The sequence below is a fragment of the Geodermatophilus obscurus genome (assembly GCF_900143215.1).
Lineage (GTDB): Bacteria > Actinomycetota > Actinomycetes > Mycobacteriales > Geodermatophilaceae > Geodermatophilus > Geodermatophilus obscurus_A.
This window is the reverse complement of record NZ_FRDM01000001.1, coordinates 1-55,770: the sequence shown is the minus strand read 5'-3', so window position 1 is coordinate 55,770 and position 55,770 is coordinate 1. Positions and strand designations below refer to the sequence as shown.

The 55,770-nt window shown below is 73.5% G+C and carries 58 protein-coding genes and 3 pseudogenes (1 of these 61 only partly in view); 32 read left to right on the top strand and 29 right to left on the bottom strand.

Annotation, left to right across the window (positions count from 1 at the left end):
- The 3 genes in view from BUB17_RS00285 to BUB17_RS00275 are tightly spaced (each overlapping or abutting the next) and all read right to left on the bottom strand, a layout consistent with a single transcriptional unit that may run on beyond the window.
- Positions 1–18, bottom strand: partial view of a putative RNA methyltransferase gene (locus BUB17_RS00285; protein ID WP_083605859.1) — the start only. Its footprint begins 849 nt before the window's first position; only the first 18 of its 867 coding nucleotides appear in the window; it begins with the start codon at positions 16–18; its stop codon lies beyond the left edge, outside the window.
- The gene (locus BUB17_RS00280; protein ID WP_072911500.1) at positions 15–1,256 is read right to left on the bottom strand and encodes an MFS transporter; all 1,242 of its coding nucleotides are present in this window, start codon (positions 1,254–1,256) and stop codon (positions 15–17) included. The genes BUB17_RS00285 and BUB17_RS00280 overlap by 4 nt, the downstream gene beginning before the upstream one ends.
- Positions 1,253–1,771, bottom strand: coding sequence for a metallophosphoesterase family protein (locus BUB17_RS00275; protein WP_072911497.1), 519 nt, complete (start codon positions 1,769–1,771; stop codon positions 1,253–1,255). The genes BUB17_RS00280 and BUB17_RS00275 overlap by 4 nt, the downstream gene beginning before the upstream one ends.
- A gap of 89 nt (positions 1,772–1,860) precedes the next feature.
- Here BUB17_RS00275 and BUB17_RS00270 point away from each other — a divergent pair, with 89 nt between their 5' ends.
- Positions 1,861–3,402 carry an MFS transporter gene (locus BUB17_RS00270; RefSeq protein WP_141242839.1) on the top strand — a complete coding sequence of 514 codons (1,542 nt, stop codon included), beginning with the start codon at positions 1,861–1,863 and terminating at the stop codon, positions 3,400–3,402.
- A gap of 141 nt (positions 3,403–3,543) precedes the next feature.
- Here the strand turns inward: BUB17_RS00270 and BUB17_RS00265 are convergent, their stop codons facing one another.
- The 3 genes from BUB17_RS00265 to BUB17_RS00255 all read right to left on the bottom strand — a co-directional run bounded on the left by BUB17_RS00265 (position 3,544) and on the right by BUB17_RS00255 (position 6,778).
- Positions 3,544–4,503: a cytochrome c oxidase assembly protein gene (locus BUB17_RS00265; RefSeq protein ID WP_072911490.1), complete on the bottom strand. Its 960-nt coding sequence runs from the start codon at positions 4,501–4,503 to the stop codon at positions 3,544–3,546.
- A gap of 155 nt (positions 4,504–4,658) precedes the next feature.
- A complete protein-coding gene (locus tag BUB17_RS00260; RefSeq protein ID WP_072911488.1) occupies positions 4,659–5,582 on the bottom strand; it encodes a cation diffusion facilitator family transporter in 924 nt (307 codons plus the stop codon).
- 227 nt (positions 5,583–5,809) lie between these two features.
- The gene (locus BUB17_RS00255) at positions 5,810–6,778 is read right to left on the bottom strand and encodes a M23 family metallopeptidase (RefSeq protein WP_083605857.1); all 969 of its coding nucleotides are present in this window, start codon (positions 6,776–6,778) and stop codon (positions 5,810–5,812) included.
- A 293-nt stretch (positions 6,779–7,071) separates the two neighbouring features.
- On the opposite strand from BUB17_RS00255, the gene BUB17_RS00250 reads away from it, so the two are divergent.
- Together BUB17_RS00250 and BUB17_RS00245 are read left to right on the top strand one after the other, a co-directional pair.
- A complete protein-coding gene (locus BUB17_RS00250) occupies positions 7,072–8,253 on the top strand; it encodes an alcohol dehydrogenase catalytic domain-containing protein (protein WP_072911485.1) in 1,182 nt (393 codons plus the stop codon).
- Positions 8,254–8,403: 150 nt separating this feature from the next.
- Positions 8,404–9,606 (top strand): MFS transporter, encoded by a 1,203-nt coding sequence (locus BUB17_RS00245; protein ID WP_072911483.1) that lies wholly within the window; start codon positions 8,404–8,406, stop codon positions 9,604–9,606.
- A 127-nt stretch (positions 9,607–9,733) separates the two neighbouring features.
- Here the strand turns inward: BUB17_RS00245 and BUB17_RS00240 are convergent, their stop codons facing one another.
- Entirely contained in the window at positions 9,734–10,132 is a 399-nt protein-coding gene (locus BUB17_RS00240; protein ID WP_072911480.1) for a hypothetical protein, read from the bottom strand.
- Between the two features lie 50 nt (positions 10,133–10,182).
- A complete protein-coding gene (locus BUB17_RS00235) occupies positions 10,183–11,802 on the bottom strand; it encodes an ABC-F family ATP-binding cassette domain-containing protein (protein ID WP_072911460.1) in 1,620 nt (539 codons plus the stop codon).
- A gap of 197 nt (positions 11,803–11,999) precedes the next feature.
- On the opposite strand from BUB17_RS00235, the gene BUB17_RS00230 reads away from it, so the two are divergent.
- Positions 12,000–12,836 (top strand): DUF4190 domain-containing protein, encoded by an 837-nt coding sequence (locus BUB17_RS00230; protein ID WP_141242838.1) that lies wholly within the window; start codon positions 12,000–12,002, stop codon positions 12,834–12,836.
- Positions 12,837–12,959: 123 nt separating this feature from the next.
- Here BUB17_RS00230 and BUB17_RS00225 read toward each other — a convergent pair whose 3' ends face one another.
- Positions 12,960–13,154 (bottom strand): three-helix bundle dimerization domain-containing protein, encoded by a 195-nt coding sequence (locus tag BUB17_RS00225; RefSeq protein ID WP_072911455.1) that lies wholly within the window; start codon positions 13,152–13,154, stop codon positions 12,960–12,962.
- A gap of 159 nt (positions 13,155–13,313) precedes the next feature.
- Between BUB17_RS00225 and BUB17_RS00220 the strand changes: the two genes are divergently transcribed.
- Positions 13,314–14,678 carry a phosphoribosyltransferase family protein gene (locus BUB17_RS00220; RefSeq protein WP_244276792.1) on the top strand — a complete coding sequence of 455 codons (1,365 nt, stop codon included), beginning with the start codon at positions 13,314–13,316 and terminating at the stop codon, positions 14,676–14,678.
- On the opposite strand, the gene BUB17_RS00215 is transcribed toward BUB17_RS00220, so the two are convergent.
- From BUB17_RS00215 to BUB17_RS00210, 3 genes are read right to left on the bottom strand one after another with little or no spacing between them, the layout of a single operon-like run.
- Positions 14,663–15,088 (bottom strand): DUF1801 domain-containing protein, encoded by a 426-nt coding sequence (locus tag BUB17_RS00215; protein ID WP_072911449.1) that lies wholly within the window; start codon positions 15,086–15,088, stop codon positions 14,663–14,665. The genes BUB17_RS00220 and BUB17_RS00215 overlap by 16 nt on opposite strands.
- Positions 15,089–15,099: 11 nt before the next feature.
- Positions 15,100–15,234, bottom strand: coding sequence for a hypothetical protein (locus BUB17_RS28125; RefSeq protein ID WP_280173834.1), 135 nt, complete (start codon positions 15,232–15,234; stop codon positions 15,100–15,102).
- A gap of 1 nt (position 15,235) precedes the next feature.
- Complete coding sequence (locus BUB17_RS00210) at positions 15,236–15,877, bottom strand: class I SAM-dependent methyltransferase (protein WP_244276791.1); 642 nt, start codon at positions 15,875–15,877, stop codon at positions 15,236–15,238.
- A 68-nt stretch (positions 15,878–15,945) separates the two neighbouring features.
- Between BUB17_RS00210 and BUB17_RS00205 the strand changes: the two genes are divergently transcribed.
- Positions 15,946–17,007 (top strand): winged helix DNA-binding domain-containing protein, encoded by a 1,062-nt coding sequence (locus tag BUB17_RS00205; RefSeq protein WP_072911447.1) that lies wholly within the window; start codon positions 15,946–15,948, stop codon positions 17,005–17,007.
- Here BUB17_RS00205 and BUB17_RS28120 read toward each other — a convergent pair.
- From BUB17_RS28120 to BUB17_RS00180, 6 genes are all read right to left on the bottom strand, one after another.
- Entirely contained in the window at positions 16,946–17,245 is a 300-nt protein-coding gene (locus BUB17_RS28120) for a DUF2127 domain-containing protein (protein WP_208983270.1), read from the bottom strand. The genes BUB17_RS00205 and BUB17_RS28120 overlap by 62 nt on opposite strands.
- Positions 17,163–17,462: a DUF2127 domain-containing protein gene (locus BUB17_RS28450; protein WP_208983269.1), complete on the bottom strand. Its 300-nt coding sequence runs from the start codon at positions 17,460–17,462 to the stop codon at positions 17,163–17,165. Before BUB17_RS28450 ends, BUB17_RS28120 begins: the two co-directional genes overlap by 83 nt.
- Before the next feature lie 162 nt (positions 17,463–17,624).
- Entirely contained in the window at positions 17,625–18,584 is a 960-nt protein-coding gene (locus BUB17_RS00195) for an ABC transporter substrate-binding protein (protein ID WP_141242837.1), read from the bottom strand.
- A gap of 59 nt (positions 18,585–18,643) precedes the next feature.
- A complete protein-coding gene (locus BUB17_RS27560; protein ID WP_244276789.1) occupies positions 18,644–18,949 on the bottom strand; it encodes a nitroreductase/quinone reductase family protein in 306 nt (101 codons plus the stop codon).
- A gap of 198 nt (positions 18,950–19,147) precedes the next feature.
- Positions 19,148–20,392: a glutathionylspermidine synthase family protein gene (locus BUB17_RS00185; protein WP_072911444.1), complete on the bottom strand. Its 1,245-nt coding sequence runs from the start codon at positions 20,390–20,392 to the stop codon at positions 19,148–19,150.
- Positions 20,393–20,480: 88 nt separating this feature from the next.
- Complete coding sequence (locus BUB17_RS00180) at positions 20,481–20,891, bottom strand: hypothetical protein (protein ID WP_072911442.1); 411 nt, start codon at positions 20,889–20,891, stop codon at positions 20,481–20,483.
- Positions 20,892–21,032: 141 nt separating this feature from the next.
- On the opposite strand from BUB17_RS00180, the gene BUB17_RS00175 reads away from it, so the two are divergent.
- Both BUB17_RS00175 and BUB17_RS00170 read left to right on the top strand, forming a co-directional pair.
- Positions 21,033–21,890, top strand: a complete 858-nt coding sequence (locus BUB17_RS00175; protein ID WP_072911439.1) for a formate/nitrite transporter family protein — start codon at positions 21,033–21,035, stop codon at positions 21,888–21,890.
- A gap of 69 nt (positions 21,891–21,959) precedes the next feature.
- Complete coding sequence (locus BUB17_RS00170) at positions 21,960–22,121, top strand: neutral zinc metallopeptidase (protein WP_083605855.1); 162 nt, start codon at positions 21,960–21,962, stop codon at positions 22,119–22,121.
- Positions 22,122–22,295: 174 nt separating this feature from the next.
- Here BUB17_RS00170 and BUB17_RS00165 read toward each other — a convergent pair whose 3' ends face one another.
- Positions 22,296–23,159 carry a siderophore-interacting protein gene (locus tag BUB17_RS00165; RefSeq protein WP_072911437.1) on the bottom strand — a complete coding sequence of 288 codons (864 nt, stop codon included), beginning with the start codon at positions 23,157–23,159 and terminating at the stop codon, positions 22,296–22,298.
- A gap of 434 nt (positions 23,160–23,593) precedes the next feature.
- Here BUB17_RS00165 and BUB17_RS00160 point away from each other — a divergent pair, with 434 nt between their 5' ends.
- From BUB17_RS00160 to BUB17_RS00140, 6 genes are all read left to right on the top strand, one after another.
- Entirely contained in the window at positions 23,594–24,298 is a 705-nt protein-coding gene (locus BUB17_RS00160) for a hypothetical protein (protein ID WP_244276787.1), read from the top strand.
- A 4-nt stretch (positions 24,299–24,302) separates the two neighbouring features.
- Positions 24,303–24,830, top strand: a complete 528-nt coding sequence (locus BUB17_RS00155; protein WP_141242836.1) for a phage holin family protein — start codon at positions 24,303–24,305, stop codon at positions 24,828–24,830.
- A gap of 40 nt (positions 24,831–24,870) precedes the next feature.
- Positions 24,871–25,539, top strand: a complete 669-nt coding sequence (locus BUB17_RS00150) for a DUF3618 domain-containing protein (protein ID WP_072911432.1) — start codon at positions 24,871–24,873, stop codon at positions 25,537–25,539.
- A gap of 218 nt (positions 25,540–25,757) precedes the next feature.
- Entirely contained in the window at positions 25,758–25,925 is a 168-nt protein-coding gene (locus BUB17_RS26470) for a hypothetical protein (RefSeq protein WP_175561228.1), read from the top strand.
- Positions 25,922–27,148 (top strand): PAS domain-containing sensor histidine kinase, encoded by a 1,227-nt coding sequence (locus BUB17_RS00145; protein ID WP_072911429.1) that lies wholly within the window; start codon positions 25,922–25,924, stop codon positions 27,146–27,148. Before BUB17_RS26470 ends, BUB17_RS00145 begins: the two co-directional genes overlap by 4 nt.
- Positions 27,149–27,425: 277 nt before the next feature.
- Positions 27,426–28,088, top strand: a complete 663-nt coding sequence (locus tag BUB17_RS00140) for a PleD family two-component system response regulator (protein WP_072911428.1) — start codon at positions 27,426–27,428, stop codon at positions 28,086–28,088.
- A 211-nt stretch (positions 28,089–28,299) separates the two neighbouring features.
- On the opposite strand, the gene BUB17_RS00135 is transcribed toward BUB17_RS00140, so the two are convergent.
- The gene (locus BUB17_RS00135) at positions 28,300–28,998 is read right to left on the bottom strand and encodes a response regulator transcription factor (RefSeq protein WP_072911425.1); all 699 of its coding nucleotides are present in this window, start codon (positions 28,996–28,998) and stop codon (positions 28,300–28,302) included.
- 130 nt (positions 28,999–29,128) lie between these two features.
- Complete coding sequence (locus tag BUB17_RS00130) at positions 29,129–29,659, bottom strand: class I SAM-dependent methyltransferase (RefSeq protein WP_175561227.1); 531 nt, start codon at positions 29,657–29,659, stop codon at positions 29,129–29,131.
- A gap of 144 nt (positions 29,660–29,803) precedes the next feature.
- Here BUB17_RS00130 and BUB17_RS00125 point away from each other — a divergent pair, with 144 nt between their 5' ends.
- Both BUB17_RS00125 and BUB17_RS00120 read left to right on the top strand, forming a co-directional pair.
- A complete protein-coding gene (locus BUB17_RS00125; protein WP_072911420.1) occupies positions 29,804–30,097 on the top strand; it encodes a flagellar FlbD family protein in 294 nt (97 codons plus the stop codon).
- 114 nt (positions 30,098–30,211) lie between these two features.
- Entirely contained in the window at positions 30,212–30,559 is a 348-nt protein-coding gene (locus BUB17_RS00120) for a hypothetical protein (RefSeq protein WP_244276785.1), read from the top strand.
- Positions 30,560–30,577: 18 nt separating this feature from the next.
- Here the strand turns inward: BUB17_RS00120 and BUB17_RS28115 are convergent, their stop codons facing one another.
- Positions 30,578–30,706, bottom strand: coding sequence for a hypothetical protein (locus tag BUB17_RS28115; RefSeq protein ID WP_280173833.1), 129 nt, complete (start codon positions 30,704–30,706; stop codon positions 30,578–30,580).
- A 54-nt stretch (positions 30,707–30,760) separates the two neighbouring features.
- Between BUB17_RS28115 and BUB17_RS00115 the strand changes: the two genes are divergently transcribed.
- The 6 genes from BUB17_RS00115 (at position 30,761) to BUB17_RS00095 (ending at position 34,779) form a co-directional block, all read left to right on the top strand.
- On the top strand, positions 30,761–31,141 hold the full coding sequence (locus BUB17_RS00115; RefSeq protein WP_072911415.1) for a hypothetical protein: 381 nt from the start codon (positions 30,761–30,763) through the stop codon (positions 31,139–31,141).
- Between the two features lie 118 nt (positions 31,142–31,259).
- Positions 31,260–32,480 (top strand): PP2C family protein-serine/threonine phosphatase, encoded by a 1,221-nt coding sequence (locus BUB17_RS00110; protein ID WP_072911412.1) that lies wholly within the window; start codon positions 31,260–31,262, stop codon positions 32,478–32,480.
- A 208-nt stretch (positions 32,481–32,688) separates the two neighbouring features.
- On the top strand, positions 32,689–33,357 hold the full coding sequence (locus BUB17_RS00105) for a CBS domain-containing protein (protein WP_072911410.1): 669 nt from the start codon (positions 32,689–32,691) through the stop codon (positions 33,355–33,357).
- A 541-nt stretch (positions 33,358–33,898) separates the two neighbouring features.
- Positions 33,899–34,123, top strand: a complete 225-nt coding sequence (locus tag BUB17_RS25805; protein WP_141242835.1) for a hypothetical protein — start codon at positions 33,899–33,901, stop codon at positions 34,121–34,123.
- Between the two features lie 40 nt (positions 34,124–34,163).
- On the top strand, positions 34,164–34,346 hold the full coding sequence (locus BUB17_RS00100) for a hypothetical protein (RefSeq protein WP_072911406.1): 183 nt from the start codon (positions 34,164–34,166) through the stop codon (positions 34,344–34,346).
- A gap of 151 nt (positions 34,347–34,497) precedes the next feature.
- A complete protein-coding gene (locus tag BUB17_RS00095) occupies positions 34,498–34,779 on the top strand; it encodes a DUF7455 domain-containing protein (RefSeq protein WP_244276783.1) in 282 nt (93 codons plus the stop codon).
- 83 nt (positions 34,780–34,862) lie between these two features.
- Here BUB17_RS00095 and BUB17_RS00090 read toward each other — a convergent pair whose 3' ends face one another.
- The gene (locus BUB17_RS00090; protein ID WP_244276781.1) at positions 34,863–35,564 is read right to left on the bottom strand and encodes an acetate uptake transporter; all 702 of its coding nucleotides are present in this window, start codon (positions 35,562–35,564) and stop codon (positions 34,863–34,865) included.
- 597 nt (positions 35,565–36,161) lie between these two features.
- On the opposite strand from BUB17_RS00090, the gene BUB17_RS00085 reads away from it, so the two are divergent.
- Positions 36,162–36,773: a transposase gene (locus BUB17_RS00085; protein ID WP_083605850.1), complete on the top strand. Its 612-nt coding sequence runs from the start codon at positions 36,162–36,164 to the stop codon at positions 36,771–36,773.
- A 176-nt stretch (positions 36,774–36,949) separates the two neighbouring features.
- Positions 36,950–37,183, top strand: coding sequence for a dodecin family protein (locus tag BUB17_RS00080; protein ID WP_012948692.1), 234 nt, complete (start codon positions 36,950–36,952; stop codon positions 37,181–37,183).
- 527 nt (positions 37,184–37,710) lie between these two features.
- Here BUB17_RS00080 and BUB17_RS00075 read toward each other — a convergent pair.
- The 5 genes from BUB17_RS00075 to BUB17_RS00055 form a co-directional block, all read right to left on the bottom strand.
- Complete coding sequence (locus BUB17_RS00075) at positions 37,711–38,886, bottom strand: 4-hydroxybenzoate 3-monooxygenase (RefSeq protein ID WP_072911401.1); 1,176 nt, start codon at positions 38,884–38,886, stop codon at positions 37,711–37,713.
- Positions 38,887–38,965: 79 nt separating this feature from the next.
- Complete coding sequence (locus tag BUB17_RS00070) at positions 38,966–39,292, bottom strand: cupin domain-containing protein (protein ID WP_072911398.1); 327 nt, start codon at positions 39,290–39,292, stop codon at positions 38,966–38,968.
- Between the two features lie 12 nt (positions 39,293–39,304).
- Positions 39,305–40,315, bottom strand: coding sequence for a PDR/VanB family oxidoreductase (locus tag BUB17_RS00065; RefSeq protein ID WP_072911396.1), 1,011 nt, complete (start codon positions 40,313–40,315; stop codon positions 39,305–39,307).
- A gap of 13 nt (positions 40,316–40,328) precedes the next feature.
- Positions 40,329–41,603: an aromatic ring-hydroxylating dioxygenase subunit alpha gene (locus BUB17_RS00060; RefSeq protein WP_072911393.1), complete on the bottom strand. Its 1,275-nt coding sequence runs from the start codon at positions 41,601–41,603 to the stop codon at positions 40,329–40,331.
- A 109-nt stretch (positions 41,604–41,712) separates the two neighbouring features.
- Positions 41,713–43,203, bottom strand: a complete 1,491-nt coding sequence (locus BUB17_RS00055) for an MFS transporter (RefSeq protein ID WP_072911391.1) — start codon at positions 43,201–43,203, stop codon at positions 41,713–41,715.
- A 475-nt stretch (positions 43,204–43,678) separates the two neighbouring features.
- On the opposite strand from BUB17_RS00055, the pseudogene BUB17_RS00050 reads away from it, so the two are divergent.
- Positions 43,679–43,940 (top strand): annotated as a pseudogene (locus BUB17_RS00050) (transposase); the annotation flags it as partial.
- 43 nt (positions 43,941–43,983) lie between these two features.
- On the opposite strand, the pseudogene BUB17_RS00045 reads toward BUB17_RS00050, so the two are convergent.
- Positions 43,984–44,136 (bottom strand): annotated as a pseudogene (locus BUB17_RS00045) (IS5/IS1182 family transposase); the annotation flags it as partial.
- Between the two features lie 1,012 nt (positions 44,137–45,148).
- Here BUB17_RS00045 and BUB17_RS00035 point away from each other — a divergent pair.
- From BUB17_RS00035 to BUB17_RS00005, 7 genes and pseudogenes are all read left to right on the top strand, one after another.
- The gene (locus BUB17_RS00035; RefSeq protein WP_208983268.1) at positions 45,149–46,702 is read left to right on the top strand and encodes an alpha/beta hydrolase; all 1,554 of its coding nucleotides are present in this window, start codon (positions 45,149–45,151) and stop codon (positions 46,700–46,702) included.
- Complete coding sequence (locus BUB17_RS27280) at positions 46,699–47,688, top strand: hypothetical protein (protein WP_208983267.1); 990 nt, start codon at positions 46,699–46,701, stop codon at positions 47,686–47,688. Before BUB17_RS00035 ends, BUB17_RS27280 begins: the two co-directional genes overlap by 4 nt.
- A gap of 164 nt (positions 47,689–47,852) precedes the next feature.
- Entirely contained in the window at positions 47,853–48,569 is a 717-nt protein-coding gene (locus BUB17_RS27275; protein ID WP_208983266.1) for a hypothetical protein, read from the top strand.
- Between the two features lie 730 nt (positions 48,570–49,299).
- On the top strand, positions 49,300–50,619 hold the full coding sequence (locus BUB17_RS00020) for an amidohydrolase family protein (protein ID WP_141242834.1): 1,320 nt from the start codon (positions 49,300–49,302) through the stop codon (positions 50,617–50,619).
- A gap of 479 nt (positions 50,620–51,098) precedes the next feature.
- Positions 51,099–51,863 (top strand): esterase/lipase family protein, encoded by a 765-nt coding sequence (locus BUB17_RS00015; RefSeq protein WP_083605848.1) that lies wholly within the window; start codon positions 51,099–51,101, stop codon positions 51,861–51,863.
- 277 nt (positions 51,864–52,140) lie between these two features.
- Positions 52,141–54,840 (top strand): ATP-binding protein, encoded by a 2,700-nt coding sequence (locus tag BUB17_RS00010; protein ID WP_072911376.1) that lies wholly within the window; start codon positions 52,141–52,143, stop codon positions 54,838–54,840.
- 690 nt (positions 54,841–55,530) lie between these two features.
- Positions 55,531–55,770: pseudogene (locus BUB17_RS00005) on the top strand (ISL3 family transposase); the annotation flags it as partial.

Here is a 55,770-nt window from a genome sequence, read left to right as displayed (position 1 = left end):
GGGACGGCGGTGGCTCACCGGCTCGGCGCGGGGTCCGCCGCCCGCAGTGCCCCGCGGGACGACGCCTCGACCGCCCGCCCGGGGACGACGCCGACGGCCAGGGCCGCCCCGAGCCCGCCGACGGCGAACGCCGCCGGGTAGCCGGGCCCGCTCTCCACGAGCAGTGCGGCCAGCGGCACCGTCACGGTGGCGGCGAGGTTCTGCGCGGTGTTGTGGGCGCCCAGCGCCCGGCCGGCCCAGGCGCTGCCGGCCTGCTCGGCGACCGAGGTGAACGCGATGCCGTTCGGGCTCACCGTGACGATCGCCGCGAGGACGACGGCCGCGGCGACGGCGGCCGGGGCGAGGACGTCCGGGGTCAGGACCGCCACGACGGCCAGGGCGCCGACGACCACGGCCACCGCGACGGCGACCAGCCGCATCGGCCCCACCCGGCTGCCCGCGCGGTCCGACCACGCGCCCGCCCCCAGCCGAGCGGCCGCTCCGCCGAGCTGGGTGGCGGCCAGCAGCGTGCCGGCCGTGCCGGCGGACCAGCCGGCCGCGCGCACCAGGAAGTCGAAGCTGAAGGCGGCGACCACGAACTGCGGGACGACGAGCAGCGTGCTGGCCGCGTGCACCCGCCACAGCAGCGGCGAGCGGTAGGGCGAGGCCGGCCGCGGCGCGCCCGGGGACCTCGCCGGCCGCGGCGGGTCGCGCACCAGCACCGCGATGAGGACGGCGGTGCCCGCGCAGCCGGCGGCGAGCGCCGCGAACGCCGTCCCGGGGCCGTCCGCGGCCAGCCGCGGCAGGGTGAGGGCCGCCAGCCCGACGCCGATCGGCTGACCCGCCTGGCGGATCCCCATGGCCAGCCCCCGCTGGGAGGCGGGGAACCAGCCGAGCACCAGCCGGCCGCTGGCCGCGTGCACCGACGCGCTGCCCGCCCCGGCCAGCAGCAGCCACAGCCCCGTGGCCACCGGGGTCCCGGCCAGCGCGGCGCCGGTCGTGGCGGTCGCGGCGGTGCCGAGCCCGGCGCTGAGCACGAGACGCTCGCCGTAGCGGTCGGCCGCGGCGCCCCAGGCCAGCAGGCTGAGCACCAGGCCGGCCGTGGGTGCGCTCACCAGCAGCCCGATCGCCGCCAGCGAGAGCCCCTCGGCGCGGAGGGCGACGGTGAGGAAGGGCAGCCCGTTCTGGATCGCGCACGCGGCGACCAGCCCGACCACGCTGACCCCCAGGTGGCGCCAGCGGGCGTCGGCCCGCGTCCCGGCGGCCGCCGCCGTCACCTCTCGACCGGGTGGAAGGTCACGTCGCGCAGCACGCCGTCGTCGGCCACCGCGGTGACGAAGGTGCCGTGCGGCTGCCGGCGCCGGTCGGTGGGCGAGCCGGGGTTGACCAGCCGCAGGCCGGATGGCGCGCCCGCGCTCGTTGCCACCGTGTCCCAGGGGATGTGGCTGTGGCCGAACACCAGCAGGTCGGTGTCGGGGAAGCGGGCGGCGCAGCGGGCCTCGCGGCCTCGGCTGTCCCCGGTCTCGTGGACGACGGCCAGCCGGATGCCCTCGACCTCGGCGCGCGCGACCTCCGGCAGCCGCTCGCGCAGCGGTCCGTGGTCGTTGTTTCCGTGGACGGCGACCAGCCGGCGGGCGCGCTCCTCCAATCGGTCGAGCAGCGAGACGTCCACCCAGTCGCCGGCGTGCACGACGACGTCCGCGGCGTCGATCGCGGCCCACAGCACATGAGGAAGGTCACGTGCCCGCTTCGGGACGTGCGTGTCCGCGGTGAACACGAGGGATACCGGCACGTGGTCATGGTTGCAAACGGCTACCTTCCCGTGGCCCGGCTGTGGCCCGTCCCGCCGGCTCCCCCTTCCGCACCACCCCCGAGGACCCCATGAGAGACCCCATGCCCGCCCGCGCGTCCGACGCCGGCACCCTGGGCGACGAGCCCCATCCGCGGCGCTGGCTGGCGCTCGCCGTCATCGCCGTCACCGTGCTGCTGGTCATCCTCGACGCGACGATCGTCAACATCGCGCTGCCCGCGGTCTCCGCCGACCTGCAGATCAGCGCGGCGTCCCAGCAGTGGATCGTCACCGCCTACACGCTGACCTTCGGCGGCTTCCTGCTCCTGGGCGGCCGCATCGCCGACTTCTGGGGCCGCAAGCGCACCTACCTCGTCGGCGCGGGCGGCTTCGCCCTCGCCTCGGCGCTGGGCGGCGTCGCCCAGAACGAGGCGATGCTGTTCGGCGCCCGCGCGCTGCAGGGCGCCTTCGGCGCGCTGCTGGCCCCCGCGTCGCTCGCGCTGCTGACCGTGCTGTTCACCGACCCGCGGGAGCGGGCCAGGGCCTTCGCCGTCTACGGCGCGATCGCCGGCGGCGGCTCCGCCGTCGGCCTGCTGCTCGGAGGTGTGCTCACCGAGTACGCCGACTGGCGCTGGTGCTTCTGGGTGAACCTGCCGGTGGCGATCGTGGCCGTCGTGGCCGCCATCCCGATCGTGCCGGAGAGCCGAGCCCCCGGGGACACCCGGTACGACATCCCCGGCGCGGTGCTGATCACCGCCGGCGTCGCCGCCGTCGTCTACGGCTTCACCCTGGTCGCGGAGACCTCGCAGGAGAACGCCGCCAGCGGCATCCCGGAGAACGGCTGGACCGACCCGACCGCGCTGCTGTTCATCGGCCTCGGCGTCCTGCTGGTGGCGGCCTTCGTCGTCGTGGAGCTGCGCTCGCGCAACCCGCTGCTGCCGATGCGGATCGTCCTGGACCGCAACCGCGGCGGCGCCTACCTGACCTCGACGCTGGTCGGCGCCGGGCTGATCGGCGCGTTCTTCTTCCTGAGCCTGTACTTCCAGCAGGTGCTGGGCTACCAGCCGGTGCACGCGGGCCTGGCCTCGCTGCCGACCACGCTGGGCGTGCTCCTCTCCGCCGGCGCCGCCAGCGCCGCCGCGCCGCGGATCGGCCCCCGGCCGCTGATGGTGCTCGGCGGGCTGCTCGCCGCGGGCGGGCTGTTCACGCTGTCCTTCCTCGACGTCGACAGCGGCTTCTGGGCGCTCGCCTTCCCCGGCCAGCTGCTGCTGGGCCTGGGCCTGGGCTTCACCTTCGTGCCGCTGTCCAACCTGGCCCTCGTCGGCGCCGGCGAGCACGACGCCGGTGCGGCCAGCGCGATGCTCAACGCGACGCAGCAGGTCGGCGCCTCGATCGGCACCGCGCTGCTGGCGACGCTGTCGGTGGGTGCGATCACCGAGTTCCTCACCGGTGTGGCCGTCTCCGGCGGCAACCCGCAGGACCCGGCGGTCGGGCTCCAGGCGCAGGTCGAGGGCTACACCACGGCCTTCACCTGGGCCGCCGGCCTGCTGGTGCTGGGCGCCCTGGTCTCCGCGGTGCTGATCCGCGCCACCAGGGAGGACCTGCCCGAGGGGACGCCGGTGCACGTGGGCTGAGCGACTCCCCTGCTCCCCCGTTGATCATGGGGTTGTTGCCGATGGCGTCGGCGTGCCCAGCCGTGTCGCCTGCAACAACCCCATGATCGACGCAGGGTTCCGTCGGCTCGGAGGGAGCGCGGCGCAGGGGGCAGGACGACGTCAGCGGCCGCGCGCGGCGAGGGCCCTGAGGCGCTCGTTGTAGGCGGTCAGCTCGGCGTCCTCGGTGCGGTCGGCGACCCGGTCGAGCCGGCGGGCCTTGCGCTGCTCGGAGCCCATCCAGGCGAACAGCACCAGCGCCATGACGAAGACCGTCGGGATCTCGCCGAAGGACCAGGCGATGCTCCCGGCGGTCTTCTGGTCGGCCAGCGGGTCGACGCCCCAGCCGGCCGGGGGGCTGGCGAACGTCTCCACGACCAGCGAGCCGGCCATCAGGATCGCGACGCCGAAGAAGGCGTGGAACGGCATCGGCAGCATCAGCTCGATCATCCGGCCGCCGTGGCCGGTCGTCCGGGGCCACGGGTCCTGGGCCAGGATCGGGCCGAAGAACAGCAGTCCGGTCACCGTGAAGTGGGCCAGCATGAACTGGTGCCCGAACGGGTTGCCCATCAGCGCGTCGAAGACGGGCGTGAAGTAGACGGCGTAGAGGCTGGCCAGGAACAGCGGCAGCGTGAACGCTGGGTGCGACAGCACTCGGGCGGCCCGGCTGTGCAGCGCGTCGAGCAGCAGCGCCCGCGGGACGCCGGCCAGCCGCTTGCCGCGCGGCAGCGTCCGCAGCGCCAGGGTGACCGGGGCGCCCAGCAGCAGCAGGATCGGCACCAGCATCGACAGCACCATGTGCTGGGCCATGTGGAGGCTGAACAGCACCATGCTGTAGCCGTTGAGCCAGGTGCCGGTCACCGCGAACAGCGAGAGACAGCCCGCGACCCAGGACGTCGTCCGCCACCACGGCCAGGCCACGCCCGTGCGGCGCAGCACCCCGACCGCTGCGAGGTAGCCGACGATGCCGACCAGGCTCAGGACCGCCAGCCACGACCAGCCGTCGAGGTGGGGCAGGAACAACCGGCCCCAGGTCGGCGGCTCCGCGGGCACCCACATGCCCGAGTGATGACCGTGGTCCACCGCTGCCTCCTGCCGTGCCGTGCGCCTGGTGACTCCACTGTCCCACCACGGAACCCGACCGGGTGGCCCCGTCCAGGGCACCGCCCTGAGCCTGCGAAGGGTGGGGAGGACGGGGTCCTTCTACGAGGCGCGGGGGGAAGGGTGGCCCTTCAACGTCACTCGTGGACCGGCGCCTCGTGGCCGGCGTGCGTCTCGGCCTCCAGCTGGAAGGTGCAGTGCTCGACGTCGAAGTGGTCCCCCAGGCAGGCGCACAGCGCGTCGAGCACCCGTCCGCCGTGGCCGTCGGCCAGCGCCTCGTCGCTGACGACGACGTGTGCGGAGAGCACCGGCAGTCCGGAGGTGATCGTCCAGGCGTGCAGGTCGTGGACGCCGACGACGCCGTCCACCCCGAGGACGTGCGCCCGCACCTGGTCCAGGTCCACCCCGCGCGGCGCGGCCTCCAGGAGCACGTCGACCGCCTCGCGCAGCAGCGACCACGCCCGCGGCAGCACCAGCGCGGCGATGAGCAGCGAGGCGACGGTGTCGGCCGGCGTCCAGCCGGTGGTGGCGACGACGACGGCGGCGACGAGGACGGCGACCGATCCCAGCGCGTCGCCGAGCACCTCGAGGTGGGCGCCCCGGACGGCGAGGGAACGGGACCGGCCGGCATGCAGCAGCGCCAGGCCGGCGAGGTTGACCACCAGGCCGACCGCGGCGACGGCGAGCACCACGCCCGCGTCGATCTGCGGCGGGTCCCCGATCCGGCGGACGGCCTCCACGACGACGTAGCCGGCGACGGCGACCAGCAGCAGGCCGTTGGCGACGGCTGCGAGGATCTCCGCGCGCTGCCAGCCGAAGGTGCGCCGTCCGCGGGCGGGCCGCTGGGCCAGGGACACCGCCCCGAGCGCCAGACCGATGCCCACGGCGTCGGTGGCCATGTGCCCGGCGTCGGCGAGCAGCGCCAGCGACCCGGAGACCACCGCGCCGGCGATCTCCGCGACGGCCACCGCGACGGTGAGCCCGAGGACGACGGCCAGCCGGCGGCGGTACGCGGCCGAGGCGGTTCCCGCGGGGACGCCGTGGTCGTGCCCGTGCCCCATCACCACTCCCCCGCCGTCGCGTCCCGCACGCTCCGAGTGTCCCGCAGCGGGCCTGGTGACGTGCTGGAACGGCCCCCTGCAGGGACCCTGGCCCCGTTCCGGGTCCCGGCCCGAGCTTGCGAGGCTGGGGAGGACGGGGTCCTTCTGCTGCGGGTGGCGGGGGCAGGGGCGGCCCGTCCCGGGTCCCGCCCTGAGCCAGCGAAGGGTGGGGAGGACGGGGTCCTCTGTCAGATCTGGACGCCGCGCTCCTGCAGGTAGGGCACCGGGTCGACCTTCTGACCACCCAGGCCGCCCAGGCGCACCTCGAAGTGCAGGTGCGGGCCGGTGGACTGGCCGCGGTTGCCGAGCAGCGCGATGGTGTCGCCCGCGCGGACGACCTGGCCGGCCGACACCAGGATCTCGTCCATGTGGCCGTAGACGGTGACGTCGCCGTTGCCGTGCTGGACGAAGACCGCCAGGCCGTAGCCGCTGGCCGGGCCGGCCTCGAGCACGACGCCGTCCATCGCGGCCTTCTCCGGCGTGCGCATGGGCGCCGCGAGGTCGATGCCGGCGTGCACGGTGCCCCACCGGGACCCGAAGCCACTGGTCAGCCGGCCGCCGTCGACGGGCAGCACCGCCTCGGGGCGGGCGGCCTCCGCGATCGCCTCGGCGGCGAGCCGGTCGGCCTCGGCCTGCGCCTGCGCGGCGGCGGCCTGCTCGGCCTCCCGCGCGGTGCGGCTGGCGGTCAGCTCACCGAGCCGGGCGGCGGCGTCGGTCTCGGGGACCGCGGCCTGCGGTCCCCCGTCCAGGCCGAGCTCCTCGGCGACGCTGACCGAGGAGCGCTCGGCCACGTCGGTCTCCTCGGCGACAGCGCGGTCGCCGACGGCGAACAGGCCCAGACCGCTGGCCCCGACGAGCGCCGCGGCCAGGTAGACGGCCGGACGGCGGGCCGGCGCCGGGATCCGGCGGGTGCGGTGGCGGCTCCGTCGTCCACCGGTCAGGACCGGCACCGCGGAGGCCGGGCGGACGTCCTCGATGCCGGCGCGGGCGGTGGCCTCGGCCTGCTGGGTGAGGTCGGCGAGGTCGGCGACCTCGGTGAGCCGCGGCTCCTCGGTAGTGGTGCCCGACGGTCGCGCATCCCCCGTGCGCTGCGTCGGGACGGTGTGCGGGGCCGCCTCGTTCTCGTGGACGGGACGGTCGTGGTGGAGCTGGCTCATGCACCTGGCTTCCGGAGGGGATGGGGTCGTCGTGCGCTGTCCGGGGGAAGCGGACGCAAGCCATACAAACATGCCGTGACCATTTCGTGACCTTTGCTCGGGGGAATAAGGGTCCGGTCCGGTGAGCGGGATCACGGGGATGCGCGGTTGACCGTCGACGCCACGTCGACCCTGCCTGACCGACCGTGACCAACACGCCGAGGTACGGCGCACGGAGGCGCGATGGACGTCACGTCAGGGCACAAGACCCTTGTCCGAACCCGGTAGACAGCCCCTCGAGGAGCCCATCCCCCATGCGCGCAGTGACCTGGCACGGCCGAGCCGACGTCCGGGTGGACACCGTCCCGGACCCCACGATCCAGGACCCCACCGACGTCGTCGTCGAGGTCACCTCGAGCGGCATCTGCGGGTCCGACCTCCACCTCATCGAGGTCATGGCGCCGTTCATGACGGTCGGCGACGTGATGGGCCACGAGCCGATGGGCGTCGTCCGCGAGGTCGGCGCGCAGGTCACCGCGGTGAAGCCCGGCGACCGGGTCGTCGTCCCCTTCAACATCTCCTGCGGCACCTGCTGGATGTGCTCCCAGGGCCTGCAGTCCCAGTGCGAGACGACGCAGAACCGCGAGCAGGGCTTCGGCGCCTCGCTGTTCGGCTACACCAAGCTCTACGGCCAGGTGCCCGGCGGTCAGGCGGAGTACCTGCGGGTGCCCTTCGGCAACACGCTGCCGATCACGGTCCCCGAGGGGCTGCCCGACGACCGGTTCGTCTACCTCTCCGACGTGCTGCCCACCGCGTGGCAGGCCGTCCAGTACGCGGCGACGCCGCCCGGCGGCACGCTGCTGGTGCTGGGCCTCGGCCCGATCGGCGACATGTGCACCCGCATCGCCCACCACCTGGGCATCGAGAGCGTGTACGCGTCCGACGTCGTCCCGGAGCGGCTGGCCCGGGCCACCGCGCGCGGCACGCACGTCATCCGCTCGACGGACAAGGACGAGGTCGTGCAGCAAATCCAGGACGCGACCGCCGGCCGCGGCGCCGACGCGGTCATCGACGCGGTGGGCATGGAGGCGCACGGCTCCCCGCTGGCGAGCATCGCCCAGAAGGCCACCGCGGTGGTCCCCGACGCGGTCATGGAGAAGGTCATGCAGGTGGTCGGCGTCGACCGGCTGGCCGCCTTCAACACCGCCATCGACGCGGTCCGGCGCGGTGGGACCATCTCGCTGTCCGGCGTCTACGGCGGCGCGACCGACCCGGTGCCGCTCATGCGGATGTTCGACAAGCAGATCCAGCTGCGGATGGGTCAGGCCAACGTGTGGCGCTGGGTGCCCGACATCCTGCCGATCCTCACCGAGGGCGACCCGCTGGGCGTCGACGACTTCGCCACCCACCACATGCCGCTCGAGCAGGCGCCGCAGGCCTACGCGGACTTCCGCGAGAAGAAGGACGGCGCGGTCAAGGTGCTGCTCACGCCCTGACCCGCTCCGTGTGAGCAGACCCACGCGGCGTCCCGGGCATGCCGGCCCGGGACGCCGCCTTGCTCTCTCGGAGAGGGTCTCCCCGGAGGACCCAGCCGGACGACGCAGTCCGCCCCACCTCGTCCGCGCCGCCGTCCCTGGAGCCGCCCCGTGCCCCGCGCCCTGCTCGCCCTCGCCATCGGGGCCTTCGGCATCGGCACCACCGAGTTCGTCGTCATGGGCATGCTGCCCGAGATCGCCGACGGTCTCGGCGTCTCGGTGCCCTCCGTCGGCCTGCTGATCTCCGCCTACGCCGTCGGCGTGGTCGTGGGAGCACCCACCCTCACCGCGCTCGGCGTGCGGTTCCCGCCGCGGCGCACCCTGGTCGGGCTCATGGTGCTGTTCGTCGTCGGCAACGCGCTGTCGGCGGTGGCGCCCACCTACGAGACGCTCGCCGCCGCCCGGGTGCTCACCGCGCTGGCGCACGGCTCCTTCTTCGGCGTCGGCGCGGTGGCCGCCCGCCGGCTGGTCGCGCCCGAGCGGTCCACCAGCGCGATCTCGCTGATGATCACCGGGCTGACCGTGGCCAACGTGGTCGGCGTCCCCCTGGGCACGTTCGTCGCCCAGCAGACCAGCTGGCGGCTGGTGCTCGCCGCGATCGCCGTCATCGGCCTGGTCACGATCGCCGGGCTGATGGCCTGGCTGCCGGGCGAACTGGGCGAGCCCGCCGACCTGCGCACCGAGCTGGCCGCCTTCCGCCGCGGCCAGGTGTGGCTGGTGCTCGGCCTGACGATGGTCGGCTTCTCCGCGCTGTTCGCCGTCTACAGCTACGTCAGCCCGATCCTCACCGAGCTCGGCGGCATCCCGGTGGAGTGGGTGACGCCGGTGCTGGCGCTCTTCGGCGCCGGCACCACCGTGGGCACCCTCGTCGGCGGCAGGCTGGGCGACCGCTACGGCTTCTCCTTCGTCGCGGTCGGCCTGCTGGCCACCGCCCTCGTGCTGGCCGCGTTCGCCCTCGTGGCCCGCACCCCGGTCGCCGCGGTGGTGCTGCTGGTGCTGTTCGGCACGCTGGCCTTCGCTCTGGGTCCGGTGGTGCAGAACGGCGTCATCGAGGCCGCGCGGGTGCCCGGCGGCAGCCTCGTCTCGGCCGCCAACCAGGGCGCCTTCAACGTGGCCAACGCCCTCGGGGCCGCCCTCGGCGCGGCAGTGCTGTCGGAGGGCTTGGGCTACACCGCGCCGATCTGGGTGGGCGCGGTGCTCGCGCTCGTCGGCGCCGGGATCGCCGTCGTCGTGCGGGCGGCCGACCGGCGCGAGCAGGTCCGGTCCGCCGCGGAACCGGACGCCGTCCCCGCGGAGTACCGCACCGCAGCCTGACCGGCCGACCACCTGTCCAGGTTGATCATGGCGTTGTCGCAGGCGACTCGGTCGGACACGTCGGCGGCGTCGACAACAGCCCCATGATCAACGGCGGCTCCTGGCGGATCGGGCCGGGACGGACTGCTCAGTGGGCGCTGTCGCCGGCCAGCGCACGGGCGGCCGCGGCGTCGTCCTCGTCGAAGCCGATCTGACCGACGGCGCCGCGCTGGGCGGCCTGCCCGTCGATCCACCGGCGGTGCGCCTCCCAGGCCGACTGGCGGGTGGTGCCGAGGGCCTGCCCGATGTCGGCCCACGAGGCTCCGGCACCCCGCGCCGTCCGGACCGTCAGCTGTCGCCCCTGGCCGGCCTTGCGGGCGACCACCTCGCCGAGGGCCAGCAGCTCCAGCGCCTCGGCCCGGTCCAGGGGACGGGGACCCTCCGGATCATCGGGGGCGGCCAGGGAGTCGCGGGTCCGCAGCTCCTCGTACCGCCGGACGGCGGTCGAGAGGGTGTGCTCGCGGTCCAGGGCGTCGATGTCGGCCATGCCCCAGCATCCGTCAGGTCATCCTGACTGTCAAGCCGCCCTGACATCCCTCAGCGCACCCGCTGCGCCCGGGTCTCGTCGAAGACCGGCTCGGCCGACTCGTACACCCGTCCGTCGGTGCCGAAGACCAGGAACCGGTCGAACGAGCGGGCGAACCAGCGGTCGTGGGTGACGGCGAGCACCGTGCCGTCGAAGGCGGCGAGCGCCTCCTCCAGGGACTCCGCCGACAGCACGTCGAGGTTGTCGGTCGGCTCGTCGAGCAGCAGCAGCGTGGCGCCGGACAGCTCCAGCAGCAGCACCTGGAGGCGCGCCTGCTGCCCACCCGAGAGCGTGCCGAACGACTGGTCGCCGGCCTCGGCGAGGCCGTACCGGCGCAGCGCCGCCATGGCGCGGCCGCGGTCGACACCCGGCCGGCCGGGTTCCCCGTGCCAGAGCAGGTCGACCAGGGTGCGGTCGAGCCACTCCGGGTGCGCATGGGTCTGCGCGAAGAAGCCGGGGACGACGCGGGCACCGAGCCGCCACGAGCCGGTGTGCGCGACGCCCTGGCCGGCCAGCAGCCGCAGGAAGTGCGACTTGCCCGCACCGTTGGCCCCGAGGACGGCCACCCGGTCGCCGTACCAGACCTCCAGGTCGAACGGCCGCACCAGGCCGGTGAGCTCCAGCTGCTCGGCCATGACCGCGCGCACACCGGTGCGCCCGCCCCGCAGCCGCATGGTGACCCGCTGCTCGGGCGGCCGGTCCGGCGGCGGCCCCTCGGCCTCGAACCTCGCCAGCCGGGTCTGCGCGGCCCGGTACCTCGAGGCCATGTCCGGCGAGTTGGCCGCCTGCTGCTGCAGCGTGCGCACCAGCTCGACCAGTCGCGCGTGCTCCTCGTCCCAGCGCCGGCGCAGCTCCGCCATCCGCTCGTGCCGCGCCGTCCGCGCCTGCGCGTAGCCGCCGAACCCACCGCCGTGCACCCACGCCGTCCCACCCTCGACGGTGACCACCCGGTCGGCGACGCGGGCCAGCAGCTCCCGGTCGTGGCTGACGAACAGCACCGTCTTGCGGGTCGCCAGCAGCCGCTCCTCCAGCCAGCGCTTGCCGGGGACGTCGAGGTAGTTGTCCGGCTCGTCGAGCAGCAGCACCTGGTCCGGGCCGCGCAGCAGGGCCTCCAGCGCCAGCCGCTTCTGCTCCCCGCCGGAGAGGGAGGACAGCTCGCGGTACTTGCAGCGGTCGTAGGGGACGCCGAGCGCCGCCACCGTCACCGCGTCCCAGGTGACCTCGGCCTCGTAGCCGCCGGCATCGCCCCACTGCGCGAGCGCGTCGGCGTAGGCCAGTTGCGCGGTGTCGTCGTCGGTCTCCATGAGGGTCAGCTCGGCGGCCTCGACCGCCTCCCACGCGGCCCGCACGACCGGCGGCGCGAGGTCGACGAGGAAGCGCTGGACGGTCGTGTCGTCCCGCGCCGAGCCGATGAACTGACGCATCACCCCCAGCCCGCCGCTGCGGGCCACGGCGCCACCCTCGGGCACCAGGTCACCGGCGACGATCCGCAGCAGCGTCGTCTTCCCGGCACCGTTCTCGCCCACCAGCGCGGCGCGGGCGCCCTCACCGACCCGGAAGGAGACCCCGTCGAGCAGCACCCGGCCGTCGGGGAGGGTGTGCCGCACCCCGGTCACGTCGATGGAGCCCACCCCGACATCGTCCGGGTCGCGGCAACCGGTGTGCGGCGGATCCGGCGCCGGCCGGCTCCGGCGAGCCGCGACGAGCACCCCCGAGGCTGCTGGGGCGGTTGGGGGACGACGCGGCGGGTCGGGCTCCGGATCCGCGCGCCGGGACGGGATCCACATACGGTCCCGCTCCGACTCGCCAGCCCTGAAGGAGCCCTCCCGTGTCCCACCCTGCCCAGGCGCCGTACCAGCAGTACCCGCCGTTCCAGCCTCCCGCCCCGCCGAGGAGGGGTGCCGGGCTCGCCATCGCCTCGATGGTCCTCGGGATCATCGCGCTGCTGACCAGCTGGATCCCCATCGTCAACAACCTCGCCGCCGTGCTCGCCCTGGTCGGCCTGGGGCTGGGCATCCCGGCCCTGCTGCGCGCTCGCCGGGGCACCGCCGGGGGAACGGGCCTGGCGATCACCGGGCTCGTCACCTCGGTCGTGGCTCTTGTCCTGGTCGTCGTGACCCAGTTGTTCTACTCCGCGGTTATCGACGAGGTGGAGCGCAGCATCGACGAGGAGCTGAGCAGCGCACCGGCGGACGCCGTGGCTCCCGGGCTCACCGAGCCCGCCATCGGCGACGAGGCGGCTCCCGCCGCGGACGTCGTCGCCCTCGGGGTCCCGGCGCAGGTGGGCGACTACCAGGTCACCGTGGACGCGGTGCAGCTCGACGGCGACGCCGCCGTGGCCGCCGCCAACGAGTTCAACGAGGCCCCGACCGGGCAGTACTTGATCACCCAGCTGACCGTCACCTACACGGGGGCCGAGGAGGGCATGCCCGGCTGGGATCTGTCCGCGGTCTTCCACGGCACCGATGCCCGCCAGTACAGCGATGCGGACTGCATGGCCGTGCTCGCGGACGACGCGATGGACGCGCCCACCCTCAACCCGGGCGGCACCGACACGTTCCAGTTCTGCATGGACGTCCCGCCGTCCGCCATCCCCGGCGGTCAGCTCTCCGTCGAGCCGACGATGAGCTTCGACGACGAGCGGGTCTTCTACGCCGTCCAGTGACCCCGGCGCGGCCACGCCGGCCGGGCGCCCCGACGGGTGTCCGGCCGGTGTCGCCGTCCCGGCCGACGGCGCCCTCGGTCGGCTCCTCGCTCGCCGGGTCTCGCGGCGAGGCTCCCGCCGCGGTCAGCCGACCGACAGCAGGCGCTCCCGGGCCAACCGCTCGACCAGCTCGGGCAGCGCCGTCGCCGGTACCCCGCTGAGGTCCTGCCGGCAGGTGCGGACCACGGTGCCGATGACCTGGGGGCGCAGCCGCGCCCGGAACTCGTCGGCGAGTCGGACCACGGCCTGCTCGACGGCGGGGTCTTCGGTCAGCGTCATGCGGGGGCGCCTCCGTGCGCGCGGGGTGGGTGGACCAGTCGGGCGCTCTCGGCGCCGGCGACCAACGGTGACCGCTGGCGAGCGCAGACACCAGGGACCTAGGTCACCAGGCAACCCGTGGTTGCGTATCCCGTCCGGACGGGACCAGGGTGAGCATGGGTGGTCCGACCCGAGGAGGCGCGGGTGCCGTTCCAAGACCGCAGGGACGCCGGCCGGCAGCTGGGGCGCCGGATGGCGCCGTTCGCCGGCCGGGGCGTCGTGGTGCTCGGCCTGCCCCGCGGCGGGGTGCCGGTGGCCGCGGAGGTCGCGCGCGCACTGGGCGCCCCGCTGGATGTCGTCCTGGTCCGCAAGCTCGGCCTGCCACGGCGCCCGGAGCTGGCGATGGGCGCCGTCGGTGAGGACGGCGTGGTCGTCCTCAACGAGGACGTGCTGGACGCCGCCCGGGTCGACGAGGCGACCCTCGCCGACGTCGAGCGGCGCGAGCGGGCCGAGCTCGAACGGCGGGCCCGGCAGCTGCGCGGCGACCGGGCACGGCTCCCGCTGGAGGGACGGACGGCGGTGGTGGTGGACGACGGCATCGCGACCGGCGCCACCGCCCGGGCCGCCTGCGCGGTGGTCCGGGCGCACGGCGCGGCGCGCGTGGTGCTGGCCGTCCCGGTCGGCTCGCCGCGCGCCCTGGCCGAGATCGCACCGACCGTGGACGAGGTGGTGTGCCTGGAGAGCCCCCAGCACTTCACCGCGGTCGGGCAGGCATACGCCGACTTCCGGGCGACCGACGAGGAGGAGGTCCTCGCGCTGCTGCGCCGTCCGGCCCCGGCACCCGGGCCGGGAGTCCCCACCCCGCGGGACGAGGACGTGGTCGCCGACGCCGGTCCCGACGGACTGCCCGGGCACCTGACCGTCCCCGAGCACGCCGGCGGGCTGGTCGTCTTCGCCCACGGCACCGGCAGCAGCCGGCACAGCCCCCGCAACCGCGCCGTCGCTGAGGTGCTGCGCTGCGCGGGGATGGCCACCCTGCTGGTCGACCTGCTCACCCCGGCCGAGGAGACCGCCCGCGGCCCGGTCTTCGACGTCGAGCTGCTGGCCGGGCGGCTGGCCGCGGTGGCCCGCTGGGCGACGGCCGAGCCGTCCTGCGCCGGCCTGCCGCTGGGGTACTTCGGCGCGAGCACCGGCGCCGCGGCGGCCCTGGTCGCAGCGGCCCGGGACGACACCGTGCGGGCGGTGGTCTCCCGCGGCGGCCGCCCCGACCTGGCCGGCCCGGCGCTGGCCGAGGTGCGGGCGCCGACGCTGCTCGTCGTGGGCGGCCACGACCAGCAGGTGCTCGAGCTGAACCGGGAGGCGCAGGCCCGGATGCGGTGCGCGAACCGGCTGGCCGTCGTCCCGGGGGCCTCGCACCTGTTCGAGGAGCCGGGGACGCTCCGTGCCGCCGCCGAGCTGGCCCGCGACTGGTTCGCCACCCACCTCGTCCCGGCGGCTCCCGCGGAGCAGCCGGCCCGGCGGCGGGCCGATCAGCCCGAGGAGTAGGCGTTCGCGCCGGCCCCTGTCGCGGCCACGGCGTCCTGCAGCAGCGCAGTGAGCTCGGCCCGGTCGACGCGGTCCAGCGAGGAGAACCGGATGCAGCTCTTCCCGCAGGACACCCGGCCCAGCCGGTCGGCGCGGGACTCGGCCAGGTAGGCGCCGTCGACGACCGCGCAGACGTAGAGCGACAGGTGGCGCTTCTGCGCCGCCAGGGCGATCAGCGGCCACGTCGTCGTCTCCCGGGCCGACCGCGGTCGGTAGGGCATCAGCCCGTAGCCGAGCACCAGGCCGGAGCCGACCGGCACCAGCTGCCGGTCGATGCCCGGCGCGGCGGCCGTGACGAGCGCATCGGCGGCCCGCAGCTCGGCCTCGCGCGGGCCGGCAGCGGAGAACCACTCCTCGATCCCGGCGTCCACGGTCCGCCGCCTCAGCCGAGCACGATCGACAGCACCGTCGCCGCCGCGGTCAGCAGCAGCGCCAGCACCACGACCGTGGCGACCAGGCGCCGGCGGCGTTCCGCATCGGGTCCGCCGGCCCCGCCCATCCCCATCACGTCCCGCACGCTACCGCCGGCCTCCTGCAGGGTCCCGCCGCGAGCCCGCGAGCGGGGGGCAGGGGGTCCTCCACCCGCCGCTGCGCCGCCCCCACAGCAGGGTGTCCAGCGCGGTGCCGGCCGGGGTCTGCCGGCGCACCTGCTCCAGCCGGTCGACGTCGAGCAGCTCGGCCACCGGGGCCAGCCGGGGGACGCTGTGCAGGATGGCGGGGTCCTGCGGGCCGCCGACCCCGTGGGCGACGTTGTCGGCGTCGTGGCCGAGGACGAGCAGCCGCCCGCCGGGCCGCAGCCAGCCGACCGTGCGGCGCAGCAGCGCCGTCGTCTCGGCCTCCGGCAGGTGCAGGTAGGCGACCAGCACGAGGTCCAGCGAGCCCGGCGGGGCGTTCCAGGCGAGGACGTCGGCGGTCACCCAGGTGACGCGGTCGGCACCGGGCCGCTCGCGCCCCCGGGCCAGCCCGGCGGCGGAGAAGTCGACCGCGGTGACCTCCCAGCCGCGTCCGGCGAGCCACAGCGCGTGCCGCCCCTCCCCCGCCGCCAGGTCGACCGCGGTGCCCGGCGGCAGATCGGCGAGCAGCTCGGCGACCAGCGCGTTGGGCTCGGCCGACCACTGCTGCTGCGCGGCGTAGCGCGCATCCCAGTCCGCTGCCCGCACGCGGGCAGTCTGGCAGTGCCGGCGCGCGGGCGCGGGTCACCGTCGCACCCCGCTGGCAGGCTCCGGCCATGACGACGGCACACGACCTCGCGCTGCTGCGGCTGGTGGCCCAGCGGGTCGCCGGCCCGCCGCCGGCCACCGCGACCGAGGCGGTCCGGCTGCTCACGTGCGTGCAGGGCCAGGACCTGCCCGGGGCGCTCACCTCGGTCGCGTTGCGGACGGCGCAGCGCACGCGGGCCGGGGTGGAGGCGGCGCTGGACGCCGGGGAGGTCGTCCGCTCGTGGCCGATGCGGGGCACGCTGCACCTGCTGCCCGCCGAGGACCTGCCCTGGATGCTGGAGCTGCTGGGCCCGCGGGTGCTGGCCGGCGCCGCTCAGCGGCGAGCCGCGCTCGGTCTCACCGAGGCCGACACCGAGCGGGCGCGCGAGCTGGTCGTCGCGGCGCTCACCGGCGGCCGGCGCTGCGGACGCAGGGAGTTGCTCACCGCGGTTGCCGCGGGCGGCGTCGCCGTCACCGGGCAGCGCGGCTACCACCTGCTCTGGTACCTGGCGCAGACAGGCACCCTCTGCATGGGGCCGATGGCCGACGGTGAGCAGGCGTTCGTGCTGCTCGGCGAGTGGGTGACCGTGCCGCGGCGGCTGGACCGGGACGCCGGCCTGGCCGAGCTGGCGCTGCGCTACTTCCGGGGGCACGGGCCGGCCACCGTCGCCGACCTCGCACGTTGGGCCGGGCTGCCGGTGACGCAGGTGCGGGCCGGGGTGGCCGCCGTCCGCGACCACCTGGCCGCCGTCGAGGTCGACGGCCGGGAGCACCTGCTGGCGCCGGAGACCCCCGACCTGCTGGCCGAGCACCGCGCCGAGGCGGCCGGGCTGTTCCTGCTGCCCGGGTTCGACGAGTTCGTCCTCGGCTACGCCGACCGCAGCTGCGCCGTCCCGCCCGAGTTCGCCGACCAGATCGTGCCCGGCGGCAACGGCGTCTTCCGGCCGACCGTCGTCCACCGCGGGCGGGTGCTGGGCACCTGGGCGTGGCAGGGCCGCGGCGCGAAGCGCTCGGTCACCGCGACGCCGTTCACCACGTTCCCCGACGCGGTCGCCGCCGCGATCCCGGCCGCGGCGGCCGCGCTGCCGTGAGGCGGCGGTACTCCCGCACCACGAGCACGGTGATCGCGAGGTCGAGCGCCGCGGCCGCCCAGAGCAGCGACGACCCGGTCCGTGCCGCCCGGTACGCCTCGTAGCCGATGAAGACCGCGAGGACGCCGATCGCCACCGGGTACGCGGGTCGCAGCTCACGCAGCAGTGCCACGATCAGCCCCAGCTTCACCAGGCCGTGGAGGGTCAGGTAGACGACGGCGAAACGTGCGGTCGCCACCGCCCAGCGCGGCCTCCCCGGCCGTGAACCGCTCGGCCAGGATGCCGTGCGGGCTGCCCAGCAGGTGGTGCGCGACCACCCGACGGGTCAGCTCCCCGAGGTTCCGTGGGCCCACCAGCGCGAGAGCGACGCCCGCCAGCAGCTCGACCGCGCCGTCGAGTCCCTTGAGGAGCAGGGCGGCGCGCAACAGCCGGTCGGTGGTGGTCGTGCCCGGCATCGTCCTCGGGGATCCACAGCGTCCAGGCCCGCGGCGCCGCGCCCCCAACAGGTCCAGGCCCGCGGCGCCGCGCCCCCGACAGCGGAGAGGACGGGGGGTCGTGTCCGCTGGCGCACGGTCGCTCGCTGCTCGTCGCGCGGCGGCTCCCCGGCGGACCCCGGCTCAGCTCTCCAGCTGCTGCGCGAACCGCTCCAGGTCGTCGAGCACCAGCCCGGCGCCGAGCGGGCCGATCGCCAGGAACCAGCGGTCGTCGCTCACCTCGAACGCGCGGCCCTGCTGGACCGCGGAGAGCCCCTGCCACAGCCCGCCGGCGGTGATCTCGCCCGCGGCGGTCGCTCCCTCCTCGCCGTAGGAGGCGGAGAAGACGAGGTCGCCGTCGGCCCGGCCGATCTGCTCCGGGCTCACCTCGACGAAGGTCTCGGCCGTGCGCTGCAGCTCGGGCCGGGCGAAGCCGACGTCAGCCAGGACGTCGCCGATGAAGGAGCCCTCCCCGTAGAGCCGGACCGCCGAGCCGTCGAGGAAGCGCACCACGCTGACCTCGGTCGCCGCCGGGTCGCCGTAGCGGGCGCCCACCTCGGCGGCGCGCTCCTGGTACCCGGCGAGCAGCTCCTCGGCCTCGCTCGACCGGCCGAGCGCCTCACCGGCCAGCCGCAGGTTGTCCTCCCACGTCTCCCCGATCGCCTCGGCGTAGACGGTCGGTGCGATCGCCGAGAGCTCGTCGTAGATCTCGGCGTGCCGGACGGCGTTGGACAGGATGAGGTCGGGCTCCAGCGCGGCGATCTGTTCGAGGGCCGGCTCGGCGATCGTGCCGACGTTCGCGATCTCGGCCGGGTCGACCCCGGCGTCCTCGATGTAGGCCGGCAGCTCGTCGCTGACCCCGGTGCGCACGGCGCCGACCGGGGTGACGCCCAGCGCGAGCACCGCGTCGAGCTCACCGGTGTCGAGGACGACGACCCGCTCCGGGCTGCCGGTGATCTCCGTGCTGCCCGCGGCGTGCTCGACCGTGCGCACCTCGTCTGCGGCGGACGTCCCCGTCGACGCCGTCGTCCCCCCGTCCGCCGCCCCGCAGCCGGTCAGCAGCAGCGCTGACGCCACCGCCAGCGTTCCGCACGTCGTCCGCACCGCCGCCTCCTCCCGGAGCCGGCATCTCCGACTCCGAGAGGAACTTAGGGCAGCCTTGCCTATGCCGGGCTGACCGGGTCGGCCCGCTCGACGACGAACACCGGGATCTCCCGGTCGGTGCGCTGCTGGTACCGCTCGTACTCGGGACAGACCTCGACGGCCCGCTCCCACCACTGCCGCCTCTCCTCGCCGGTCACCTCGCGGGCCACGCCGTCCCACGGCTCGGACCCGTCCTGCACGGTCACCTGGTCGGGGTGCCGACGGAGGTTGGCCACCCACGCCGGGTCCTTGGGAGCGCCGCCCTGCGAGCCGACCATCGCGTAGGCGCCCTCGTGCTCGACCCGCATCAAGCCGTTCTTGCGCACCTTCCCGGTCCGCGCACCGCGGGTCCAGAAGACCGCGATCGGGATCCCGGTGTCGCGCAGCGTGTCGGCCCCCTGCAGGGTCCCGCGGCGAGCTCGCGAGTCGCGGGGGGCAGGGGGTCCTTCTACTGCTCGCGCACCCTGGCCTCGGGACTCGGCTCGTACTCACCCTCCAACGGCATGCCGCTGACCGTAGGTCGGCTACCGGCGGCCGGCCTGCGGAGCCGTGAAGTCGACGGTGTGCGGCACGAAGAAGCTCAGGTTGTCGGTGACCAGCCCGTCGCTCTCCCGGATGCCCAGGCCGGCCGGCTCGCCGTCGACCACCCAGGCCCCGAGCACCGGGTGGTGCGGGCCGTCGACGCCGGCGAAGTCCGGCAGGGGCGCGAACTCCTGCACGATCCAGCCCTCGGTGCCGTACCGGCCGGGCATCTCCACCGCGACCTGCCCGTCGCGGACGATCTGCACGTTGGCGCCCTCCCGGCCCCACAGCGGCTTGCGCACGAACGTCTGCCAGGACGAGGGCATCTCGTCGGTGAAGTAGGCCGGCAGCAGCAGCGGGGAGAGCGCCGGGTCGCTGCCGAAGAGCTGCCACAGCACCGGCAGCAGCGCCTTGGTGCTCCACAGCATCTTGTAGGCCGGCTCCACCCAGGTGGTCCCGCCCGGACGGGCGGCGTCGGCGAGGACGGCGGCGCCGAACTCGTCCTCGATCAGCCACTCCCACGGGTAGAGCTTGAAGACGACGTCGAGGTGGCGGCCCTGCTGGTCGTAGAAACGGCCGTCCCCGTCGTCGAGCGCGATGTCCTCCACGACCAGCTCGATGGCCTCGTAGCCGGCCTGCACGACGGTGTCCATCAGGTACGCCACGGTCATCCGGTCCTCGCCCGAGCGCTCCTCCGCCGTCCAGGCCAGGTGCACCCGCGGGCGGACGCCCGTGCGCCGCTCCCAGCGCAGGAGGTTGCGCTGCCAGGCGGCGACGAGCCTGTCGTGCAGGGCGTTCCACTGGTCGGCGCCCTGACCGGTGAACAGGTGCCAGTTCCACTGGGTGACGGCGGACTCGACCAGACCGGTCGGGGTGTCGGCGTTGAACTCCAGCAGCTTCGGCGGGCCCTGGCCGTCGTAGCGCAGGTCGAAGCGGCCGTAGACGCTCGGCGGCTCGGTCTCCCAGGTGCGGCGGATCTCCGGGCGGGCGATCGGCGGGATGCCCATCCGGTCGAACAGGTCGTGCTCGACGACGTGGTCACCGGCGGCCACGCACATCTGGAACAGCTGCGCGACCCAGCCCTCCAGCCGCTGCACCTCGGCCATCGTGAAGTCGTAGAACGGCCCCTCGCGCCAGTAGCTGCGCATCTCGCCGCCGGGCAGTTCCGTGCGGTTGTAGACCAGGCCCTGGGCCTCGATCTCGGCCTCCCAGCCCGGGCGGACCACCCCCGCCTCGACGCGCCTCACTCTCCAGTCCTCTCCTCGCCCGGATCCAGCGGCCCCGTCCCGGGTCCCGCCCTGAGCCTGCGAAGGGTGGGGAGGACGGGGTCCTTCTTCAGCTGCCCGCGCCGACGCCGGAGCCGGTGCCGGTGCGGCCGCCCACGCCGGAGCCGATGCCGCCGGTGACCCGCGTGCCCCCGGTGACCTTGCCGGTCGACGGCAGGCCGGCACGCTGGCGGGCAGCCGTGTCGGTGGGGTTGATGCGGGTGCCCCCGCCGGGGAGGACGGTGCCGACCGGGAGGCCGGGGCGGAAGCCGCCGAGGTACAGGAAGAACAGCCCCGCGCCGGGGCCGCGGTAGCCGTCGTCGCAGTAGTCGTCGTCGACGATCTCGCCGTCCTCGTTGGTGCAGTAGGCGACCTGCTCCTGCTCCTCCTCGTCCGTTCCGCAGGCGGCGAGGAACCCGGTGGCCGCGGTCGCCAGCACCGTCGTCGTCAGGGCGCTGCGGACGCGGTTGGAGACCGCCATGTGCTCTCCCGGTGTCGCAGGGGTGTCCACCGACCCTAGATCGCTGCGGTCCGACGGTGGATACCACCGCACCCGGGTGCCGGATCCGGGCCGGAGCCGTACGGTTCGGCCTCTGAGGTCCGTTCCCGCGCGGAGGCGCTGATGTCCGACCGCCAACCCCCCGAGATGGCCCAGGTCGCCAGTGAGACCGGGGCCAAGAAGGCCCACCGGACCTGGGACCGCGTGCTGGTCAGCGCCTTCCTCGCCGGGGCCTACATCTCCTTCGGTGCGCTCGTCGCGATCACCGTCTCCTCCGGCCTGGACCCCGCCACCTGGGGGACGCTGCCGACGCTCTTCATGGGCGCCGCCTTCACCCTGGGCCTGGTCCTGGTGCTCATCGCCGGGTCCGACCTGGCGACCGGCAACATGATGCTGGTGCCGCTCGGTGCGATGCAGGGCCGGATCAGCATGGGCGACGTGGCCAAGAACCTCACCCTCGTCCTGGTGGGCAACCTGATCGGCGCCCTGTTCGTGGCCTACTTCCTCGCCGTGCAGACCGGGGTCATCGGTGCGCCGGGGGCCTCCGGCAGCGCCGCGCTGACCCACGACCGGCTGGCCTCGATCGCCGAGGCCAAGGGGCTGCACGAGTCGCCGTGGCAGATCTTCCTCCGCGGGGTGGGCTGCAACTGGCTGGTCTGCCTGGCGGTGTGGATGTCGCTGGCCGCCCAATCGGTGTCCGGCAAGGTCCTCGCGATCTTCTTCCCGATCATGGCCTTCGTGGCCATGGGCTTCGACCACGTCGTGGCCAACATGTTCTTCCTGCCGGCGGCGATCTGGGCCGGCGTCCCCGGGATCGGCTGGGGCGACGTGCTGCTCAACTGGCTGCTCGCCGGCGCGGGCAACCTCGTCGGCGCGGTCGTCTTCGTCGCGACCTCCTACTGGTACCTGTTCCTGCGCGACGAGCCGGCCGAGCAGCCCAGCCGGACGCCGACCGGCGGGGAGGCCGCCGAGCGCGCATGACCTGAGCCGCGCAGGGGCACCGCCGCTGCTGCGGACGGCACCGTCCCGTCGTGCCACGGAACCGGGAGGGTGCCCACCGATGAGGTGCAGCGAGCGAGCAGACCTCGATCCGTCGGGCGTGCAGCCTTCAGCCACGGCACGTCCGAGCAGCGCCAGCGGTGGTTCCGCACAGGCCACGAGACCCGTGACCCCGCGCAGTGCGACACGTTCGCCACCGACGACCTGGGGTGAGCAGGAATCCCTCCGCCCCCACGCGCGAGCCTTCGCCGACCGCCGTCCTCCGCGCTTCCCCTGACGGGGCTGGGGAGGCCGCCGCCCGCTCGCGGTGATCAGCTGGGATCACCGTCGCGCCGCCTGGCTCGGCACCGGTGGTGAGCCAGGAGCCGGCTCGATCAGCTCACCTGATCACCGGGTGGCGGACGCTCGGGCTCCGACGTCGACGGCCTGCTCGTCGGCCTCGACCGCGGCGTTCCACTCCGCCTTCTCGGCGCGCCAGCCCTCGTCGGTGCGGCCCAGCCGCCAGTAGCCGGACGCCGAGAGCTGCTCGCGGGGCACCGAGCGCTCCACCCGCAGGAAGCGGCGCAGCTCGCGCACGAACGCGGCCTCGCCGTGCACGAAGGCGTGCACCGAGCCGGCGGGCAGTGCGGCGCCGCGGACGGCGGCGACGAGGGCCTTCCCCGGCAGCCCGGCGCGGTGCACCCAGGTCAGCTCCACACCCGGCACCAGCGGCAGCGGCTGCTCCTCGGCGGCGTCGGCGACCTCGACGAACACCCGAGCCGCCGCTCGCGCGGGCAGCCGCTCGAGCGAGGCGGCGATCGCCGGCAGGGCGGTCTCGTCGCCGGCCAGCAGGTGCCAGTCGACGTCCCCGCTGGGCGCGTAGGCGCCCCCCGGACCGAGCAGCTGCACCAGGTCGCCGGGCCGGGCGGCCTGGGCCCAGGGCCCGGCCAGCCCCTCGTCCCCGTGGACGACGACGTCGAGGACGAGCTCACCGGCGACGGGGTCCCAGCCGCGCACCGTGTAGCTGCGCAGGCACGGCCACCACTCGCGCGGGTGCTCGGTCTGCACGGCGTCCATGTCGAACGGGGCGGTGTACGGGGCGCCGGCCGGCGGGAGGACCAGCTTGACGTAGGCGTCGGCGAACGTGGGGGCGAAGCCGGCCAGACCGTCCCCGCCGAGCACCACCCGGACCAGGTGCGGGGTCGGGCGCGACGTCCGCAGCACGGTGGCCAGCCGGGGCGTGCGCGGGCGGCGCGGGGCCTTGTCGGCCATGGCGGGGCTCCCTCGGGTCAGGCACTGATAGGCAAGCCTCACCTTAGTCCGCGCTCCCGGGAGTGCGGACCGCCGCAGGGAGCCGGGGTGCACCGTCGCCGGTCGGGGGTGCCGGGAGGGCTCCGCCGGCCGCCCGCCGCCCCGGCGACGGTGCGAGCACGGACCTCCGCAGCCGGGCCGCACGCCGCCCCGGGGCCCTGCCGTGTCCGCACACCGATGTCAGTGCCGTCGGACACGCCATGTGTGGGTGATCGTTTGCCGGGTATCGCCTCGCCGACCATGACATCTGCCGAGGAGGAACGATGACTCACTCCATCGACGCTCCGTTCCCGCCGCCGCCCTCCACCGGCACGGGCGCGACCAGCGCAACCAGCGGGACCACCGCGACGACCACCACGACCACCACGTCGACGGGCTCTCCGTCCACGAGTGACGTGGCGAAGGACGAGGCCCGCAACGTGGGCCAGACCGCCGCCCAGGCCGGCAGCCAGGTCGCCTCGACCGCCGCCGACCAGGCCAAGGAGGTCGCCCACGAGACCCAGCGGCAGGCCCAGGACCTGCTGCACCAGGGGCGCCAGCAGCTGCGCCAGCAGACCGTGGCCCAGCAGCAGAAGGCCGCCACCGGGCTGTCCTCGCTGGCCCAGGAGCTGCGCGGCCTGGCCGACGGCAGCAGCCAGGGCGCACCCGGCCCGGCGCGTGACCTGCTCCAGCAGGCGTCGAGCTACGTCGAGCAGTTCGCCGACCGGCTGCAGAGCCGTGAGCCGGCCGACCTGCTCGACGACGTCCGCGCCTTCGCCCGCCGCAAGCCCGGCACCTTCCTGCTCGGCGCCGCGCTCGCCGGTGTCCTCGCCGGCCGGCTCACCAGCGGCGTGAAGGCCGCGCACAGCGACAACTCGTCGTCCACGGGCTCGCAGCAGCAGTACCGGACCGACTACACGCAGACCAACTACGTCGACCCGGCGCCGGCCTACTCCGGCTACGCCGAGACGACGTCCTACGAGACCACCGGCGCGGCGACCACGGGCACGCCCGTCCCGCCGCCGCCGTACGGCACCGTCCCGCCCGCGGGCGCCGCCGTTCCGCCGACCACCCCGGCCGGCTGGGACGACCCGACCCGCCGTCCCGGTCAGGGGGTCTGACCCGATGAGCTCTCCCTACTCCGGCGCCACGCCGGTCGGTTCACCGCAGGGCCAGGACCCGTACGGCCAGGGCAACTACGCCGTCGGCCCGGACGAGGCCTACGGCGAGCACAGCGGGAACCTGGGCACGCCGTCCACGACGGAGGGCCGTCCCGACGTCGAGGGCACCTCGGTCGGGCAGCTGTTCGGCGAGCTGGCCAAGGACCTCTCCACGCTGATGCGCCAGGAGGTCGCCCTCGCCAAGGCCGAGGTCCAGGCCGAGGCCAAGAAGGCGGGCAAGGGCGCCGGCATGATGGCCGCGGCCGCGGTCGCCGGGTTCCTGACGGTGCTCTTCCTCTCCAACGCCCTGTGGTGGGCGCTGGAGAACGTGATGGACGCCGGCCTGGCCGCGCTCATCGTGGCCGCCCTGTGGGCCATCGTCGGCGCCGTCGCCTTCTCCATGGGCAAGAAGAAGCTGCAGCAGGTGAACCCCAAGCCCGAGCGCACCGTGGACACGCTCTCAGACGTCCCCAGCGCTCTGAAGCCCAACTGACCACGGCCCTGCGGCCCTCTCAGACATCGGAGTACAGAACATGACCACGAGCAACGACCCCGAGGCCATCCGCCGGCAGATCGAGCAGACCCAGCGCGAGCTGAGCTACGACGTCGATGCCCTCAACGAGAAGGTGAACCCCTCTCGCGTCATGGACCGCCGGGTCAGCGCGGCCAAGGGCCGCGTCTCCCGGGTCAAGGACCGGGTCATGGGCAGCGCCCAGGACACCCGGGCCTCGGCCCAGTACCGGACGCAGGACGTCGCGGGCACCGTCCAGGACCGGGCGCAGGGCGCCGCCGAGTCCGTGCAGGGCGCCGCGCAGCAGGCCGCGCACGCCGTGCAACAGGCCCCGGACACCATCGTCCGGCAGGCCCAGGGCAACCCGCTGGCCGCGGGCCTCATCGCCTTCGGCGTCGGCTGGCTGGTCTCCAGCCTGCTGCCGGCCTCGGAGCGGGAGCGCCAGCTGGCCCAGCAGGCCGAGTCCACGGTTCGCGAGCACAAGGACGAGCTCCTCGCCCCGGCCAAGCAGGCCGCGCAGGAGGTCGGCGAGCAGCTGCGGCCGGCCGCCCAGCAGGCCGTCGAGGAGGTCAAGTCCACCGCGCAGGACGCCGCCCAGACCGTCAAGCAGGAGGGCCAGTCCGCCGCGCAGGACGTCCAGGGCCAGGCCCAGCAGTCCCGTCAGACGGTGCAGAGCCAGTCGGGCAGCTGACGCAAGGACCACCCTCCTCCCCCCGCCTCGCAGGATCGGCGCGGGCCCCTGGAGGGCGGCCGTTCCAGTCGGTCACCGCGCCCCGCCGGGTCCTCCCGGCGGGGCGCGCGTGCGTCCGGTCCCCTGTTGGGGTGAGGCCGCGCCGGGCCGGCTGCAGCGCGGGCAGGAGGGCGCCGACGTCCACCAGGACGACACCGCCCGAGCGAGGGAGCCGACTCGTGCCGACCGCAGCGCCGCGCGTCCTGGTCGCCGCCGAGGACGACATCCGGGCACTGGCGGGTCCGGCCGTCCGCGGGGCCGGCGCGGACGCCCACCCGGCCGAGCCCTGCTCCGTCGCCGGGCTGGTCGCCCGGGTGCACGAGCTCTTCGCCGGAGCGACCCCGTGACCGTCCTCGAACCCGCGCCGGCCGAGGAACTGACCCGGCTGCGCGCGGAGAACGCCGCGCTGCGCGCCCGGATGCAGCACCGGGACGGCGAGCTGGAGGTCGCCACCCGGATGCTGCAGGCGCGGGCGCGGACGATGACCAGCGTCATCGACGCGGTCACCGAGCAGTCGATCATCGGCACCGACGTCGACGGCGTCGTCCGCGTGTGGAACCCCGGCGCCGAACGGATGCTGGGCCTGCCCCGCGCCGACGTCGTCCGCCGCCGGTCGATCACCGACTTCCACCTGCCCGAGGAGCTCGAGGAGGCCGGCGGCGGGCTCGCCGCGCTGGTCGGCACCGCGCAGGAGCAGGGCAGCGACGTCCGGGACTGGACCTGCGTCGCCGCGGACGGCACCGAGCTCACCGTGTCGGTGACGGTGACCCCGCGCACCGACGACCGCGGCGTGCACGCCGGCTGGAACTTCGTGGGCACCGACGTGACCGAGGCACGGGCGACCGAGCGCGCGAAGGACCAGTTCGTGAGCCTGATCAGCCACGAGCTGCGGACCCCGCTGACCTCGATCCTGGGCTACCTGGAGCTCGTCCTCGACGACCCTGAGCTGGGCGAGGAGCTCCGCCGGTACCTGGGCACCGTCGAGCGCAACGCCCAGCGGCTGCTGCGCCTGGTCGGGGACCTGCTGTTCACCGCGCAGGTGGACGCCGGCCGGTTCAGCCTGCAACCCGGGGACGTCGACCTGGCCGCCGTCGTCCGCGCCGCCGAGGAGACGGTGCGGGTGACCGCGGGCTCGTCCGGCGTCGAGGTCTCGGTCGACGTGCCCGACGGCGGCCTCGTGGTGCACGGTGACGCCGTCCGGCTCGGGCAGGCCTGCGACAACCTGGTCTCCAATGCGGTCAAGTTCACGCCGGCCGGCGGCCGGGTCACCCTGGCGCTGCGGGCGGCCTGGCGCCGGCCGGACGGCGCGGTCGTCGACGCCCCGCAGGACGGCGCGGTGCCCGTGGCCCGGCTCGCGGTCGGCGACACCGGCATCGGGATCCCCGCCGGCGAGCAGGCGCAGCTGTTCGCCCGCTTCTTCCGCGCCTCGACCGCCCGGCGGCACGCGGTGCCCGGCGTCGGGCTGGGCCTGGCCATCACCCGGGCCATCGCGGCCGCGCACGACGGCACCCTCGAGGTCAGCAGCATCGAGGGTCAGGGCACCACGTTCACCCTCACCCTGCCCCGCTGACCGGCCCCCTTGCCGGGTCCCGCCGCAGGCCCCGTCCCGAGGCTCCGACCCCGTCTCGGGTCCCGCCCCGAGCTTGCGAGGGGTGGGGAGGACGGGGTCCTTCTCCGAGGGGTGAGGAGGACGGGGTCCTTCCACGGCGGGGGGTAAGGGGGTCCTTCGTCTTGCGCACTTCTTGCGGTCGGCGGGCGGGGAGGCTGCGGCCGGGCGGTCAGGGTCGTTGCCGTCGCGGGTCAGAGCTGCTCTCCACCCGGCGGCCGGCCGATGAGGAGGACCAGTCGTGAGCGCCCTCCCGAAGGCCCTCGTCGTCGGCGCCGACGCAGCCGGCGGCGCGCCGCTCGCCGGCCTGCTGCGGGTCACCGGGTGGGACGTGCGGGAAGCCGCCGGAAGCCGCGACGCCCTCGGCCTGGCCCATCGTCTGGACCTGGACCTGGTGGTCGCCGACCTGGCCGGTCCGGTGGGCGAGGCGCCCGCCCTGCTGCGCCGCCTGCGGCTGGTCGGCTGCCGCGCCCACCTGCTCGCCGTGACGGACGACACCGACCCGCAGGCCCGGGCCGCCGTGCTCGAAGCCGGCGCCCTGGCCTGCCTGCCCAGGTCCGTCGGCGTCACCCTGCTGGTGGACCTGCTGGACCGCCGGGCGCCCGGTCGGCAGGCACCTGACGCCGGGCACCGGCCGGTCGACGACGTCGACGCCGAGCTCACGGACCGCCTGCAGCGGCGCTACGCCGCCGCGCTGCCCGACCGGCTCACCGCCATCGCCGACGGCGCCCGCAGCGGGGACGCCGTGGCCCTCGCCCGGGCCTCGGCCACGCTGGCCGGCACCAGCGCCCAGCTCGGCCACCCGGAGGTCGCCGCGGTCTGCCGGGCCATCGCGCGGGACGCCCGGCGCGGGGTCCTCGCGCACGAGCTGGTGGTCGAGCTGCGCACCGTCGCCGGCTGCTGACGAACCACCGCGGCCCCCTGCAGGGGTCCCACCGGCCCCGCCCAGGGCGGCCCCGTCCAGAGGCTCGCCGCAGGCCTCGTCCCGGGTCCCACCCTGAGCCCGCGAAGGGTGAGGACGAGGTCCTTCCACGGTGAGGGGGACGGGGTCCTTCTCACCGTGGGCTGGGGAGGACGGGGTCCGCCTCCGAGGGGTGGGGAGGACGGGTCCCTGGTCAGGCCACCAGGCGGTAACCGACGCCCCGCACGGTGCGGATCGACGGCGACGAGAGCCCCGCGGCCTGCAGTTTGCGGCGCAGGTTGGACATGTGCGCCTCGACCAGGCGGAGGCTGCCCTCCCAGTCGGTCCGCCAGACCTCGCGCAGCAGCGTCTCCCGCTGCAGCACCCGGCCGGGGCGGGAGGCCAGCGCGGCGAGCAGGTCGAACTCGGTGCGGGTGAGGTCGACGACGGCGCCGTCCACCCGCACCTCGCGGCTGTCCTCGTCCACCTCCAGCTCGGCGAGGCGCAGCACCGACTCCTCGACCGGCGCGGGGCCCGGGGCGGGGGTGCGCGGGCGGCGCAGCAGGGCCTGCACCCGGGCGACCAGCTCGCGCGGCGAGAACGGCTTGGCCATGTACCCGTCGGCGCCGACGGCCAGCCCGATGAGCAGGTCGACCTCCTCGGCGCGCGCGGTGAGCATGAGGACGTAGCACTCGCTCTCGACGCGGATCTGCCGGCACACCTCGGTGCCGTCGGCGTCCGGGAGGCCCAGGTCGAGGACGACGACGTCGGGCGCGGCTCGACGGACCTCGGCCAGCGCCTCGGAGCCGGAGGCGACCGCGCGGACGTCCATCCCCGCCCGGCGCAGGACCGTGCAGACCAGCTCCCTGATCTCCTCGGTGTCCTCGACGACGAGCACGGACTGCTCGGGCACGACGTCTCCTCCTCCTGCGTGTGGAACCGACGCCGACCGCAGCGGCCGCGCGTCACCTGACCGGGGCATCGGCGGTGGCCCGAGCCGTCTTGAGCGCGGTGTGCCGGCCTCACCCGGACGGAGGAGCAGGTCAGCCGCGGTCCGCGGCGGCGGGACGGCGCAGCTCGACCGCAGCGGACGGGAACGGCGCCGTCTCCCCCCGGTGCACCGCGGCGACGGCGAGCCCGCGGGCGCCGCCCAGCCGGGCGACGGTCGCGACGACGTCGTCCTCGACTCCCGGCGTCATCACCGAGAAGGCCACGACCACGCGGCCCGCGGGCGCGAGGACCCGGGAGACGACGTCCCAGGTCTCCTCCTGGCCGGGGTCGGAGAGGGCCCGCACGTTGAACGACACGACGGCGTCGAAGGGGTGCGGGCCGAGATCGGCCTCGTGCAGGGCCGCCGCCTGCACCCGGACCCGGCCGGCCTCGACCGCCGCGCGGTTGCGGCGGCCGGCCGCGGTGACCATGGTCGGCGAGCGGTCGACGCCGACGACCGCGCCCGCACGCTCGGCGAGCAGGGCCACGAGGACGCCGTGGCCGCAGCCCACCTCCAGCACCCGCTCGCCGGGCCGCGGTGCCACCACACCGGCGGCCCAGGTGAGTCGCGCCGAGGCAGCCACGGCGCCCACGGTAGGGCCCTCACCCCGACGGGGCGGGTCGACCGGCCTGGGCTCAACCCCCGCCGGGCCGGCGCCGACGCAACCAGCACCTCAGCCCCGAGGGAGCCCCCGGGGCCCGCTGCCCCGCCCAGCAGGAGGACCGCCATGATCGGTCTGACCCGTCGCACCGGCGAGCGCTGCCGCCTGGACCCCGACCACATCGAACGGCTCGAGGGCGGGCACGACACCGTCGTCGTCACCACCGACGGCAGCTCCTACTGCGTCCGCGAGACGGTCGACCAGGTCATCGGGCGGATCGTCGAGGACCGCGCCGGCGTGATCGCGGCCTGCTACGTGCTCGACCGCGGTGAGGACCCCGATCCGCAGGGCCTCGGCGGCTCCGGCACCCCGCCGCGGGCGCACGCGCCGGCGCCCGTGGTGCCCATCCGGCTGCCCTGACGGCACCGGCCGTCGTCTCCCCCGAAGAGAGGGGCGCACCCGTCCCGGGTCAACACCGGCCGGCAGCGGCCGATGCACTTCCCCGAAGGACACCGGACCAGCGAGGAGACGTCGTTGAAGCTCGCCGCCCGCGGGATGCCCGCCACGGACGTACAGGTCTACAGCGAGGTCGCCCGGCTGCTCGACCGCCGGGCGGCGCTGAAGCACCCGCCGTTCAGCCTCACCGTGTCCGACTCGGTGGCGCTCGGCATCGCGCGGCTGTTCCGCAGCCCGTCGCTGTCCGGGGAGGTGCTGGACCGGTTCGCCACCGGAGGGAGCGTCGACAGCGACGAACTGATCGAGGCCGCGCGCTTCGAGCAGGGCTACGCCTCCGCCGAGGGCTACGCCGCCCTGCGCTGCCTCGTGCTGTGGGTCCACAACCGGACGCACCGCACCGAGCAGCGGTCGTCGCACGCGAGCTGACCGATCCGGGCGCCGGCGTCAGCGCTCCCGCACCAGCACCAGCACCGGCACCGGCACCGGCACCGGCACCGGCACGAGGACGATCTGCACGATCGAGGTGAACAGGCCCCCGGCGTCGACCGGCAGGCACGTTCGCACTGCCGCCACCGGTGTGGCCACCACCACCCAGGAGTCGTCGGTGCCGGCGGCGAGGATGCGGGCATGGTGGCCTTCTTCCTCCCGCGGGCGAGCGACGACGAGCAGGCAGAGCGGCTCTACGAGGCCCTCGCGGAGTTCGCCGGGTGCGAGCCCGCTCCCCGCGGGCAGCGCGTCCGGGCGATCGCCTTCCCCCAGGACGGCGCTCAGTGGGTCGCCGAGGTCCGGGAGGAGCTGCGCGGGCAGCGGACGACGCAGCAGCTGCGCCGCGGCGAACTCATCGAGCGCACCGAGACGCTGACGTCGTCGACGCGGGTGCTCGCCGTCTACCCGGGCAGACCGTTCGTCGTCGTGACCGACGCCCAGCCGATCACCGGCACGCCGTCGGAGTGGGCCAACCCGTTCCACGCGGACCCGGACCGGGTCACCTGGTTCGACGCCTCCTGACCCGCACGGCCCGGGGTCGCGCATGCGGGTCCGGTCCGGCCCGCCTGACGGCCACCCCCGGCCGACGCCGAACCAGCGCGCAGACGCGCCGGACCCCGGTGGGATAGCGTCCCGCGGGATGCCGAGCCGAGCAGCGGAGACGGACCCCCTGGCCGATGCGCTGAGGTCGCTGCTGCACGCGTGCCACCTGCTGGCGCCCGACGACCTGCCCGTGGTCGTGGCCGACTGCGCCGCGCGGATCGGCGTCCGGGAGACGGTGCTCTACCTGGCCGACTACGAGCAGGTCACCCTGGTGCCGGTGCCCGGCACCGGCGTGCCGGAGCGTCAGGAGCTGTCCATCGAGGGCACCCTCGCCGGGCGGGCCTTCCGCCGGGTCGAGGTGGTCGGCAGCGCCGTCCAGCACGGCCACCGGCTGTGGGTGCCGCTGCTCGACGGCGTGGAGCGCCTGGGTCTCGCGGAGCTGCTCCTGCCCGCGGAGCCCACCGCGGAGGAGCTCGACGCCCTGCTGGTGTTCGCCACCCTCGTGGCCGAGCTGGTCGTGGTGCGGGACGCCTACACCGACGTGTTCGCCCGGCTGCGCCGTCGGAAAACCCTGTCGCTGGCCGCGGAGATGCAGTGGCAGCTGCTGCCGCCGCTGACCTTCGGCACCGACCGGGTGGTCATCACCGGTGGGCTCGAGCCGGCCTACGACATCGGTGGGGACTCCTTCGACTACGCGGTCAACGGCAGCACCGCCGACCTGATGGTCATCGACTCCGTCGGCCACGGCCTCCCGGCCGCCGTGCTGGCAAGCGTGGCGATCAGCGCCTACCGGCACGCCCGCCGCAACCGGCTCGACCTTCCCGACACCGCCGCCGAGGTCGACGCGGCCATCGCCGGCCAGCTCGGCGGCAGCCGATTCGCCACCGCCGTGCTCGCCCGCCTCGACATCGACACCGGCCGGCTGCGGTGGATCAACGCCGGCCACCCCGCGCCGCTCATCCTGCGCGGTTCGTCCCTGGTGCAGCCACCGCACTGTCCCCCGGCCCGCCCGCTGGGCCTGCAGGACGGCAAGCCGGAGTGCTGCGAGACCCGCCTGGAGCCCGGCGACCGCCTGCTGCTGTACACCGACGGCATCACCGAGGCCCGCTCTCCCGCCGGGGAGTTCTTCGGTGAGCAGCGGCTGGCCGACTTCATCAGCGCCGCCGTCTCCGCCGGCGAACCGGCGCCGGAGATGGTCCGGCGCCTGATGCGGCACGTCCTCACCCACCAGGCCGACCAGTTGCAGGACGACGCCAGCATCGTGGTCCTCGAGTGGCTCACCGGCGGGGAACGCCGCACGCTGCCCGGATCGGACTGACCGGGGACACCCGTCGACCGGTCGTCGGGGAACCGGGCCGGCCGTCCACCTCGCGACGTCCCACCTCGCGACGTCCCGCCCCGCAGGCACTCTCGTCCCCTGACCGGGCAGGATGGACGGAGGTCCCCTCCGGGTGCGCCGACCGACCACGAGGGACCGCCGGCCCGCCGTCCGGCGTCCGGCTCGGGACCGCCGTGGAGGAGGAGTCGTGCAGGCCAGGGACGTCATGACCCGCGAGGTCGTCACCGTCGGACCGGACACCTCCGCGAAGTACGCAGCGGAGATCATGGCCGAGCGCGGCTTCGCCGCACTGCCGGTCGTCGACGAGGACGACCGGCTCGTCGGCATCGTCGCCGAGGCCGACGTCCTCCGGGACCGGATGCCGCCGGACCCCCGGCTGCACCTGCGCCGGGACGGGCAGCCGCCGGCACCGCCTCCGTCCCTGTCGGTGCACGGGGTGATGACGCGCGAGGTCCGATCGGTCGAGGCCACGGCCGACGTCGCCGACATCGCGCGGGTCTTCGTCGACGAGCGCCTGCGCAGCGTGCCCGTGCTCGACCGCGGCCGGCTGGTGGGCATCGTCAGCCGTCGTGACGTGCTGCGGGCGCTGGTCCGCCCGGACGAGGAGATCCAGCGCGACCTGCTGCACCTGGTGGAGGGCTACACCGGCGCGCTCGACTCGTGGGAGGTCACGGTCACCGACGGCATGGCCACGATCCGGCGCACCCGTGGCGTCCCCGAGCCGACGGCCGAGGTCGAGCAGCGGGCGCTCGCGGCGCTCGGCCGGACGGTCGGCGGGGTGGTGGGGGTGCACGTCCGGCCGATCGGGGACGCCCAGACGCCGGGCGGGGGCCCGTCACAGCCCGCCCACGGGTAGTGGCGACCGGGCCGTCGCTCGGTCGGTCCGGGCCGGGGTGCTGCCGAGCGGCCGGCGGACCGGGCTCGATGACGCGTGAGGTGCCTCACCGGCACGGCTGACCCGGCACGCTGAACGCTCCCGGACGGGCTGCGGTGACCGCGATGCGGGCACCGGTCGGCGACTTCTGCGACCGGGGCGACCGGGGCGACCGCGCCGATCACCTCGCGCTGGAGATCTCCGGCTGTCGGCAATGCGGCTTCGACCGCGCCGTCCACCGCGAGGCCGACCCGGCTGGCGCACGACGACAGGCGGCACCGCGCCGCGGTGGTGCTCACGAAGCCGCAGCGAACGGCCGAACCACAGGAGCCCTGCGCGACATCAGTCACGGTGCCGATGGGGCGGACACCCTCGTCGAAGGCGGCTCTCCCGGACCCACGTCCATCCCACGTTGCCGGTCGTCGGCAACCAGACCCGCACCCGATCGACCGGACGACGCCGTGGAGAACGAGGCACCCCGGGCGCATGCTGAATGGGAACCCGAGTAGATGGAGAGAACAGCATGCCCCTCACCCTGTCCCGCACGCCAGAGGCTGATCTGCGCCAGGTCGCGCCGGCAGAACTGCGGACATCTCCTGCCGAGATCCTCACCCGTGCCCGACCGGATGTCGGCGACCTCCTCCCCGGGCCGCTCAGGAAGGCGAGAGCGACGAGAACGCCCATCGACGACGTCGACGAGTGGGGAATGCAGTCCTTTCCTGCCAGTGATCCGCCGCCGACCTGGTGAAGGACCTCGACAGGAACCACAGCACGTGACACGAGGAAAGGTGAAGAAATTGCTGACGCACGATCTCATGCGACTGAAACGGGAGCTGGAAGACACCCGGCTGTCCGCCGTGCACTCCACGCTCGGACTCTCGGTCCTGCGCGCCGCTCTGCACTCGTTCGACAGTGGAGCGAAGGGTGGAGCACCGGCCCACGTCAGGGTGGTCGAAAAGGAATCCGATTGAGACACGCGCCGCGAGTCAGCGGCTCATCGGCGGCGTGACCGCAGGAGCCCTGATTGCCGGTCGACGGTCATCGTTCGTCCCCGACGACGTGGTCCGCACGTCACGAGCCACCGGTGACCTGAACGCATCGAGACCCCACTGGAGGAACCAGGTGTCCACTGCCACCCTGGACAGGAGCATCGCGTACGCGGCGCCCACGGCCGCCCCCCTGACGCTCACCGACCGCTGCGACGCACCCGCTGTCGTGGGCGGCCCGAACGGCCGGACCGGCCGTGGCGCCTGCGGCGCGCAGGGCTTCGTGCGCGCCGCGCTGCCCAGCGGCAACGACCTGGTCTTCTGTGCCCACCACGGCCGGGAGCAGGAGGCGGCGCTCGCCGCTGCCGGTGCGATCATCCGCGACCAGAGCAGCGAGCTCAGCGTCGAGGTGTCCTGACCGGCCAGGTCGGTGCACCGCGACGCTGGCGCGGCCGGACTGCAACCACCGGCGGGCCGTCTGTCAGGGGTCCGCCGGAGCAGTCACAGCTTGTACAGCGGCGGGTTGGGCAGGACCGTGCGTCCGAAGGTCGACGCACTGACTCCCGCCAGGCACGCGTACCAGGCGACGGCAGCGGTCACGAGGCCCAGATAGCCGCCCGCCGTGACCACGGCGTCGTTCTGCGCCACATCCCCGACTCCGAGCAGGAAGAACGTCGCAGCGAGGAGCGTGAAGAGCAGGGCCAGCACCGCGGTGGTGCGCAAGGAGGCGACCCACATGATCACCGTGAAGATGCCCCAGCCGATGAGGTACCAGCCGACCACGGTCGCCCGGTCACCGGCATCAGGGATGTCGGCCGCGTAGAAGGTGACGAACGCCCAGAACGACAGCCAGAAGGCGCCGTAGGAGCTGAAGGCGGTCGCGCCGAAGACGTTGCCCTTGCGGAACTCCCACATGCCGGCCAGCACCTGGATCGCGCCCCCGTAGGCGAGCGCGACGCCGAAGACGATCGGCTCACCGGCGGCCGGCAACAGACCTGCGTTGAACAGGCTCAACAGGAACGTCGTCAGCGCGAAGCAGCCGAGACCGAGCGGCGCGGGGTCGGCGATCATCCGTACGTTCTCCGAGGCGAGCTCCCTGGCCATGGCCACCCGGCCGGCGGTCGGGTCGCTCAGATCGGCGAGGAACTCGCTGTCCCCTCCCGCGGTCTGCGTACCGGTGCTGGTCGTTGCGTTGACTGCCACTGCAAGACCCCCTCCTGATCGACGCTGGGAGCGGTGCAGGCCGGCCCGTGCGTCCTGGGTGGTTCCCGCACAGCGGGAGGAGACGTCTGTGGTCCGCGGATCCACGACCGCCGTGGCCACCATCCGGGTCCGGGCTGAGGTGCGGTGGCTTCTCCCGAGCCGTGCGGCGGCGGGCCGGTACCCGTTCGTCTCACTGCGTCGGTCGGTCCACCCGGCTCTGGGTGCCGCTCGCGTCGGCTCCGCCTCCCCGTACGACAGTGGTGTGGGCCACATCGAGCCGTCAAGACGACTCCGGCGTGTCCCGGCCGCGCCGACCGGAAGTCGGGCCGGCTCGCTCCGGTCGCCAGGGTCGCAGTCACCGGCATCGCCGCAGTGCTCGTGGCGCTCGTCACCCGGTCGTCCGGGTCCCACGGCGCAACGGACGACGACGCAACCGTCCTGCTCCGGCCGCCGGAGTCGCTGGATCACCGGCAGGCGCTTGCTGACGCGCCATCGGCAGCCACTTCAGCCGAGGCCTGGGGCGTCTTCGACAGGTCGATGTGACTGGCCGGACACGTTCAGGGCTGCCGTGCCGCAGCTGCCTCGTCGATACCCGGCATGATGCCTCTGGCCAGTCCTGCTGCAGCGGCTTGTGGCGCCGGCGCGGCCCCGTGGCTCCGCAGCCCCGGTCTTCTCAGCGCCGTCGCGGTCGTCGGCGCAGGAGCTGGCCAGCTGAAGCGCCGAAACGGCTGGTCACTGGCCGAGGCGGCCTGCACGGTGTCCCCGGACGTGGTGCAGCGGCTGCTGCGCACCGCGGACTGGAACGCCGATGCGGTCCGTGACCAGTTGCGCGGTCATGTGCTCGGGCGGCTCCACCCGAGCGCAGTGCGCATCGTGGATGAGACCGAGTGCATCAAGAAGAGCGCCGGCTGGGCTGGAGAGGCCCGGCAGCACACCGGCAGCACCAGCGAGACCGACAAATGCCAGATCGGCGTCTTCCTCCTTGCCTGCGCTGGCGCCGCTCGGGCGCTGATGGACCGAGAGCTCTACCTGCCGCGGGCCTGGACCGACGACCGCGACCGCGCCGCCGGCATGGCGCTGTGGTCGGCTCTCGCCACCAGACCCACGTTGGTCCGCCGCATGCCGACCCGGGCGCTTACTGCTGGCGTGCCGGCCAGGTGGCGAGCCGCCGATGCGGTCCAGGGGTGCGCCAAGCGGCTGCGCGTGTGATGCGGGCAGGCCGGGGTGCCCTACGTGCTGCCCCCGGCCAACGACACCGTCGCGATCATCGACCGTCTCGGCTTCGTGGCATGGCGCTCGACGAGGGAGTCTGAGATGGTCCAGTGCGGGAACAGCTTCGACCTTGTCCACGGTGCGGAGTAGCGCCGGTGGCTTCAGGAGGAGACATGTCAGAGAAGCAGGACCACGTCCCGGGAGCTGTCGTCCGCATCAGCGAGATCGTGGGCAGTTCGCCGAATTCTTTCAGCGACGCCGTACGCAATGCCGTACAGGCAGCGGCGCAGACGGTGCGCGGGATCCGCGGCGTCGAGGTGATCGGCAGCAACGCCGACGTCGACGAGAACGGCAACCTCTCCCTGTACAAGGTGCACTGCAAGATCGCCTTCGTCGTAGAGCGGTAGATCCCCCCGCTGGCAGCCGATCGAGAGGACCGTCGGCTGATGCCAGGTGGTGGCACGAAGCGGCTGAGCGTGCCAGTCGGCCTGCCCCACCTGGTGTGAGCCCGTCGTGCCTCTTCAGCGACTTCGTGCATGGTCAGCGGCAAGGCTTGCTCGCGGGGAACGCAGCGCGGTCGGGTGTGTCAGGACGCCGGCCCGTGCCGCCGCTGTCGCCGATCGCCGGGTGACCGGACTGTCCCAGGAGGTCCTGGCTGAGCTCGTCGGACGAGCCGGGGCCGCACTGGCGGGCGCACCTGGATGCGCGGCTGGCCGGTCGACCACGCCAGCGGGCGGTCGGCGCCGGGCTCCGGGACCGGTTGGTGTTCGTCGACCGGTGCTGGTGACCCTGGTGCAACTGCGCCACGGGGTCACCCCTGACGTGCTCGCCGGGTGATCGCAACCCGCCCTGACCGGGTCAACGACCGGGGTCGCCGACCAGGCACGAGGTCGTCAGGTCGGCGCAGCCGCTCCACTGCTTCGGACTCCACCCGCTAGGTGAGGGGCAGTCCGACGTAGCTCTCCGCGAGGTTCTTTGCCGCCGTGGGGGAGCTGGTGACCAGCTCGAGCTCGGCCAATTGGCGGCGTAGATCGAAGTCGGTGGCGTCGGAGAAGCGGTGCAACATGGAGGTCATCCAGAAGGAGAACCACTGGCCGCGCCACACCCGTTGCAGCGCCGTCCGGCTGTAGGACTCCAGCAGGCCGATGTCGTTGCTGTCGTAGTAGGCCCCGAGCGCCCGATCGAGCACGTGCACGTCCGCGACAGCCAGGTTCATGCCCTTCGCTCCCGTCGGCGGCACGGTGTGCGCCGCATCGCCGGCCAAGAACAGTCGCCCGTACTGCATCGGCTCGCAGACGAAGCTGCGGAACTGCAGCACGTCCTTCCGGAAGATCGGGCCGGTCTGCACGGTCGCCCCGGAGGGGGCGAGACGAGCCTGGAACTCCTCCCAGATCCGGTCGTCCGACCAGTCGTCGACGTTGGTGGCCGGGTCGCATTGGAAGTACATCCGCTGCACTTTGGGCGAGCGTGTCGAGATGAGCACGAACCCGCGCTCGGAGTGGGCGTAGATCAGCTCATCCGACGAAGGCGGCGCCTCGGCCAGGATCCCGAACCAGGCGAAGGGGTACTGGCGGAAGAAGTCGGTGCGGACCTTGCCCTCTGGGATGAGGAACCGGGTGGAGGTGCGGGAGCCGTCCGCGCCGATGACGAAGTCGCATTCCAGCGTCTGCCGGGCATTCCCGTGGGTGAAGCGGATGGTCGGCTGCTCCGTGGCCAGGCCCTCGACCTCGGTGTCACTGACCCCGAACCGGAGGTCCGCGCCGTCGGCGAGTCGCTTGGCGATCAGGTCGATGAGCACCTCGTGCTGGGCGTAGACCATCACCGCCCGCCCGCCGGTCAGCTCGTACATGTTGATCCGGTGGATACCGCCGGAGAAGGCCAGGTTGATCCCGTGGTGGACGAATCCGTCGCGCATCATCCGGTCCCCTACCCCGGTCTGGCGCAGCAGGTCGACCGTGCCCTGCTCCAGGATCCCCGCCTTGATCGTCTGCTCGATCGACTCACGGGTCTGGAGGTCGATCACCACCGACTCGACCCCCCGCAGGTGCAGCAGATGCGACAGCAACAACCCCGCCGGACCGGCCCCGACGATCCCGACCTGCGTACGCATGGCTGGCTCCCTCTGCAGTGGGTCGCTGGTCCGACCGCGTCCCGGCCGTTGCTCGGTGGGTCGCCCGCCGGGCGAACGCTCAGCCCTCCGGGGTGTCCGGCGGGGCGAAGACGACGAGGACGGAGAGATCCTCGGTGACGTCGACGAAGCGGTGGTCGGCGCCGACGTCAACCGAGACGACGCTCCCCCGCTGCACGTCGATCCGCTCGCCCTCCACCTCCAGCGTGCCGCGTCCGGCCAGCACGACGTAGACCTCGTCGGCGGAGTGCGGGTGCTGCGGGTCCTGCCCGCCGACCGGGAGGTGGTAGATGCCCATCGAGATCCCGGGCCGGCGCAGGAACTCCGCGTAGGACCGTGACCGGTCCGCCTGCAGCTCGTCGAGTTCGAACGCCTGGTAGCTGCTCATGTCGCCTCCTGATCAGGGAACGTCGATGGTGATCGCGGCCTGCTGCCCGTCCGCGCCGGCCAGCCCGCCGGTGCGGGGGCTCACCACCCGGGAGACGCAGGACTGCAGGCGGTCGCCGGCCTCGTGCTGGGCGTCGCTGAGGAAGACGTCGCGGTGGTCGATCACGCCCTCGAGGCCGAGCACCTTGACCTGACAGAGGCCGCACTCCCCGCGACGGCAGTCGTACATCATGTCCGCACCGCAGGCCTCGAGCGCTTCGAGCATCGACACGTCGTGCGGCACGAGCGTCTCCAGCCCGAGCCGGGGGATGCGCACCGCGAAGGCCTCGGGGGCGAAGCGGCCACTGCTGCCGAAGGTCTCGAACCGCAGGTCGGCCGGCCGGCGGCCGGCTTTCGCCCAGGCCGCCTTGATCGCGTCGAGCATCGGGGTGGGGCCGCAGACGTACAGCTCGCCCCCCTCGGGGACGCTGTCGACCAGTTCCGCGACGTCGAGCGAGGCGCCCTCGTCGTCGATCCTCAGGTCCATGCGGTTCCCGTGCTCGGCGGCCAGCTCGTCGACGAACGCCATCAGGCTCCGCGAGCGGGCGCCGTAGACGAAGCGGTAGTTCGCACCGCGGGCCTTGAGCGCCTTGCCCATCGCGACCAGTGCGGTGATGCCGATCCCGCCGGCGGCCAGCACGTACCCGGGCTTGCCGTAGTTGAGCGGGAAGTTCTGCAGCGGCTGGGTGATCTGCACGACCTGCCCGCGGCGCAGCGCGTGCATGTACGCCGACCCGCCCCGGCTCTGCCGGGCCAGCTGTACGCCGAGGATGAGCTCGGACCCGTAGGCGCCCATGCCGACGACGGAGTAGGACCGGACGTCGGCTCGGCCGTTGACGTACACCCCGATGTCGATGTGGCTTCCCGGCGGTGCGGGCGCCTCGAGCCGCTCGGGCTCGAGCACCACCTGCCGCACGTGCTGGGCGACCTCGCAGACGTCGAGCACCCGGGCTTTGCCCCACCGCTTGTGGGTCGTGGCTCCCATCGTCGGCCCCGCGTCAGAAGCCGCGGCCCATGAGGCCGGCGGTCGGCTGTTCGCGGTGGCGGGCAACGGCCTCGGCTGCCTCGGCGCCCTGGCCGGTGCCACCGTTGGCGTTCTGCTGCTCCTCGGCGTTGGCCGCGCCGGTCAGGGTGCTCATTTCCCTGGCGGCGTTGCCCGCCGCCTCACCGGTCTCCTCGACCTCGGTGCCCAGCTCCCGGTCGATCAGCCGCTGCACGATGCGCCGGGTCCACATGCTGCCGGCATCGATGTTGAGGTTGTAGAAGTCGTAGCCCGGGTTGGCCTCGATACCACGCTGCTGTGCTTCGAGCATCACCTCGTCCTCGAAGAAGACGTTCGAGACGCCCTCACGCAGCCGGGTGGTGATCACCTGCTTGTCCAGGCACCAGTCGCGCGCGAAGGCCCAGAGATAGAAACAGGTGTTGTCGGTCTCCGGCGTCATCGTGTTGATCACCGTGCCGGTGACGCCCTGGCTGCGGTCGCCCTCGGGCGCCCCGGTGCCTGCCTTGGCGACGCCGACGTCGATCGCCACGGTCGACGGTGCCGTGTACCGGATGATCTGCCACCGATCCACGGGCCCCTCGTAGTCGGGGTAGCGGTCCTGCAGGTTGCGCTTCCAGAACGGCGGCGGGTCGATGCCCAGCATCCACTTGGTCACCGTGACGGTGTTGCCGGCGTGGGTGACCTCGAAGTCCGACTCCGACAGTGCGTCGTGCCCGATGCTCGACCCATGCACGAACTGCTCGTGCGTGAGGTCCATCAGGTTGTCGACGATCAGCTGGTAGCTGCAGTTGACGTGAATGGTCTTGCCGTCGCCGGCCCAGTTCGGGTCGTCGTTCATGTACAGGTCGGGGATCATGTCCGGGTCGGCCAGGGCCGGGTCGCCGGTCCACACCCAGACGTAGCGGTGCCGCTCCACCACCGGATAGGAGTGCACCGTCGCGCTCGGGTTGATCGTCTCCTGCGCCGGCATGTAGGTGGCCCGGCCGTCGGCGTCGTAACAGATGCCGTGGTATCCGCACATGATCTCGTCCTCACCGCGCAGCTTGCCCATCGAAAGCGGTGCGAGCCGGTGCCAGCAGGCGTCGGCCAGCGCCACCGCGCGGCCTTTGGTGGTGCGGTAGAAGACGATCGGCTTGCCCGCGATCGTCTTCGGCAGCAGATTGCGCCCCACCTCGTGGTCCCACGCGGCGGCGTACCAGGCGTTGAGCGGGAAGTGGCGGAAGGCGGCGTGGCCCGACGGCGTGCCGGGGGCCTGGATCGGTGCTGACATCTTCTTCTCCTCAGGGCGGTGCCACCGGAGTGGGACGCCGGATGTGCGGTTGCGGACAGGACAGGCGACGGTGCGGGCAGCCGCGCGTCGGCTGCCGGAACGCGCCGGATCAGGCGGGTATCGGGTCCTCGTGGTGGGCCGGGGCCTCCCGGACCATCGCGTAGAGGAAGAAGGACACGATCATGATCCCGGCGGCGACGTACACGCCTGCGGCCCAGCTTCCGGTCGCGTCCCGCAGGATCCCACTCACGACCGGGCTCAGGACCGCACCGATCTCGGAGACCAGGTTGAGCATCCCGAACGCCGAGCCGCGCTCGCTGGCCGGCACGAGGTCGCCGGTTATGCCCTGGACGATGGGCTGCAGGGCGTTGAAGAAGACCCCGGAGCTGAACAGCAGCAAGCCGAGGAGGGCCAACGACGGCTCCCGGCCACCGGAGATGCTGAAGCCGAAGACCAGCACCAGGACGGAGTAGACGGCGGTGCAGATCAGCGCCAGCGGCTTGCGACCGCGGCCGCTCCGGATCGCGCGGTCGGCCAGCCACCCGCCGACAGGAAAGCCGAGAATACCGGCACCGGCGTTGAAGGCCGCGGTCAGCGCGGCCGCCATGAGGCTGCTGGACGCCGCCTCGCGCACGATCTGGACCGACCAGAAGCTGAAGAACCACAGGTTCCACAGGATCGCGATGTAGGCGATGTAGATCAGCCACATGTTGCGGTTCAGTAGGGCCGCGCCACGGCCGGACTGTTTGACGCTGCGCACGATCACCGCGATGTAGACCAGCGCGATGAGCGAGGCGATCGACGCGGTCAGCCACTCCGGCCACTCGAGCGTGTCGGCCAGCAGGAACAGCGCCACGATGACGACGAAGGTCGGCAGCGAGAACAGCACCAACCGCAGGAACGGCGGCCCCAACCGCATCGCGCCCATCGTCGACCGGAAGAAGCTGAAGGCCGCGATGACGACCAGGAAGGTGAACCCGGCGAAGACGAAGAAGGGCAGCCGCCAGGCCCCGTCGCCCATGCCGAGGTTCGCCCCCCAATTGATCAGGAGCGGCGTCAGGACGATGCCGAGGGTCAGGCCGACCGACAGACCGACGATGACCACACCGAGCCCGAGCGTCCGCTTGGCCACCGGCGTGTGATTGATGATCAGGGTGCGGTCGTTGGAGTAGAAGACGCCCTCGCCGAGACCGGTGAGCACGCGAGCGGCGACGAACGCCACGAGCCCCGTGACCAGGCCGGAGACGATCGTCAGCACCCCCGCCGCGAGTAGCGAGACGATGATCATCTCGCGGTGGCCGTACTGGTCGCCGAGCCGCCCGCCCGGGTACTGGGTGAGCATGTAGCCCAGGAAGAACATGGAGCCGACCAGACCGCCTACCGTCGCCGGGTTGGACGCGTCACCGATGAACCCCGTCTGGTTCTGGATCATCCACGCGATCACCGGTCCGGTGAGCGTCCGGTCCGCGTAGCTGACCACCCAGCCGAGCAGCAGGATCGCCCACAGTGCCTTGTACGGCATCAGCGGGTGCCCTTCCTGGTGCGTCTCCAGGAGCTGCTCGTTCTGCGCGGTGTCCTCCTCATAGCGGCCTGTTGTCATGACCCCTCCCGAACGAGCTGCCGTGAAGACGCCGGCTTGGCGGTGACCACGGTCGGACGAGAACGCCGTGCCACCCTCCGCCGCCGGGGAAGTCTGTGGTGCGCGGGGTCTCCGCCCCCCTGGCTCCCGGACGATGAGCGGTCCGGAGCCGGCGATACGAGTGACGTCGGACCGTCCGACCGTCGGCCGGTCGCGACGTCGGGTGCTGGAGGTGTGGAGATGCGCCCGGCCGCGGCAGGTCCGGTGCCGCTGCAGGACGGCGGGGACCCGACCCCGCCCTCACGACCCTGCCGAGCACCGTCGTGCGGTATCGCGACGCGCTGACCGGAGTTCCCACTCCGCGCTCCCAGTGGACATCCAGGCTCCTGACGAGGAACCAAGCGTGGCAGGCGTCGCCCGCATCCGCGCGGCGAATCAGAGCATGGTAGGCGGCTTCCACCATCGGGACATCCCCGCGACCGAGCCGCGGCCGTCCCGCCGGCGGCCGCGGAAGTTGTTCGCCGATCGCGGCTACGACACCTACCGCCGACAGCTGGCGGGCTCGCGGCATCACCCCGCGCATCGCCCGCCGCGGCGTCGCCCACGGCTCCGGCCTGGGCTGGCAGCGCTGGGTCGTCGAACGAGGCTTCGCCTGGCTGCACGCCTCCAAGCGACCACGCATCCACTACGAGCGCCGCGCCGACATCCACCTCGGGCTACTTCAGCTGGCCTGCGCCCTGATCTGCTATCGACAGCTAACTGGCGTCATGAAACAAGTTCTGAGGCTGAGAAGACATTGCATCAGTTGGTCTGGAGCCGGCGGGCGCAGACGAGAGTGATGGCGAGCCGGGCCAGCGCGGTGATGGTCGTGGCGGTGCGGTCGTAGCGCAGGGCCAGGCGGTTGTAGGACAGCAGCTAGCGGATCGTGCGTTCGACGACCCAGCGGTGCCAGCCGTGGGCTCCGTTCGACAGCCCGGCTGCCCTCGGACTGGCTTCTCGATTCCCCGACTGCGCTCATCAGTACAGCCACGGTGAGCTCCGGGGTCACCTGCTCCGGTCGCAGCGGTGATCGGCCAGTCGTCCGTTCAACCGCGAGGAGGAGCCGCAGCAGATCCCTCTCTGCGGCCAACTCCTCAGCTGGGGCTTCCTCCACGGCCTGCGCCAGTGCCTGCTCGTAGGCCTTGGCCGCTTCCTCGCTCGCCAGCCCGTGCCCGGCGCCCTCTTGGTGTCCCAGAAGCTGCCCGAACTCGGCTTGCGCTGGCAGGTGTGCCAGCTTGGGCAGGATCCTGTCCACGGCGACCTGCACATCTTCCGGCGACGACAACTGGCGCACCGCCCGCAGCACAACGTGAGCCACAATGATGCGGGGCTCCATGAGGTCCAACATGCCGCGAGGGCGGTCGGGGATGGACGGCATCAGGTCGAGGAGCACGATGCCCAATGGCCACATCACCGCGCTGGAGCAAGGCCTCGGACGCCGGGGTGATCGGGTTGTCCGTGACGCCGGCGGTGCCTGCCTGCGAGATATCCGTCAGGCCGGCGATCGGGCAGCCAGTCGGCTCCCATCCCCTACTCGTCGCTCCGACACGTTCAGGCCCTTTCGGTACGACGTTGGTCTGGCTGGCCACCACGGTGGCACCAGGCGCATCGACACCCCCGACGGTGCCGAGAACGCCGTGAGCACTCTCGGCGAGCTGTCCCAGCAGCAGCTGATCACCGCGCTCGACGCCGCCACCGTCTCCCGGCGCGGAAGGCCGCTGTGGGAGGCGAGGACGTGACCGGCGCGCATCCGGCCGGGTCGCCGGCCATGACCGGGCCATCCGCCGTTGATCCGGACAGCCGGCCCGTCGAGTCGCCCCCGCCCCGGGGCGACCGGGGGCCGGGGAGGACCGGTCGGCCGGCGCCGCGGTGGTGGAGCCTGTCGCTGCCCGGGAGCTGGGGGGCGCTGCTGCTGGTGTGCGCGTCCTTGACCCCGTCGCTGTTGCCGCGCAGTGGCGTTGCCCAGGGTGTGGTCAGCGGGATCAGCGCCGCGATGGGCTACGGGCTGGGTGTGCTGGCCGCCGCGGTGTGGCGGGCGCTGGCCGACCGCGGCCCCCGCCCGCCGCGCCGGTGGTCGTGGCGGGTGTTCGCCGTCGCCGTGGTGGTGATCGGCACGGTGTTCTTCGTCCTCGGCCGGCGGTGGCAGGGAACGCTGCGCGAGCTGATGGGGATGCCGGCCGAGCCGCTGGGGCGGGCGCTGCTCGCCCCGGTCGTCGCCCTGGTCGTGTTCGCCGTGATCCTCGCCGTGTGCCGCCTGGTTCGTGGCGCGGCGCGGGTGATCACCCGGCTGCTGTCCCGGTGGATCGGCCCGTCCGCCGCCCGGGCCCTCGGCGGGCTCGCCGTGGCCGTCCTCGCGATCGTGCTGGTCAGCGGGGTGGCGGTCGACGGGTTGCTCGCTGCTGCCGATCGGGCGTTCGCGCTGGAGGACCAGGAGACCCCCGACGGTGTCGAGCGCCCGACCAGCCGGCTGCGCTCGGGCGGGCCGGGGTCGCTGATCGGCTGGGACGGCCTGGGCCGGGAGGGCCGCACCTTCGTCGCCGGCGGCCCGTCGGCTGCCGAGATCGGCGCGTTCACCGGCACGGAGGCGCCCGAGCCGATCCGGATCTACGGCGGCGTCGCGACCACCGACGACGTCGGGGCTCGGGCGCAGGCCGCCGTCGAGGACCTGGAGCAGGCCGGCGGCTTCGACCGGGCCCGGCTGATGGTCGCCACCACCACCGGCCGCGGCTGGCTGGACGCCGGCTCGTTGTCGGCGTTCGAGTACATCGCCGCCGGCGACTCGGCGGTCGTCGCGATGCAGTACTCCTACGTCCCCTCGGGGCTGTCCTACCTCATCGACCAGGACCGGGCGCGGGCCGCCGGGCGGGAGCTGTTCGACGCCGTGTACGAGCGGTGGGCGGCGTTGCCCCCCGATGACCGCCCGGAGCTGTACGTCTTCGGGGAGAGCCTGGGCTCCTTCGGCGCGGAGGCGGCCTTCAGCGGAGAATTCGACCTGCGCAACCGGGTGACCGGGGCGCTGTTCGTCGGCCCCCCGAACTTCAACGCCCTGCACACCGAGTTCCGCGACGGGCGCGACGCCGGCAGCCGCGAGATCGAGCCGGTGTACCGGGATGGGCGCACGGTGCGGTTCAGCAACGAGATCAGCGGCGGCGCCCCGCCGGCCGGCGAGCCGTGGACCGGCACCCGCGTGCTGATCCTGCAGCACCCGTCGGACCCGGTCACCTGGTGGAGCCCGTCGCTGCTGTTCGGCCGGCCCGACTGGCTGGCCGAGGACCCCGGGCGCGACGTCCTGCCCGAGATGACCTGGATCCCCCTGGTCACGTTCTGGCAGGTCACCCTGGACATGCCGTTCTCCACCGACGTCCCCGAAGGCCACGGGCACCGCTACACCCGCGAGTCGGTCGACGCCTGGGCGCTGTTGCTCCGCCCCGCGGACTGGACGCCCGAGAAGGCCGAGCGGCTGCGGGCCCTGCTCCGGTGACGACGTCGGTGACCGCGCTCCCGTCGGCCCACACGGCCGGTCCTGCCCCGAGTCCCGCGGTCGACCACCGGACGCTGCTGCGCACCTACGAGCCGGTGCTGTGGTTCACCGAAGGTGAACTGTTCCTGCCCACGGCGGTCGCTCCGTACGTGGCCCAGTGCAGCCTCCGGGCGGGCGGACCGGATCGCGGCACCGCCCCGCTCGTCCCCGCCGGCGAGCTCGCCCTCGACCGGCTCGGCGAGCTCGGCGAACAGCTCCGCGACCGACCGCTGTACCTGCGCTACGTCCAGCACCCGCTGATGCGGGCAGAGGTGCGGGCGTGGCGGCGGCAGGCCCGGCCCCGGCTACGGGGTACCGCTCGGCTGGCCGCCGTGGGCGTGCTCGCCCGGCTCGTCGACGTCGTACTGCGGCTGTCGCTGCTGGTCCGCGGGCGGGTGCCGCGCGGGCTCGTGGCCGCCGCCGAGCGGCTCACTTCCGCGTCCGCGGCGCCCGACGGCTGCCCCTACTACGGCCGCGTCGTCACCGACGGCGGCTACACCATCTGCCAGTACTGGTTCTTCTACGCCTTCAACGACTGGCGCTCGACCTTCCACGGCGTCAACGACCACGAGGCCGACTGGGAGATGGTCGCCGTCTACCTGGCCGGAACCGGTGGCCAGGTGTCCCCGGCGTGGGTGGCGGCCTCCTCGCACGACCACCACGGCGCGGTGCTGCGGCGGCGCTGGGACGACCCCGGGTTGCGCCGCGAGGGCGACCACCCCGTCGTCTTCCCCGGCGCCGGATCCCACTCGGGTGCGTTCGTCCCCGGTGACTACGTCATCTCCGTCGAGGTCCCGGCGCTGCGACGCGCCCGTGACGCAGCCCGGCGCTGGCTCCGGCGCGGACCGTCGACGTCGAAGGGGTTCGCGATCCCATTCGTCGACTACGCCCGGGGCGACGGGGTCGCCGTCGGCCCGGGCACACCCGCACGTGGCGGCCGGAGCTGATCGACGACGGAACACCCTGGGTCACCGGGTTCCGCGGCCTCTGGGGACTGGACACCCGGGACGCGTTCGGCGGCGAGCGGGCGCCGGCCGGACCCAGGTACGAGCGCTCCGGCGAGGTCCGCCGCGCCTGGGCCGACCCGCTCGGCTGGGCCGGACTGACCACGGTGGCCCCCACGGCGGCCGAGGAGCACGCGGCGCTGCGGGCCCGGCTCGAGGAGGTCGCCGATCGCCTCTCCGTCCTCGATGAGGCGATCGCTGCGGAACGGTCGGCGCTGCGAGGGTTGCGCGCCCAGGCCCGCTCGCTCGGCACGAGCGTCGACACCCGCCGCCTCCAGCAGGAACGCGTGGTCGAACTCGGCACCAGGGAGGTGGGGCTGACCGCGATGACGGTCGAGCGGACCCGGCTGCTCGAGGAGCGCGCCGTCCACGCCGCGATCCTCGCCCGCCCACCGGACCCGGGACCGCCGGACGCGCACCTGCGCTCGGTCTCGGTGCCCGGCACGGTCCGGCAGCACACCACCTTCCTGCGGTGGTGGGCGGCGCTGAGCACACCGGTGCTCATCCTCGGCATCGGCGTGCTGCTCACCCACCCGAGCCTCGCGACGCTGTCGGCGTTCGCCTCCTTCCTCGCCGTCGTCGCCGCGGTGGAGGCCGCGGCACGGGGCAGGATCCGGCTGTTCCTCATCGTGCTCGCCGCGGCGGCCGTGGGGATCGGGGCCGCGGCGGGTCTCGTCCTGGCCCTGCTGAGCAACTGGCAGGCCGCGCTCGCCGTGCTGCTCGCCGTCACCGGGCTCGTGCTGCTCGCGCTCAACCTGCACGAACTGGTGGGCAGCACGGGACGACGGAAGCGCACCACTCCCGCGAGCCCGGATCCGTCGTGAGGGCCGGCCGATGACCACGGTGCTCCGCGAGGTCACGCCTCACGCACGTGCGATCGCCCTGCCCCCATCCGGCGTCATCGTGGCGATCCTCCTGCTGTTCACCCCCCGCCCCCGGCAGTCGGCCGGCGCCGTCCTGAGCGGCTGGACCGTCGGGATCGCCGGCGCGTCCGGGGTCTCCGTCGCGCTCACGTCGGTCATCGACCTCAGCGACGAGCCCGCCCTCGCGGCTGCCCCGGGTCGGCGGCGGCCCGTCAGGCGGAGTGCGCGCCGCTGGCCCACTGAGGAACAGCACGGCGGATGACGTAGTGGCCGTCACCACCGGGGTCCTGTCCCGCCCGGGCTGCTCGAGGGCGCCGGCGGCGGAATTGCGGTTGCTCGATCAGATTCGACAGCGGCTGCGCTGTTCGTCCCGGTGTCGATTCCGTCCTATGTGGTTCCGCGGGCTCACAGCGATGACGGACCCGGTGGCGGTTGCCGCCCAAGGTCTGCACCGACGAGGTGCAGGACCGGTTGCCGAGCAGCGGCGACCCAGCAGGAGGGCATCCGAAGTGCACATGTGGACAGTGCAGCTGGCCGATGACGGAAGAGCGGGTGGAGGTGGCACCCCCGGCCGTGGACGGAGATCGCTCGCCTGGCGCCCGAAGGCTCATCGACCGTTGAGTGATCCCTCCCCGGCGACTGCCCTCCCCGATACCGTCTATTGCACGACGCCGAGGCAAGGAGCTCGATCGTGCCGGAACCGTTTGCCTTGTCCGACGTCACGATCGTGGCCGGTGATCCAGCCGGCACCGTGCTGCCCGGTAGAACCGTTGTCGTGGGAGCGAACGGGAAGATCCTACAAGTCGGGCCGTCCGCGGATACCGTTGCCCCGGTTGGCTGTAAGATCCTGGACTCGACTGGGCGCTTCGTCGTCCCTGGCTTGATCAACGCGCACGCTCACCTGTTCTCCAACGGCCTGCCGCTGCCGAAGATCCTCCTCAAGGAATCCACGGCGGGAATCGTCGCGAAGCTCGGACGCGGTCCTCTCGGACGACGATTGTTCAAGAAGCGCACGAAGGCCAACGTGCTGACCCAGCTCCATTCAGGAGTCACCACGATCCGCAGCGTCGGAGACGTAGCCTACGAGGTCGTCGAGGTCGCGGACGAGATCGAGCGAGGCGAATACCTCGGCCCACGGGTACTCGGCTCGGGACCGCTGCTCGCAATCACCGGAGGACACGGAGCGCCGCAGATCGCTCTCACCAGCGATTCTCCGTGGGAAGCTCGCCGAAATGCCCGTACGCACGTGCAACGAGGAGTCAAGGCGATCAAGATCTCGGCTACCGCGGGCGTCACGGACGCTCGCGCCATCGGTTACGCCGGACGCCCGGAGATGACCGAGGAGGAGATGTCGGGGATCTGTGAGGAGGCCCACAACGCCGGCATCCGCGTAGCCGCTCACGCGCAGAGCACGGCCGGTATTCGCGCAGCGCTCCGTGCGGGAGCCGACACGATCGAACACGGTGCGGCGATGGATCCAGAGGTGATCGACTTGTTCCTCGACAATCCGCGCTCACTGAGCGGTTCCTCGGCGCTCATCCCGACAATCCTGGTATGTCTGCCGCTCCTGAAGTTCGACCAGTCGATCACGGGCGCCAGTGACGTCGTCAGAGCCAACGCGGCAATGATCTTGGAAGAGATGGTGCGGGGAATCGAGGACGCTCGGCGGCACGGGATCGCGGTCGGCATGGGCACCGACTCGGCACTCACTTACGTGACACACTATGATGCGTGGCGGGAGATGGACCTCCTCGTCCGTTATGGCGGGTTCACTCCGGCCCAAGCGTTGAACGCCGCCACTCGAACCAACGCGAGAATTCTCGGTCTGGACGACATCACGGGTTCGATCGAGACGGGAAAGGACGCAGACATGGTCGTCCTCGACGCCAACCCGATCGACGGGTTCCGGGCTCTCACGAATCCGCGAATGGTGATTGCGCGAGGCCACATAATCGACGAGCCCTCGGTTACCCGATACGCGGAATTGGATGAACGGCTCGACTCCATCTAGGCTGGACAGGCATCTTGGAAGATCAGCAGCGGGCGTGAGCCGTGCTGCGGTCAGGCGTCGACGAAACGAGCTGCTGCCGTGCCAGTGCGACGAACGCAATACAGTCGGATGATGTCGGCCATGGGATCGGACCGGAGTGCCCACTCGGGCAGAGCTACCTCCGCGGCGTAGGTCCCACCGAGCCGTTCCTGCTATCTCCAGCATCTTGCGAACGATCCAAAGCCGCCATGAAGGCTCGATGAGCGATTCGGACCGGCCGGCTGCAAGTGAACCCTCAGTCGTGGTCATCCATAGCCAAGCCTTCACTGACGACCGCACGCGCTGCACCTCGTCGCCGTGGGCCGACACCGGGACTCCTCGCCGCCAGGAGGGCGAGGGGCCCGGATGGACAGCTCGCCTCTCCAGGATCCCGGTCATGCCGGGGAGGGTGTGTCGGGCCTACCGGGGTTGGCACGTTCCGCGCCATGGATGCTGTCCGGGTGCCTGCCGTCAAGCGCCACCCCTCACGCGCCCTGCTGCTCACCGAGCCGCCGCGGGCGGGCCTGGACGTCGCCGCCCTGGCGGCTGCCTGGCCGTTGCTCGCGGCCGCCCGCCGCGGCGACGGCCACCCGGTGCTGGTGCTGCCGGGGCTGATGACCGGCGACCCCGCCACTATGGTGCTGCGGACCGCGCTGCGCGCCCTGGGCCACGACGTGTCCGGCTGGAGCCTGGGCACCAACCGTGGCCCGACGGGCCGCGTCGTGAACACGTTGCGCGCACGACTCGAGCGGTTGCACCGCACCTCGGGGCGGCGGGTCAGCCTGGTCGGCTGGAGTCTCGGCGGTCTCTACGCGCAGGAGCTGGCCAGAGCCGCGCCGGGCAGCGTCCGCGGACTGGTCACCCTCGGCACGCCGGTGGTGCGATCGGCGCCCTGGGTCCGCACGGCCTCGGGCATCGTCGACGGCGGCGCCCGCCTGCTCCGCGGGGCGGCAGCGCTGCCCCGGCCCTGGGCCGAGCGCGGCTCGCTGCGCGTGCCCGCGACGTCGGTCTACACGCGGGCCGACGGCATCGTGCACTGGCCGTCGTGCCGGTACGAGGTCCGCGCTCGGCGGGAGAACGTGGAGGTACGCGGCAGCCACCTCGGCCTGGCCTGCAATCCCGCGGTGCTGTGGCTGCTGGCCGACCGGCTGGGGATGGCCGAGGGCGCTTGGACACCGTTCCGCCCTCCGCCCGGACTGAACCTGCTCTTCCCCCGCCGTCGATGACACGGGCAGACCCACCTCGAGGTCGTCGCCAGATGGGCCGCCCGGGACACCGCAGCCGGTCGACCTGATGCCGACACGTCTCCCCGTCACATCCGGGGCATCCGCCGTCGTTCGCGGTGGTGCTGCCTGCGCAGGTCAGAGGCCGCGACGTCCGCCTCGGTCCAGCCCCGGGACGCCCTGCACACCGCCTCTGGCCAAGCGTCCGGCCGGGTTCCTATCCTCCGGGGCCATGGTCGCCTGACCGGCGGGCCCGCAGAACCACCTCCGGGAGCACGTCGTGTCCCAGCAGCGCAGCACCGCCGAGGCCGCCCGGATCGAGGCCGGCCTGGCTCCCACCGGCCTGGTCACGTTCCTGTTCAGCGACATCGAGGGCTCCACCCGTCTGCTGCAGGAGGCCGGAGACGGCTACGCCGAGCTCCTGGAGGGCCATCGTTCGCTGATCCGCGCGGCCATCGCCGCCCACGGTGGCCGGGAGGTCGACACCCAGGGGGACTCCTTCTTCGTGGTCTTCCCGGGTGCGGTGGAGGCGGTGACGGCCGCCGCGGACGCACAGCGGTCGTTGACCTCTCACCCCTGGCCGGAGGGGCGCCGGGTGCTGGTTCGGATGGGTCTGGACACCGGTGAGGCCATGGAGGCCACAGCGGGATACATCGGTCTCGCCGTCCACCGGGCGGCCCGTATCGCGGCCGCCGCGCATGGCGGCCAGGTGCTCCTGTCGGAGACGACGGCGGAGTTGGTCAGGGACCGCGCGGTGCCCGGGGTCTCGCTGCACGACCTGGGTGAGCACCGGCTGAAGGACTTCCCGCATCCCCTGCGCCTGTTCCGGCTCGACATCGCGGGACTGCGCACGGACTTCCCGCCGCTGAGGACGCTGGTCCGGGGTTACCGACTGCCGACCCCGGCGACCTCGATCGTGGGCAGGGAGGAGGACGTCGCGGCGCTCGTCCGGCTCCTGGCCGACCAGCGCACACGGCTGGTCACCCTGACCGGCCCCGGTGGGATCGGGAAGACGAGGCTGGCCCTCGAGGCGGCGGGCGCCGTGGTCAGCGAGTTCCCCGGTGGCGTGGTCTTCGTACCGCTGTCAGCGGTAGTCGACCCGGCTCTGGTGATGGGCGCCGTGGCCGATGCCGTCGGCGTCCGGCGCGAGACCGGTGTGAGCCTCGTCGACGGGGTCCGGACGGCCGTCGGTGACCAGCGCACGCTGCTGGTGCTGGACAACGTCGAGCAGGTCGTCGACGCGGCGGGCGACCTGGCCGACCTGCTCGACCGGGTGCAGGCGGTCGTGGCCCTGGTGACCAGCCGTCAGCTGCTGCGGCTCCGGTCGGAACGACACCATCCGGTCAGGCCGCTGACCGAGCCGGCGGCCATCCGGCTCTTCACCGAGCGGGCGACTGCCGTGCGCCCCGGCTTCGGGCTCGGCCCGGACGACCTGGCCGTGGTGGCCGAGATCTGCCGCCGCCTCGACGGGCTGCCGTTGGCGGTCGAGCTGGCCGCGGCGAGGATCCGGCTGTTGCCACCCGAGACCCTGCTGGCCCGCCTGTTCGAGCGACTGGACCTCATCGGCGGTGGACCGGTGGACCTGCCGGAACGACAACGCACCCTCCGGGCCACCATGGACTGGAGCTACGGCCTGCTCGAGCCGCACGAGCAGGCGCTGTTCGCCCGGCTGGCCGTGTTCGCCGGCAGTTGGAGCCTGGAGGCCGCAGAGACCGTGTGCGGCCGGGCGGAGGAGCCGGAGGTGCTGGACACCCTGGCCGCCCTGGTCGACGCCAGCCTCGTGGTGGCCTCGGACGAGGAACCACGCGAGCCGCGCTTCTCCATGCTCGAGACGGTGCGGGTCTACGCACGAGAGCTGCTGGCCGGCGCCCCCGACCGGGTGGACGTCGAGCGCCGGCACACGCAGTGGATGTGCACGACGACCGCGGCCCTGCTCTCCACCCGGGGCGGGCAGGAGCACCGGCAGGCGGTGGAGGGCCTGGATCGCGACCGGCCCGATCTGCGTGCCGCGGTGCAGCGGACGCTGGACGCCGGGGACACGGCGACCGTGTCCCTGCTCGTCCGCAACGCCTTCATCTACCTCGTCCAGCGCGACGCCGAGGCCGAGGCCGTGGCCTGGCTGGACCAGGCACTGTCACGCGCCGGTTCCTCCGACCTGGCGGTGCGCGGGCGGCTGCTGACCGTCCGGGCCCTGGCCGCGACGGTCTTCGGGGACTTCGCGCTGGCCCGGTCGATGACCGGTGAGGGCCGGCGGCTGCTGCCCGACGACCCGGATCACCGCTTCGACCACGCCCTGGCGGCGGTGACGGACGCCTTCCTCGCGGTGTCCGAGGACCCCCGCACGGCCGGGCCCGTGGTGGCGGAGGCGGCCGCCCGGATGTCGGCGGTGGGTAACCGGCTGGGGCAGGCCTACATGGAGGTGACCGCGGGGAACGTCGCCCTCTACCGCGGCGACCTGGCGGCTGCCGGGGCCCACTATGCGACCGCGGTCGGGCTGGCCGAGCAGCTCGGCGATGACGCCATCCGCGGGCGGGCGCTGAGCCTGCGGGGTCTCACGCTGCTCATGGCCGGGAACGCGGACGCGGCCCGAGCATCGGTGATCGAGGGAGCCCGGATCAACCGTCGCGGGGGGCAGCCCAGCGGCATGGCCTACTCGCTGGACGGCCTGGCAGCCATGTCGCTGTCCGCGGGGCGACCCGGGGTGGCGGCGCGGGCGCTGGCCGCGGCGCGCGCCGTGCGAGAGGGAGTGGGACACCCTGCGTCCGCTGCCTTCACGCCCCTGCTGGAGGATCTCCTCGCGCGGGCCCGCAGCGCACTGGGGGACGAGGCGTACGAGGCCGCCGCGGCCGAGGGCCGGACGTGGGTGGCCCTCGAAGCCCTGGACCGGACACTCGACGACCTCATCCGGTCGGCACCGGCCACTGCTGAGCCTGGATCCGGCGTCGACGTCGTCGACGGACGCCGTACCGCTCGCTGGTGAGGCAGGACGAACTGCACCTCCGAACGAACGCCATGGTCCGGCCACCTTCGTGGCACCGAGCAGAGGCCTCATGACCAACGCGCGAAGCCCGTCCCGACGCATGACGCCGGTCGGCTCTGCACATGCCCGGGTGGCAGTCGGTCCTGCCTGGGCACGCCCGCCCACGCAGGCCAGCGTCGGGACGAGCGCGACCAGCCCCTCCCACGGGGCGATCACCGCACCGGGCCGACCACCTCTCGAGCATTCCGGTGCCGCGGCACCACATGTGCACCGCCTCGGCCCGCTCACAGATGCGAACGACGACGGACACCTACAGCCACGCGATGCGCGCTCTGGGCCGCGATGCGGCAGACCGCATGGGAAGTGCGCTGTGGGACTGACCTGACACCGTCTCTGCGCCGGTGGCCACCACGCTGGCACCAGAGACGACTCAGGCCGCTCTCCCAGCGGGAGAACGGCCTGGTCATCGGGGTGGAGCTGAGGGGACTCGAACCCCTGACCCCCACACTGCCAGGCCGTCGTGATCGCGTTCGCAGACATCCGCTGACGTTCGCAACGACGCCCCCAGCAGCACATTCACGGCTCTTCGCAGTTGAGGGTGTAGATCGGGCTGGCGCGTCGGTCCTGGGATAGACGTCGAGGCCTCCCGAGGATGGAAGTTCTCACACTGCCCATCCGGAAGACCTCGACGTGCCTGACGCTACCTTCGCTCGCCCCGACCTGACCACGTTCTGCCGCCTGGACGAGCTCGGCCTGGAGGTGCTCGGGCAGCGGCTCGAGCCCGATCGTGCGGTGCTGGCGTGCCGTGTCGTGGAACCCGACCAGTGGTGCCGGCGCTGCGGCTGCGAGGGCACACCGCGCGACACCGTCCTGCGACGGCTGGCGCACGAGCCGCTGGGCTGGCGCCCCACGACGCTGGAGGTACTCGTG

What these genes read in the sequence shown, in the direction of transcription:
- BUB17_RS00180 (WP_072911442.1), bottom strand. Translation starts at nt 20,891, where the DNA reads ATGGCGGTCTCCAACCGCGTCCGCAGCGCCCTGACGACGACGGTGCTG.
- BUB17_RS00065 (WP_072911396.1), bottom strand. Translation starts at nt 40,315, where the DNA reads ATGGGAGCCACGACCCACAAGCGGTGGGGCAAAGCCCGGGTGCTCGAC.
- BUB17_RS00175 (WP_072911439.1), top strand. Translation starts at nt 21,033, where the DNA reads ATGTCCGACCGCCAACCCCCCGAGATGGCCCAGGTCGCCAGTGAGACC.
- BUB17_RS00270 (WP_141242839.1), top strand. Translation starts at nt 1,861, where the DNA reads ATGAGAGACCCCATGCCCGCCCGCGCGTCCGACGCCGGCACCCTGGGC.
- BUB17_RS00115 (WP_072911415.1), top strand. Translation starts at nt 30,761, where the DNA reads ATGGTGGCCTTCTTCCTCCCGCGGGCGAGCGACGACGAGCAGGCAGAG.
- BUB17_RS00155 (WP_141242836.1), top strand. Translation starts at nt 24,303, where the DNA reads ATGAGCTCTCCCTACTCCGGCGCCACGCCGGTCGGTTCACCGCAGGGC.
- BUB17_RS00260 (WP_072911488.1), bottom strand. Translation starts at nt 5,582, where the DNA reads ATGGGGCACGGGCACGACCACGGCGTCCCCGCGGGAACCGCCTCGGCC.
- BUB17_RS00085 (WP_083605850.1), top strand. Translation starts at nt 36,162, where the DNA reads ATGATGCCTCTGGCCAGTCCTGCTGCAGCGGCTTGTGGCGCCGGCGCG.
- BUB17_RS00055 (WP_072911391.1), bottom strand. Translation starts at nt 43,203, where the DNA reads ATGACAACAGGCCGCTATGAGGAGGACACCGCGCAGAACGAGCAGCTC.
- BUB17_RS00240 (WP_072911480.1), bottom strand. Translation starts at nt 10,132, where the DNA reads ATGGCCGACATCGACGCCCTGGACCGCGAGCACACCCTCTCGACCGCC.
- BUB17_RS00165 (WP_072911437.1), bottom strand. Translation starts at nt 23,159, where the DNA reads ATGGCCGACAAGGCCCCGCGCCGCCCGCGCACGCCCCGGCTGGCCACC.
- BUB17_RS00225 (WP_072911455.1), bottom strand. Translation starts at nt 13,154, where the DNA reads ATGACGCTGACCGAAGACCCCGCCGTCGAGCAGGCCGTGGTCCGACTC.
- BUB17_RS00075 (WP_072911401.1), bottom strand. Translation starts at nt 38,886, where the DNA reads ATGCGTACGCAGGTCGGGATCGTCGGGGCCGGTCCGGCGGGGTTGTTG.
- BUB17_RS00205 (WP_072911447.1), top strand. Translation starts at nt 15,946, where the DNA reads ATGACGACGGCACACGACCTCGCGCTGCTGCGGCTGGTGGCCCAGCGG.
- BUB17_RS00070 (WP_072911398.1), bottom strand. Translation starts at nt 39,292, where the DNA reads ATGAGCAGCTACCAGGCGTTCGAACTCGACGAGCTGCAGGCGGACCGG.
- BUB17_RS00080 (WP_012948692.1), top strand. Translation starts at nt 36,950, where the DNA reads ATGTCAGAGAAGCAGGACCACGTCCCGGGAGCTGTCGTCCGCATCAGC.
- BUB17_RS00125 (WP_072911420.1), top strand. Translation starts at nt 29,804, where the DNA reads ATGATCGGTCTGACCCGTCGCACCGGCGAGCGCTGCCGCCTGGACCCC.
- BUB17_RS00110 (WP_072911412.1), top strand. Translation starts at nt 31,260, where the DNA reads ATGCCGAGCCGAGCAGCGGAGACGGACCCCCTGGCCGATGCGCTGAGG.
- BUB17_RS28450 (WP_208983269.1), bottom strand. Translation starts at nt 17,462, where the DNA reads ATGCCGGGCACGACCACCACCGACCGGCTGTTGCGCGCCGCCCTGCTC.
- BUB17_RS00250 (WP_072911485.1), top strand. Translation starts at nt 7,072, where the DNA reads ATGCGCGCAGTGACCTGGCACGGCCGAGCCGACGTCCGGGTGGACACC.
- BUB17_RS25805 (WP_141242835.1), top strand. Translation starts at nt 33,899, where the DNA reads ATGCCCCTCACCCTGTCCCGCACGCCAGAGGCTGATCTGCGCCAGGTC.
- BUB17_RS00060 (WP_072911393.1), bottom strand. Translation starts at nt 41,603, where the DNA reads ATGTCAGCACCGATCCAGGCCCCCGGCACGCCGTCGGGCCACGCCGCC.
- BUB17_RS00255 (WP_083605857.1), bottom strand. Translation starts at nt 6,778, where the DNA reads ATGAGCCAGCTCCACCACGACCGTCCCGTCCACGAGAACGAGGCGGCC.
- BUB17_RS00150 (WP_072911432.1), top strand. Translation starts at nt 24,871, where the DNA reads ATGACCACGAGCAACGACCCCGAGGCCATCCGCCGGCAGATCGAGCAG.